The following is a 54,195-nucleotide window of genomic DNA, read 5'->3' on the forward strand; positions in this document are numbered from 1 at the left end:
GCGGCGAAGATCACGAGCCCGAATGGAACGCCGGCGAGGTGAAGCAGCACGCCGATGAGGGTGACGAACAAGCCGACTCCCTGCGAGAAGGTGGGCGGCGCCGGGTCTTCGAGGTGGCCGGGCGCGGCGAGCCGTGGCCGAACGAGCGTCTTGAACAGCCAGCCGTACGGGTGCCGCCGCACGCCGGCGAACGCGCCCCAGGCGAAGAGCGCGGTGATGATGGCGAAGAGGATGAAGGCGGGCTCGCCCGCCCGCGCGCCGAGGGTCGTCGGGGGAGTCGCCGCCGAGCCGAGCCCGAGAGCGATCGTCAGCAGCAATAACACCGCGGTGATGCCCGCGCTGAAGCGCGGCCCGCGGGGGTCGATTCCGGATCGGCCAGGAGCGGCGACCAGGCCGCGCTTCGAGGGGGGCAGCGTCGGCTGGCTTGACGGGGCGGTCATGGCGTCTCTTTCGTCTGCGTCTCGGGTCGGCGGTGGCTGGTCAGCTGGCGGCGAGGATCCGGTCGAGTTCCGCCCGTACCTCGCCCGGGCGCGGTGCGCCGCCGATTCGGGAGCGCACGACCCCCTTCGCGTCGAGAATGAAGGTGGTGGGCGACTGGAGCAGGTTGAACCGGTTGGCGATGTCCGGCCGGTGCGTCACATCCACATCCACGTGTCGAACGGGGGCTAGTTCGGCCGCCAGGGATCCGAGCAGAGTTCTGGTGGTCTTGCACGGGGCGCAGACCTCGGTGGAGAACTGCAGAAGGGTGGCCCCGCTGCCGGCCACGGCATCCGCCGACAGCTCGGAGACCGCGATCACGGTGTCGGACGACGAGACGGCACGGGCACGACCGGTCGAGGCGCGCCAGGCCAGCCCGGTGGCCGTGGCCAGGGCCACGAGACCGAGCAGCGCTCCAGCGATCGCGAGGGGATTCATCGTGTTTGCAACACTATTCGCGGCGGTTTGCCGGCGCAGCACTGTGACGCTCCGTTACGCCCACGGTGACCCGACGGCGGAGTGGCGGTGTGGGCGATGTCTGTGGCCTTCGCTAGGGTGAAAACCGTGCCAAATGACATCGAGTTCCGCTCCGACATCACTGTCGAGCTCGTCCGTGCAAGTGCCCATGACTCCGACGTGCTCTTCGCGGCTCGAGTCTCCACCCAGGGGGAGCAGACCCTCGAGGCGGCCCAGGCATCCGAAGACACCGAGGCGGGGGACAAGCGCGCTCGCGGTCTCATCAACTACCTCATGCGCGACCGTCACGGCTCGCCGTTCGAGCACAACTCGATGACCTTCTACGTGCAGGCGCCGATCTTCGTGTTCCGCGAGTTCATGCGCCACCGCATCGCCTCCTACAACGAGGAATCGGGGCGCTATCGCGAGCTCAACCCGACCTTCTATGTTCCGAACGCCGACCGCAACCTGGTTCAGGTCGGCAAGCCGGGCGCCTACGAGTTCCTGCCAGGCTCCACCGAGCAGATCTCGCTCGTCGACCACGAGACGCGGGCGCAGAGCGTCTCCGCGTTCCAGTCCTACCAGCGGATGCTCGAGGCCGGAGTGGCCCGCGAGGTCGCGCGGATCGTGCTCCCGCTCAACATCTACTCCTCGATGTACGTGACCCTCAACGCGCGCTCGCTCATGAACTTCCTCTCGCTCCGCACGAAGAGGGAGGGCACGACCTTCCCCTCGTTCCCGCAGCGCGAGATCGAGATGGCCGCCGAGAAGATGGAAGACTTCTTCGCCGAGCTCATGCCGCTCACCTACGCCGCGTTCAACGGCAACGGCCGGGTCGCGCCCTAGCCGCAGCAGGTCGGCTCGCGCGGGACCTCCGCAGGATCACCACTGTCAGCGACACCGCCGCGCTCGACTGGGGAGCGCTGCGCCTCGCGTGGCGGCTGGCTGCCGTCTCGGCCCGCCTCCTCCGACTGACTCCAGTTCTGCAGGACACGATCTGCAGGACAGGGCCCTCGTCCGCGATACCGCTGCGCTCGACTGGTGAGCGCAGCGCGTCTCGTGGTGGCTGGCCGCCGTCTCGGCCCGCCTCCTCCGACTGACTCCAGTTCTGCAGGACACGATCTGCAGGACGCTGCCGGGAGCATCGGCTTTGCGGGACCGGCTGCGCAGGACGCTCACTCTGGTGGACCCGTTGTGCAGGACGGTCCGCGTTAGGCGCCATCGAGGGGTTCTCGGCCTCCCGGACTCGTGTCTACGGGCCCGGTGGTGGCATCTCAAGCCTGCTTGCTTCACTGAATCGGTTTCCTTGAGCGTCCCGCCAGCGCAGATCCTGTCGTCAGATCGTGTCCTGCAGATCGTGTCCTGCAGAACTGGAGTCTGTGGAGCGGGCTGCCGGAAGGTGGTCGCGGTGCGGATTTGGACTGGTGTCGGCTCGCAATTCGCGTCCTGCAGAACTGGAGTCTCGGCGGGAGAACGGGCCAGCGGCGGCGCGACGCCTCCTGCACAGTCGGTGCCGGGAGACGGCAGCTCACAGAAGTGCTTCGCGGCGAGCTCAACGCCGGGGTGTCATCCACACTCGGCACATGCATCGTGTATTGACAATCATCCGGGAGCTGGGCGGAATCGCCAGACTGAGCGAGTTGGCCAGCCACGGCTATTCGCCCGAAATCATCGGGATGCTTGTCGACTATGGGCGCATCATCCGCGTTCGCAAGGGCTGGTACGCCATCACGGACACCGACGATGCGCTGCTCCGTGCCTGGCGGGTGGGCGGGAGGCTCGCCTGCGTCAGCGCGCTCGCCCACCACGGGCTCGGCGAGCCCGACCCGCTGGCACTCCACGTGAGTGTTTCGAGGACTGCGTCACGGCTGCGGACGGCGCACGACTACCGGGAGCGGCTGGCCGAGCATCCCGACCCTGCGATCATCGTGCACTGGACTCGCCGACCCGTCCTGGGCGACCGAAGGGCCGTGGACGCGGAGTTCGCTCGCGAGCAGGCCGCATTATGCCGCTCATCGGGGGCGGCGCACGATACCCTGTAGTACGTGTCTACGTCATCGAATCCGTTCGGCCAGGTTCTCGTCGCCCTCGTGACTCCCTTCACCGCCGACGGCGAGGTCGACTGGGCCGGCGTCGAGAAGCACATCGACGACGTCATCAGCGCGGGGGCGGACGGAATCGTCGTCACCGGCACCACGGGTGAGACGTCCACGCTCACCGACCCCGAGAAGCTCAAACTCGTCGAGGTGGGCAAGTCCGTGGCCAACGGCCGCGCGAAGATCATCACCGGCGGAGGGTCGAACGAGACCGCTCACGCGATCGAGCTCTACAAGCACAGCGAGAAGGCCGGCGCTGACGCGGTCATGATCGTCACCCCCTACTACAACAAGCCGACACAGGCCGGCGTGCTCACGCACTTCCGCATGATCGCCGACGCGACCGACCTGCCGGTCATCCTCTACGACATCCCGGGGCGCACCGGCATCCCGATCAAGTACGAGACGATCCTTCGCGCGGCGCAGCACCCGAACATCCGCGCCATCAAGGACGCCAAGGGCGACTTCAGCGAGGTCAGCCGGGTGCTCAACCAGACGGATCTGCTCTACTTCTCGGGCGACGACGCGAACGTGCTTCCGCATCTGTCGATCGGCGCGACCGGCCTCATCGGGGTCACCGCCAACATCGCCGCCGCGCCCTACCGGGTGATCGTGGACGCCGTGAACGCCGGCGATCTCGCCACGGCGACGGAGGCCCACCGGCAACTCGAGCCGCTCGTGCGTGCCGTGATGACACACGTGCCCGGCACCGTGGCCGCCAAGTACATCCTGCACGGGCTCGGGCGCATCGGGAGTCCGCGCGTGCGCCTGCCGCTCGTCGGCCCCGAAGACAACGAGGCGGCCCAGATCGAAGACGAACTGGCCATCGTGGGGGAGATCCCCGGCGTCGACCTCAGCAACTTCCGACCCGATCGCAACGCGGCGGCGGGCGGCGCCCTGCCCAAGGTCGCCGGGACGACCCGCTAACCAACGAACTTTAACCGGGGGCTAGAGACCCCACACAATCGGCCACACCGGCCATACATCAAATGGATTCCATGAACTCACCTGTATTCGACCCACGCCCACTCGCTCCGGGAACGCTTCGCGTCATCCCGATCGGCGGCCTCGGCGAAATCGGTCGCAACATGACCTCGTTCGAGATCGACGGCAAGATCCTGATCGTCGACTGCGGCGTTCTCTTCCCGGAGGAGAACCAGCCCGGCGTCGACCTGATTCTGCCCGACTTCAGTCCCATCAAGGACCGCCTGGACGACGTGATCGGCGTGGTGCTCACCCACGGTCACGAGGACCACATCGGGGCGGTGCCGTACCTGCTGAGACTCCGCCAGGACATCCCGCTGATCGGCTCGACGCTCACGCTCGCCCTCGTCGAGGCGAAGCTCAAGGAGCACCGCATCAACCCGTACACGCTCACGGTGCGCGAGGGCCAGCACGAGAAGCTCGGCCCGTTCGACCTCGAGTTCATCGCGGTCAACCACTCGATTCCGGATGCCCTCGCCGTCGCCATCAAGACCACCGCCGGCGTCGTGCTGCACACCGGTGACTTCAAGATGGACCAGCTGCCCCTGGACGACCGGATCACCGACCTGCGCGCCTTCGCCAGGCTCGGCGAGATCGGCGTCGACCTGTTCCTGCCGGACTCCACCAACGCCGACGTGCCTGGGTTCACCGCCCCGGAGCGCGACATCGGGCCGGTGCTGGAGTCCGTGATCTCCAAGGCTCCGCGCCGGGTCATCGTCGCGAGCTTCTCGAGCCACGTGCATCGCGTGCAGCAGGTGCTGGATGCCGCACACGCCAACGGCCGCCGCGTCGCCTTCATGGGGCGCTCCATGGTGCGCAACATGACGATCGCCGCCGACCTCGGCTACCTCAGGGTGCCGGCCGGCGTGCTCATCGATGCCAAGAAGGCCGCTGACCTGCCGGACAACAAGATCGTCTACATGTCGACCGGCTCGCAGGGCGAGCCGATGGCCGTGCTCGCGCGGATGGCCAACCTCGAGCACCAGATCGAGGTGGGCAAGGGCGACACCGTCATTCTGGCCTCGAGTCTCATCCCGGGTAACGAGAACGCGGTCTACCGCGTGATCAACGGCCTCACCAAGCTCGGCGCGAACGTCGTGCACAAGGGCAACGCCAAGGTGCACGTCTCCGGGCACGCCTCCGCCGGGGAGCTGCTCTACGTCTACAACATCCTGCGCCCGAAGAACGTGCTCCCCGTGCACGGCGAGTACCGCCACCTGGTGGCCAACCAGCGCCTCGCGATGGACACCGGCATCCCCGAGACCAACACGATCATCGGTGAGGACGGCACGGTCATCGACCTCAAGGACGGCGTCGCCGAAGTCGTCGGGCTGCTCGACCTCGGCTACGTGTACGTCGACGGCTCAACGGTCGGCGAGATCACGGATGCCGATCTCAAGGACCGCCGGATCCTCGCCGAGGAGGGCTTCGTCTCGATCTTCGTGGCGATCGACGCCCAGACCGGTCGCGTCATCGTCGGGCCGGAGATCCAGGCCCGCGGCTTCGCCGAGGACGAGGCCGTGTTCGACGCGGTCAAGCCGCTCATCATCCGCGCCCTGACCGACGCGGCCGAGAACGGCACGCGCGACACCCACGCGTTCAGCCAGGTGATCCGCCGCACGGTGGGCCGCTGGGTGAACTCGTCGCACCGACGTCGTCCGATGATCGTGCCGGTCGTAATCGAGGCGTAACCGGTACTGACACGCGCCTCGGCGCTACGGGGTCTGACGGACCTCCGCGCTACCGTTGAAGCATGGCTACGAGTACCAGGTCGACCCCGCGTGCGCGCGCCACGCCGTCGCGCGCTCCGAGCCGTGCCACCGGCAAGGGCACCACGCGCAAGCTCCCGGCGGCCAAGGCGGTGCCGGTGGAGAAGCCCGGGCTTCTCACCGTCACCTGGCTCGGGCTCGCCCACGTGGTCGGCGGTGCAGCGCGGGTTCTCGGCAAGGAGACCCTCGCCAAGGACGAGCGCCGCGACGGCGTGCCGTTCTTCATCTTCGTGCTCGCGGTGATCGGCGCCGTCGTCGAATGGTTCAACCCGGCAGACCCGGTGGCCATCGCCCTCGACGGCTACACCTTCGGCGGCCTGTTCGGCCGGGTGGCCTTCGCCCTCCCGGTGATCATGCTGCTCTTCGCGGTCTGGCTCTTCCGTCATCCGTCGTCCGTGCACGACAACGGCCGGATCGGAATCGGCCTCGCCGTGCTCCTCACCACGGTGAGCGCGCTGTGCCACATCTTCGGCGGCCAGCCGCAGCCTTCCGACGGCATGGAGGTGCTCGCCCGGGCTGGCGGCATCGCCGGCTGGGTGCTCGCCGCTCCGCTTCTCGCGGTGGGCACGGCCTGGCTCGCGGTTCCTCTCGTGTCGCTGTTGCTGCTGCTCTCCCTCTTCATCCTCACCAAGACCCCGCCGAACCACGTCGGCGCGCGGCTCCGGGAGCTGTACTCCTACCTCTTCGGTGCCCAGTTGCCGGATGTCGACGAGCGTTCAGGCAGGAAGACCGACAGTGTGTCGTTCGGCGACCTCGACGACCTCGGCATCGATGCGGAGGACACCGCCTCGCTGCCCTGGTGGCGCCGCAACAAGACGCAGCGCGAAGACGACCCGGCCTTCGACAGCCCGGTGCTGACGCACGACAGGAAGGCCCGTGACGTCAACGCCACCGAGGTGATCGACCACACCCGCCACGACGAGGAGGAGTTCGGGGTGGAGCTGCTCGAGGAGCTCGTCAACGCCGAGAACGCCGTCAAGCGCTTCACGGGAGAGGTGGCCCCGGTCACCGGCATCACCGACGACGGCGGACCGCTCATCGCCGAGCTTCTTCCCGGGTTCTCGGACAAGGCATCCACCAAGGGCGGCCTGGGCGAATTCGACGACGCAGCGGTCGCCAGGCGTGACGCGCAGCCGACCGCGCCGTACCGCCTGCCCGCCGCCGCCACCCTCCAGCCGGGCACGCCGCCCAAGTCGCGCTCGGAGGCGAACGACGTCATCGTCGCCTCGATCACCGAGGTGCTCACCCAGTTCCAGGTCGACGCGCGCGTCACCGGGTTCAGCCGCGGGCCCACGGTCACCCGCTACGAGATCGAGCTCGGCCCCGGGGTCAAGGTCGAGCGCGTCACCGCGCTTACCAAGAACCTCTCGTACGCCGTCGCCTCGAACGAGGTGCGCATCCTCTCCCCGATCCCGGGCAAGAGCGCCATCGGCGTCGAGATCCCCAACGCCGATCGCGAGATCGTCTCGCTCGGCGACGTGCTGCGGTCGAAGGCGTCCACCTCGAGCCAGCACCCCATGACGATCGGACTCGGCAAGGATGTCGAGGGCGGATTCGTCGTCGCCAACCTGGCCAAGATGCCCCATCTTCTCGTCGCCGGCTCCACCGGCTCAGGCAAGTCGAGCTTCGTCAACTCGATGATCACCTCGCTGCTGATGCGGGCGAAGCCCTCCGAGGTGCGCATGGTGCTCATCGACCCGAAGCGCGTGGAGCTCGCCCCGTACGCCGGAATCCCGCACCTCATCACCCCCATCATCACCAACCCGAAGAAGGCGGCGGAGGCGCTCGCCTGGGTGGTGAAGGAGATGGACATGCGGTACGACGACCTGGCCAGCTTCGGCTACCGCCACATCGACGACTTCAACGCGGCCGTCGTTGCCGACGAGATCGTGCTCCCGGCCGGCAGCGAGCGATCGCTCAAGCCGTACCCGTACCTGCTCGTCGTGGTGGATGAGCTCGCCGACCTCATGATGGTCGCCCCGCGCGACGTCGAAGACTCGATCGTGCGCATCACCCAGCTCGCCCGGGCATCCGGCATCCACCTCGTGCTGGCCACCCAGCGCCCGAGCGTGGATGTCGTCACGGGACTCATCAAGGCCAACGTTCCGTCGCGGCTCGCCTTCGCGGTGTCGAGCATGACCGACTCGCGCGTGATCCTCGACCAGCCGGGGGCGGACAAGCTGATCGGGCAGGGCGACGCGCTGTTCCTGCCGATGGGGGCGTCGAAGGCGATCCGCGTACAGGGCGCGTGGGTCACCGAGAGCGAGGTCGCGGCCGTCGTGCAGCACGTCACGAAGCAGGCTCGCCCCGACTACCGCCAGGACGTGGCCGTCTCGGCGGAGAAGAAGAACATCGACGGCGACATCGGCGACGACCTCGAGCTGTTGCTCGCCGCGGCCGAGCTCGTCGTGAGCACGCAGTTCGGGTCCACCTCGATGTTGCAGCGCAAGCTCCGGGTCGGCTTCGCCAAGGCGGGCCGGCTGATGGACCTCATGGAGTCCCGTGAGATCGTCGGGCCCTCCGAGGGCTCCAAGGCGAGGGACGTGCTGGTGGCGCCGGAGCAGCTCGCCGGCGTGCTCGCGCGCCTGCGCGGCGACGACGGGCCGAGCGCGTCGGAGGCTCCATCGGCAGACCGATATTCGGCCGACCCCGTCGGGGACATGACGAGCGGTTACGATGAGGTGGACGGGACGTCGGACGACGAAGACGCCTGGAAGCTGACCGGCAGGGAGTAACTCGTGGCGCTGCCAGCACCGCAAGAGCCACCGGCGAAACGACCGAATCCCATGCGGGGACGGGTCGCACGCAACGGCGACACCCCGGCGAGCACCGGAAACGTGGCGAACATCGTCACGGTCGTTCGCATCTTCATGGCCCCGGTCTTCATCTGGCTGCTGCTCGCCGACCGGGGCGAACTCGGGCCGCTGCGCTGGGTGGCGGCCGTGATCTTCGTCGTGGCGATCGTCACCGACACGGTGGACGGCATCCTGGCACGACGGCAGAACCTCGTCACCGACTTCGGCAAGATCCTCGACCCGATCGCCGACAAGGTGCTCACCGGCGGGGCCCTCGTCGCACTCTCGATCCTGGGCGAACTGTGGTGGTGGGTCACCATAGTGATCCTCATCCGTGAGTTCGGCATCACGATCTTCCGGTTCGCCGTGATCCGCACGCGGGTGATCCCCGCCGTCGCGAGCGGAAAGCTGAAGACGGTGCTGCAGGCGGTCGGCATCTCGCTGCTGCTCTTCCCGTTCTGGACCATCGTGGGCGTCTGGGTGCTCTGGCTCGGCTGGATCGTGATGGCGCTCGCGCTCGCGCTCACGGTGATTTCCGGCGTCGACTTCTTCGTGAAGTACCGTCAGCAGAACCGCCAGAAGGCCTAGCCGTGCCGGGATCCGTGACCGGGGACCAGGCGATGACCGGCGCGGCCGCGGCGATCGCGGCCCTGGTCGACAGACGGCTCACCGTCGCCGTGGCGGAGTCCCTCACGGGCGGCCTCCTGGTCGCCGAGCTGATCGGTGTTCCCGGCGCGTCCGCCGCGGTGCTCGGCGGCGTGGTGGCCTACAACACGGAGCTCAAGGCCACTGTGCTCGGCGTGGACGCCTACCTGCTCGCCGAACACGGCCCGGTGCATCCGGAGGTCGCCAGGCAGATGGCCGACCGGGTGCGGTCGGTTCTCGCCGTGGGGGGAGTGCCGGCAGACATCGGGCTGTCGACGACCGGCGTGGCCGGACCAGACCCCCAGGGTGGCCAGCAACCCGGGGTGGTCTTCATCGGAATCGCCTTCGGATCGACGGTCACCGCACTGCGCCTCGACCTGTCGGGGGACCGCCAGGCAATCCGAACCGGGGTCGTCTCCGAATCCCTCGCACGGCTCAATGAAATGCTGAATGAAATGCTTACCGGGGCCTGAGCTGTCTGGCGGGAATCTTTCGCGTTTCAATCTCGTTACATAGCAGTGATTCACAAGCGTCACACAGTCGCGGCTGGTTAGAGTTTGCATAACGGAGGTTGTAGTGTTACACAACCATCGGCAAGTTCGATCCATCAGGTCGCGTCATAGGAGGAGGGTCCAATGGTTCTAGTTCGTCAAGAAATCGGTGACGTGCTCCGGGACTTCCGCCTGCAGAAGGGTCGTACTCTTCGTCAGGTCGCGAGCAAGGCAAGCGTTGCTCTCGGCTACCTCAGCGAGGTGGAGCGTGGCCAGAAAGAGGCCAGTTCCGAGATTCTCGCTTCGGTTGCGGATGCACTCGAAACACCGATTTCAGTCATCATGCGTGAGGTGGGAGACCGCCTCGCCGTAATCGAGGGAATCAACGTGATTCCTGACACGGTTCCCGACGACCTCGTCGCGGACTTCGACGCGGGTCTGGTTGCCCGCTAAAGGACTTTGAGCCGATCCGGGACGGTGTGCCCGGGTCGTGAACGACGGGATGCCCGGCTCGCGAGAGCCGGGCATCCTCTCGTTAAGCCGCCCGGGCGTCGGCGACGTGCCGTGCCCGATCGACCGGTTAGGTTGTACGAATGCGTTTGAGCGAGTTGTGGACCGCCGTCGGTGATGAGTTCGGCGAGGCCTACGGCCGCACGCTCGTCCACGACCTCTCGCTCGACGAGTTGGGCGGCCTCACCGCCGAGCAGGCGATAGCCAAGGGGCTGGATGCCCGGGCGATCTGGCTCGCCCTCTGCCGCGCGGCCGATGTTCCGGAGAATCGCTGGTACGGGGTCGGTCAGCGCGCGCCGAAGCCCTGACGCGGGTCGGCGTGTTTGGCATGCCTGCTTCGAATACGCGCGACACGCCGGGAAGAAACATTCGAACATCTCTTCGGATGCGCGTAGGCTCCTGCACAGCGGATTATGCGATCGAGTTCTGCACCTCGCACCCGGCCCCAGGGGCAATGTCCCCGGCCGCGCGTAGTGTCGGATTTGTTGGAGAAGCCGCCAACACCAGCCTTGTCGCAGGCCGGTAGAGCCTTGCAGGATCGGTTCTCCCGACGAAACGGCAGCCTATAGGCGCACCGATACGAGTCACACAAGGAGCATGCAATGGCATCAGCAGCCGATCGCGAAAAGTCTTTGGAAACCGCCCTCGCCCAGATCGACCGTCAGTTCGGCAAGGGCTCGGTGATGCGTCTGGGCAGCGACGAGCGTGCCCCCGTCGCGGTGATCCCCACCGGCTCGATCGCCCTGGATGTCGCGCTCGGCATCGGTGGTCTCCCACGTGGCCGCATCGTGGAGATCTACGGACCGGAGTCCTCGGGTAAGACCACTCTCACCCTGCACGCCATCGCCAACGCCCAGGCCGCGGGCGGCATCGCGGCATTCATCGACGCGGAGCACGCGCTCGACCCGGAGTACGCCAAGGCGCTCGGGGTGGACATCGATGCCCTCCTCGTCTCCCAGCCCGACACGGGGGAGCAGGCGCTCGAGATCGCCGACATGCTCATCCGCTCCGGCTCGATCGACCTCGTGGTGATCGACTCCGTCGCTGCTCTCGTCCCGCGTGCGGAGATCGAGGGGGAGATGGGCGACTCGCATGTCGGCCTCCAGGCCCGGCTCATGTCGCAGGCGCTGCGCAAGCTCACCGGCGGGCTCAGCCAGACCAACACGACCATGATCTTCATCAACCAGCTCCGCGAGAAGATCGGTGTGTTCTTCGGCAGCCCGGAGACCACGGCCGGAGGCAAGGCGCTCAAGTTCTACGCGTCGGTGCGGCTGGACATCCGCCGCATCGAGACCCTCAAGGAGGGCACGGACGCCGTCGGTAACCGTACGCGGGTGAAGGTCGTCAAGAACAAGATGGCTCCGCCGTTCAAGCAGGCGGAGTTCGACATCCTCTACGGCACCGGAATCTCGCGTGAGGGCAGCCTCATCGACTTCGGAGTCGAGCACGAGATCGTGCGCAAGTCCGGCGCCTGGTACACCTATGACGGTGATCAGCTCGGGCAGGGCAAGGAGAACTCCCGCAAGTACCTCATGGCGAATGCGGCGGTCGCGAACGAGATCGAGCAGAAGATCAAGGCGAAGCTCGGAATTCTGGGCGACGCCAAGGCCGCTGCCGCTGCCGCTGCGCTCGAGGTGAAGGCGGCGGCGGGAGCCGAGGCCGCCAGTGCCAAGGCCGCGAAGGGCCTCGCGGTGAGCGCGGGCGACCGCGAGGTGGCACCCCTGTCGACCGCCGCGTCCAAGCGCACCGCGGTCGGGGCGTAGGCCATGGTTTCCGGCGACGACGGCGCCGGCGCGAAGCTGGCCAGGGTTACCTACCTGCCGGGCGTCGTGCCGCCGTCGCCGGAGGCCGACGAGGCCAGCGGCCGTGAGGCTGCCCTTCCCGATTTCGCGACCTTCTTCGGTGAAGACCCGGCCGAAAGCTCCGCCGACAGCCCAGCCGAGAGGGCCGGGGAACTGCCGGAGCCCGAGGCCGAACCGCTGGAGCGGGGCGGGCGCGGTACCCGCGAGGTGCGGGTGGAGAAGGTGCGGGTGGAGAGAGTGAGCATGCACGCGCTCACCCGGCGGGGGATGTCCCGGTGGGAGCTCGAGAAGACGCTCCTGTCCCGGGAGATCGACGAACAGACCGTCCTCACCGAGCTCGACCGCCTCGAGGCCGTGGGGCTGCTCGACGACGCGGCCCTCGCCGAGACCCTCGTGCGCACGCAGCACGAGCGCAAGGGTCTCGGTCGCGGAGCCCTCACGGCGGAGCTGCGCCGGCGGCACATCGACCAGGAGCACATCGATGCCGCGCTCGAGCAGGTGGACGACGACGACGAGCAGACGCGCGCCACCGAACTCGCGGTCAAGCGCGCCTCCCAGCTCAGTTCATACGACCTCGAGACCGCGAAGCGACGCCTCACCGCGTTCCTCATGCGCAAGGGCTACTCGTCGTCCGTCGTGCGGGCCGCCACCGAGGAGGCCCTGTCGTCACGCTCCGGCGGGCCCCGCTCGGGCGGCGTTCGATTCCGCTAGCCCGACCGCGCCGGTCCCGACCAGTGAGGCTGGCGCATCACCGGCGTTAGGCTGGATCAATCATGACGATGACCGCTCCCGTGCGCCCCGAACTCGAGGCGAAGGCTCGCACCTACGAGGTGCGCACCTTCGGCTGCCAGATGAACGTCCACGACTCCGAGCGCCTCAGTGGCTCCCTCGAGGCCGCCGGCTACGTGAAGGCGAACGGCGAGCAGGCAGACGTCGTGGTGATCAACACCTGCGCGGTGCGCGAGAACGCGGACAACAAGCTCTACGGCAACCTCGGCTACCTCGCCTCCGTCAAGCAGAAGCACGAGGGCATGCAGATCGCCGTCGGCGGCTGCCTGGCCCAGAAGGACAAGAACGTCATCCTCGAGAAGGCGCCGTGGGTCGACGTGGTCTTCGGCACCCACAACATGGGCTCGCTCCCGACCCTGCTCGAGCGGGCGAGGCACAACGGCGAGGCGCAGCTCGAGATCCTCGAGTCGCTCGAGGTCTTTCCGTCCACCCTCCCGACGAGGCGTGAGTCGACCTACAGCGGGTGGGTGTCGATCTCCGTCGGCTGCAACAACACCTGCACGTTCTGCATAGTTCCGGCCCTCCGCGGCAAGGAGAAGGACCGTCGCCCCGGCGACATCCTGGCGGAGATCCAGGCGATCGTCGACGACGGCGCGATCGAGGTCACGCTGCTCGGCCAGAACGTCAACTCCTACGGCGTCGAATTCGGCGACCGGCAGGCGTTCGGCAAGCTGCTCCGCGCCGCCGGTCAGATCGACGGTCTCGAGCGCATCCGTTTCACGAGCCCGCACCCCGCGGCCTTCACCGACGATGTGATCGACGCGATGGCCGCGACGCCCTCGGTGATGCCGCAGCTCCACATGCCGCTGCAGTCCGGATCGGATGCGGTGCTCAAGGCCATGCGCCGCAGCTACCGGTCCGAGAAGTTCCTCGGGATTCTCGACCGGGTGCGCGCCCGCATCCCGCACGCCGCGATCTCGACCGACATCATCGTGGGGTTCCCGGGCGAGACCGAAGAGGACTTCCAGGACACCCTGCGGGTCGTGGAGCAGGCGAGGTTCGCCACCGCCTTCACCTTCCAGTATTCGATCCGGGAGGGGACCCCGGCCGCGACCATGGACGACCAGGTGCCCAAGGCGGTGGTGCAGGAGCGCTACGAGCGACTCGTCGCGCTGCAGGACCGCATCTCCTGGGAGGAGAACCAGAAGCTCGTCGGCACGGAGGTCAACGTTCTCGTCGGCGCCGAGGGGTCGAAGGATGCCGACACGCATCGGTTGTCCGGTCGGGCCGAGGACAGCAGGCTCGTGCACTTCGAGGTGACCCCGCACAGCGAGACCCCGCGGCCGGGCGACATCGTCACGGTGCGGATCTCCGACGCCAAGCCCTTTTACCTCCTGGCCGACTCGTTCGACGGTGCGCCGCTGAACATCCGCCGCACCATCGCCGGCGACGCCTGGGACCGCGCGGACGCCGAGTCCTGCGGCGTACCGGCCCCCGCCGGCGCCGCGAGCACGCCGGGTCGGGTCTCCCTGGGGCTTCCCGGCCTGCGGGCGACGACCATCCCGATCTACGACGTCACCGATGGGCAGCGCTAGCGGCCTGCTCGTGGCCGTGGTCGGGGCAACGGGCACCGGCAAGTCGGCCCTCTCCCTCGACCTCGCGGAGGGGCTCGCGGCCCACGGGATGACGGCGGAGATCGTCAACGCCGACGCGATGCAGTTCTACCGTGGCATGGACATCGGCACGGCGAAGCTGCCGGTGACGGAGCGGCGCGGTATCTCCCACCACCTGCTCGACGTGCTCGAGCCGACCGACGAGGCGAACGTCGCGGCCTACCAGTCCGATGCCCGCGCCGCGATCGAGGAGGTGCGGGGCCGAGGCGCCATTCCGATCCTCGTCGGCGGGTCGGGCCTCTACGTCTCCTCCGTCGTCTACGACTTCCGTTTTCCGGGCACCGACCCGGTGATCCGGGATCGGATCGAGAGGGAACTCGTCGAGTCCGGGCCGGGCCTGCTGCACGCGCGGCTGCGCGAGCTCGACCCGGAGGCGGCCGTCGCTATCGGCCCGTACAACGGCCGACGGATCGTGCGCGCCCTCGAAGTGATCGAGCTGACCGGCGAGCCATTCGGTGCGGGTCTCGGCGCGGAGACCCGGCAGTGGACCCCCACCGTGATGATCGGGGTCTCCGCGCCGCGGGCCGAGCTCGTGTCCCGGCTCGACGAACGCGTTCGGGGCATGTGGGCGCACGGTCTCGTGGAGGAGGCCGCGGCCCTCGTGGAGCGGGGAATCGGGGTGACAGCGTCGCGTGCCATCGGCTATGCCCAGGCCATCGGCCAGGTGCGGGGCGAGCTGACGGAGGGTGAGGCCATCGAGCTGACCGCCACCCTCACCCGCAAGTACGCCCGCCGTCAGGTCGGCTGGTTCGCCCGTGATCCGCACACCAGCTGGCTCGCCTACGACGACCCGGAACGAGTGGCGAGCGCCCTGCAACTAGTCTTGAGCCATGCCTGAACTGCACTTCACCAAGGGCCACGGAACCGGGAACGACTTCGTGTTGTTCGCCGATCCCGACGGCCTCATCGACCTGACACCGGAGCAGCTCGCGGCGATCGCCGACCGGCACTTCGGCGTCGGCGGCGATGGGATCATTCGCGCGGTGCGGTCCAGAAGCCTCCCGGACGGGGCGGCGGCCCTCGCGGAAGACGAGTCGGCCGAGTGGTTCATGGACTACCACAACGCCGACGGCTCCCCGTCGGAGATGTGCGGCAACGGCATCCGTGTCTACGCGCGCTTCCTCGTGGACAACGGGCTCGTCGAGCTCGGAGCCGGCCAGACGATCGCGATCGGAACCCGGGGCGGCGTGCGCGACGTGCAGGGCAACTCCAGCGGCTTCCAGGTGGACCTCGGGCGCTGGTCGCTCGACGGCGGCGAGCCGCTCGTGCGGGCGAAGAACCTGCAGGTGGCGCGCCCGGGGCTCGGCATCAATGTCGGCAACCCGCACGTCGTCGTGGCGCTGTCGAGCGACGCCGAACTCGACTCGGCTGACCTGACCTTCATCCCGGTGCTCGAGCCAGAGGCCCCAGAGGGGGCGAACGTGGAGTTCGTCGTCCCGCTCGACCCGATGGTGAAGGATGGCGTGGGCCGTATCCGCATGCGGGTGCACGAGCGGGGGAGCGGCGAGACGCTCTCCTGCGGAACCGGTGCCGCCGCGGCGGCGCTCGCCACGCGTCACTGGGCGGGGCCGGGGGCTCCGAACCAGTGGAAGGTCGAGGTGCCGGGAGGCACTCTCGGCGTGCGGATGTGGGCGGCGGAGGACGGCGAACACGTGTCCCTCAGCGGGCCGGCAGACCTCGTCTTCGAGGGCACCCTGCAGATCTGAGCTAGCGGCGTCGCACCCTCAGCACGCGGTAGCCCTTGTTGGTCGCGGCGCGCACGACCGAGAAGTCCGCGGGCAACGTGCCTTCGAGCCAGCGGTGCAGCGAGTCCGAGCCGAGATTGCGCTGCACGACAAGCCAGGCATCCGACTCCGGCTCGAGGCGCGGGAGCCACATCTCGAGCATGCTGTGCAGTTCGTCCTTGCCGACCCTGATGGGCGGATTCGAGCGGATGGTCGTGAATTGCACGTCGGCGGGAACATCCGCGGGCTTGCAGGCGTTGATGTTGGTAATGCCCAATTTCTCAGCATTTAGCCGCACGAGCTGGAGGGCGCGTTCGTTCACGTCCACGGCCCAGACCGTGGCGCGGGGAGACTCGAGCGCGAGAGTGAGCGCGATCGGCCCCCAGCCGCAGCCGAGGTCGAGCAGGTTGCCGCCGGGCGGCGGCGGAGGGGTGTTGGCGAGCAGCACGCTCGTGCCGACGTCGATGCGCTCCGGGCTGAAGATGCCGTTCGAGGTCGTGAGATCGCGGAGTTCGCCAGCGAGCGGCACCCGGATCTGGCGAAAAATGAGTTCACTCTCTGGAGTTTCCGAGAAGTAATGCTCATTGGCCATGGAGAGAAACCTATCGAAATACGAGGAGCTAGGGTTAACCAGATGATTGAGAGTGAAGGCGTGGAGCAGATCGAGGCCGAAACGGACGGCACGGACGTGCTCGATCCGATCGACCGCGTGCTCGCGAGGGCGGCATCGCGTTCCGCCGGATTCACGCTGTTCTCGAGCGGCGGAGCACAGGCGCTCCAGACCGAGGCGCTCGGCCACGAGTCCACGAGCGACGGCGACCAGTTCGACCGGGAGGACCGCCAGGCCCTGCGCCGAGTAGCCGGCCTCTCGACCGAGCTGGAGGACGTCACAGAGGTCGAGTATCGGCAGTTGCGCATCGAGCGCGTCGTGCTGATCGGCATCTACGGCCAGGGCAACGCCGCCGAGGCCGAGAATTCCATGCGCGAGCTCTTTGCGCTGGCAGAGACCGCGGGCGCCATCGTGCTCGACGGCCTCCTCCAGCGTCGGGCGACGCCGGACCCCAGCACCTATTTCGGCAAGGGCAAGGCCCTCGAGCTGCGGGATGTCGTGGCGAGCGTCGGAGCCGACACGGTCATCGTGGACAGCGAGCTCGCCCCCAGCCAGCGGCGGGCGCTCGAGGACGTGGTGCGGGTCAAGGTGATCGACCGCACGGCCGTGATCCTCGACATCTTCAGCCAGCACGCGAAGAGCCGGGAGGGCAAGGCCCAGGTCGAGCTGGCCCAGCTCGAATACCTGTTGCCGCGACTGCGCGGCTGGGGCGAGTCGATGTCCCGCCAGGCCGGTGGCCAGGTCGGGGCGGGCAACGGAATGGGCAGCCGCGGACCGGGTGAGACGAAGATCGAACTCGACCGCCGCCGCATCCACACTCGGATGTCCCGCCTGCGCAAGCAGATCCTCGGCTTCAAGCCGGCCCGCGAGGCCAAGCGCGCCAACCGCAACCGCAACTCGGTGCCGTCCGTGGCGATCGCCGGCTATACGAACGCCGGAAAGTCGTCGCTGCTCAACCGCATCACGCGGGCGGGCGCCCTCGTGGAGAACGCCCTGTTCGCCACCCTCGACACCGCGGTGCGCAAGAACGTCACCGAGGATGGCCGCGGCTACACCTTCACCGACACCGTCGGTTTCGTGCGCAACCTTCCGCACCAACTCGTGGAGGCGTTTCGATCCACGTTCGAGGAGATCGCGGATTCCGACGTGATCCTGCATGTGGTCGATGCCTCGCATCCGGATCCGGCGAGCCAGCTCGCCACCGTGCGCGACGTGATCGGCGAGGTCGAGGCTCGGCACATCCCCGAGATCGTGGTCTTCAACAAGAGCGATCTCATCGACGACGACCAGCGGCTCGTGCTGCGTGGCCTCGAGCCGAACGCGATTTTCGCGTCCGCCCGCACCGGCGAGGGAATCGACGAGTTGCTGGCGGCGATCGACGTGGCGCTGCCCGCGCCCTCGATCGAACTCGAGCTGCTCATCCCGTACGACCGGGGTGATCTGGTCTCCTCGCTCCACGACAACGGCAGGATCCTCGAGACGACGTACGAGGAGAGCGGCACCCGGGTGGCGGTGCTCGTGACAGAGGAGCACGCCGCAACCCTCCGACCGTTCTCCGTCGCGCGGGTTCCCGCGTAACACTCGGCAACAGACGCCCGGTCTTGCTAGGCTGATTTATCACTCGTCCGGGTACGCCCGGCGACGGTGCGACAGCCGAGCCCGGCACCCGCCCACAAGGAGGCCTTTGGCCCCGCATTTCTGCACAGAGATGCCCTGTGGGCCCCGGATGCGGGCCCCAGGACATCCACAATGGATTGGATCTGAGGCGTGACGACGACGGAGGCGCACGGTCTCGAGCGGGTTCCGTTCTCGTTCGAGCTGTTCCCCCCGCGCTCCGACGCGGCGGAGCACAATCTGTGGCACACCATCCAGCAACTGGCGGCGGTGGGACCGGACTTCATCTCGGTGACCTACGGGGCCAACGGATCCTCGCGTCAGAGTTCGCTGCACGTGCTGCGGTACATCCTCGAGAACACCTCGGTGAGCCCGCTCGCGCACCTCACCTGTGTCGGCTCGTCGCACTTCGAGGCAAACCGGCTGGTGCGGGAGTTCCTCGACGCCGGCGTCACGAGTTTCCTCGCCCTGCGAGGCGATCCGCCCCGCGGCGCCGTCGAGGGCGACCACTTCCTCGGTGACCTCGGCAGCGCGTCGGAACTCGTGCAGCTGATCCACCGCGTGCAGACGGAGCGCGCGCAGTACGCGACGCTGAGATCCAGGAGCGCGGGCGGGGTCGGCCAGATTCCGACGAGCCGCGCAAAGGTGCGGGTGGCCGTCGCGGCGTTCCCGAACGGGCATCCGCGGTCCGTGCGGTCGAACCAAGACATCGACACGCTGCTCGCCAAGCAAGTCTCGGGCGCGACCATGGCGATCACCCAGCTGTTCTTCCACGCCGACGACTACCTGCGGTTCGTGGCCGACGCGATGGCCGCGGGGGTCACGATCCCGATCCTGCCGGGGATCATGCCCGCGACGAACCCGGTTCGGTTGTCTCGAATCCTCGAACTGACCGGGGAGCGCCGGCCGGAGAGCCTCGCGCGCCGCCTCGAGTCGACCGATTCCGTCGAGGAGCAGCATGCGATCGGCGTGGAACACGCGATCGGCCTCGCCACCGAGGTTCTCGACGGCGGTGCCCCAGGACTCCACCTCTATCCCTTCAACCAGCATCAGGCGGTGTTATCCGTGCTCGAAGGGGTCGGACTCACCACCGCGACACCATCCACCGCTCGAGCGAACATCAAGGAATCAGCATGACTGCGCCCTCATTCCCCACCGGCAGCATCCTCGGATACCCGAGGATCGGCCGCCGTCGCGAACTCAAGAAGGCCGTCGAGGCCTTCTGGGCCGGCAGCATCACCGCCGAGGAGCTCGAGTCGCGCGCGGCCGAACTCCGCCGCGTGACCCGCGAACGGCTCACCTCGCTCGGCCTCGGCGCCACGGACTCCTCGATTCCCGAGGCCTTCTCCTTCTACGACCAGGTGCTGGATGCCGCGGTCACCGTGGGTGCCATCCCCACCCGCTTCGAGTCCCTCGTGGCTGCCGACGGCACCATCGACCTGGCGGGATACTTCACGATCGCCCGCGGCGAGGGCAACAACACCCCGGCCGAGATGACCAAGTGGTTCGACTCGAACTACCACTACCTCGTTCCCGAGATCGGACCTGAGACCAGATTCCACCTCGCCTCGGACCGGCTGATCCGCGAGGTCGCCGAGGCGACCACGTCCGGCTTCCGCACGCGTCCCGTGATCGTGGGCCCGGTCACGTTCCTGCTGCTCAGCAAGGCGAGCGAGGGGGCGCCGGAGGGCTACCAGCCGCTCGATCGCCTCGACGACCTCTTGCCGGTGTATGCGGAGTTGCTCGCCGCGCTCACCGCGGTGGGCGCCGACTGGGTGCAGCTCGACGAGCCGGCCCTCGTGAGCGAGAGCATCGAGGTGCCGCGCGCCGAGGTGCTCGCGGCCACCAAGCGGGCCTACGACGCCCTCGGCGCCGCGCCGGTGCGACCGCAGATCTTCGTCGCTGCCCCGTACGGCAGCCTCGACGACGCGCTTCCCGTGCTCGGCGAGACCCCCGTCGAGGCGATCGGACTCGACCTCGTGCGCGGCTCACTGCCGACGGGCTTCCGCACAGAGAAGACGCTCGTCGGAGGCGTGGTCGACGGCCACAACATCTGGCGCGGTGACCTGTCCGCCGCCTTCGACACGCTCGAGGCGCTCCGTTCCCTCAGCCCCAGCGTCGCCGTTACGTCGTCGACCAGCCTGTTCCACACCCCCCACGACGTCGCGGACGAGCCCCTGCTCGACGAGCGCCTGAAGAGCTGGCTCGCGTTCGCCGACCAGAAGGTCGCCCAGATCGCCACCCTCGCGACCGGCCTCGCCGAGGGCAGGGGCGCCATCCAGGGGGAGCTGGATGCCGCGTCCGCCGCCCTCGCCGACCGCCGGGTCGCCCCGGGCGTGCGCGACGGTGATGTGCGTGCACGCGCCGCCGCGCTCACCGAGGCCGACTTCGCGCGCGGCGACTACGCCGAGCGGCTCGCCGCGCAGGAGGCCGCGCTGCACCTGCCCTTCCTGCCGACGACGACGATCGGGTCCTTCCCGCAGACCGGCGGCATCCGCAAGGCGCGGGCGGCCAACGCCCGCGGCGAGATCAGCGAGAACGAGTACATCGAGTTCCTCAAGTCCGAGATCAAGAGCGTGGTCGAGCTGCAGGAGCGGATCGGCATCGACGTGATCGTGCACGGCGAGCCCGAGCGCAACGACATGGTGCAGTATTTTGCCGAGCACCTGGACGGCTTCGCGGTGACCCAGAACGGCTGGGTGCAGTCCTACGGCAGCCGCTGTACGCGTCCGTCCATCCTCTGGGGGGACGTCGCCCGCGAGGCGCCGATCACGGTGGAATGGTCGGCCTACACGCAGAGCCTCACCGACAAGCCCGTCAAGGGGATGCTCACCGGGCCGGTCACCATCCTCGCCTGGAGCTTCGTGCGCGACGACCAGCCCCTGGGCGAGACCGCGAACCAGGTGGCCCTCGCCCTCCGCGATGAGATCGAAGACCTCGAGGCGGCAGGCATCGGCATCATCCAGGTCGACGAGCCGGCGCTGCGCGAGCTGCTGCCGCTCAAGAAGGCCGACCAGCCTGCCTACCTCGACTGGTCGGTGCGTTCGTTCCGCCTCGCGACCTCGGGGGTCGCGCCGAAGACGCAGATCCACACCCATCTCTGCTACTCGGAGTTCGGCGTCGTGATCGACGCGATCAACAAGCTGGACGCCGATGTGACCTCGATCGAGGCGGCGCGCTCCAAGATGGAGGTCGTCCCGGACATCCAGCACAGCGGCTTCGCCCGCGGCATCGGGCCGGGCGTCTACGACATCCACTCGCCGCGGGTGCCATCCGTCGAGGAGGTCACCGACCTCATCGAGATCGCTCTCGGGTCGATCCCGGAGCGCCAGGTCTGGATCAACCCGGACTGCGGGCTCAAGACCCGCGGCTACGACGAGACCGTCGCGTCGCTCACCAACGTTGTCGCTGCGACGCGGGCCGTGCGCGAGCGGGTGCACGCGCACTAGCCGACCACGATGCCCGAGGCCGGGCGGCTACGGACTAGTGACGCCGTAGCCGACCGGCCGTAGGGTGGACGGGTGCCCTTCACCCCGAGTCACATCGCCGCGGTGCTACCGTTCGTGCGCCTCCCGTTGGCGTCGGCCGCGCTCGTGATCGGCAGCATGGTGCCCGACCTGCCGTTCTTCGTCCCCCTCGGACTGCATCGCGAACAGACCCACTCGCTCGCGGGCATCCTGCCGTTCGACCTTCCGCTCGCGATCGCCTGTCTGCTGCTCTGGTTCTTCGTCGTGCGCGCGCCGCTGCTCGACTTTGCCCCGGCCTGGCTGAGGCGCCGGATGCCGCCGTCGGCTGCCCTGCCGTCGGCCTGGACGGCCAGGCTGAGGGTCGCGCTCGTCGTGCTGGTGTCCGTCCTGCTCGGAACCGTCACCCATCTGATCTGGGACTCCTTCACCCATTCGGATGGCTGGGCCGTGCTGCGGATCGGCCTGCTTCGCGAGCACCTCGGGCCGTTCGCGGTCTACCGTTGGGCGCAATACGCCAGCAGCATCGCGGGACTTGCGATCGTCGCCGGGTGGGCCGCACGCTGGGCGCGCGTGACGCCGTTGCACGCCTCGCCGACGACCAGGGTCGCCGACCGGTGGCGAGTGACGGCCTGGATCGTCGTCGCCGCGGTCGTCGCCGCGATCGCCTTGGGCATCCTGGTCGGCGGCGTCGTCTCCGGCGCTGGCGCGTTCGACCGCACGGTGCTGCACTGGTCGGTGACGCGATCGCTCTCGGTGGGTGGGCTTATCGTGGCGCTCGCGTGCCTGGCCTGGCATCTGCTGCCCCGTGGCGTTCGTCCGACAGCCGAGACGAGCGAGGGCGTCAGATAGAGCGCAGCACCGCCACGACCTTGCCGAGCAGTTCGGCGTGGTCGCCGAGGATGGGCGCGAAGGCGGAGTTGCGGGGCAGCAGCCAGGTGTGACCGTCGCGCTGCTGGAACACCTTGACTGTCGCCTCCTCGTCGAGCATCGCGGCGACGATGTCGCCATTCTCGGCGGTCTTCTGCTGGCGCACGACGATCCAGTCGCCGTCGCAGATAGCCGCGTCGATCATCGAGTCTCCTGACACCTTGAGCATGAACAGCTCGCCCTTGCCCACCAGCTGGCGGGGCAGAGGAAAGACCTCGTCGATCTGCTGTTCGGCTGTGATCGGGATTCCGGCGGCGATGCGCCCGACGAGCGGCACCATCGCGGCGTCGCCGATCGGAGTCGGATTGTCCGAGACGACCCCGCCCTCCTCCTGCTGGAGATCGATGAGCACCTCGAGCGCCCGCGGACGATTCGGGTCGCGGCGGAGATAGCCGCTCAATTCGAGCTGGTTGAGCTGATGAGTGACGCTCGAAAGGGACGAGAGCCCGACCGCGTCGCCGATCTCGCGCATGCTCGGCGGATAGCCGCGGGTCGCCACGGCGCGCTGGATGAAGTCGAGGATCGCGAGCTGCTTGTCGCTCAGGCTCTTGCGGCGCCGGGTGCCCGGCTTCTCCTGCTGCGGGCCAGCCTCGCGTGGTTCGCTCACGTCATCCTCCAGGTCGTGCGCGGCGCGGCCGTGGCCTCGCCACCATCAATGTCGGTGGTGTCTGTTTGATTCAGTCCAGACAATCGAAACTGTATCCACCATTCGACCGATAAACAAACATCTGTTCGAGTGTGTCGCAGGTTCTCGGTGCACTGGTCTCGAAGATTGGGGTTGATTATGGCAAGAATCGAAGGTATGTTCGGAACAAAGCTTCGTATCCGGCACTCCCGGCCGAGTGTCGGATACGAAAACCCCGTGATGGGCCGAGTGGGCCCGAACAGTTCACCCGACGGAGCAGGGAAAGGCGAAACGATGAGCACGATCGCAATCAACTCGATCGCATTCAACTCGATGGCAGGCAACCCGATGGCGCTCGGCACGACGGCAGCCGCCATCCGCGCTTCCGCCTCTCCCGCCGTCCACCTGCGTCTCACCCGTCGCGGTCGCGTCGTTCTCACCTCGCTCGCCGCGATCCCACTCGTGATCGGCGCGCTGGTCTTCGCCATCAATGGCGGCAGCGCCGTCGCGACCGGGCAGGTCGCTTCCACCTCGTTCGACTATGTGACTGTCGAGCCCGGGCAGTCACTCTGGCAGGTCGCGGAGAGCGTGGCGCCGTCGGCCGACATTCGCGATGTCGTGGCCGACATCGTGCACCTCAACCGGCTCGAGAGCACCAACCTGCAGCCGGGGCAGAAGATCGCCATCCCGACGCAGTACTCGCACTAGCCGCAGCACTCGGACCATGCGCCGGCGTCGCAGTGCTGGCCGAGGGCACGTTCGCGCGGCGCGACCTCGCAGAGGTGCCCGCGAACGTCACAGATCCGAAGCGCCCCTAGCATTGACTGGTGGCTTCACTCAGCGATCTCCCCATTCGAGACGACCTTCGCGGTCTCACCCCGTACGGCGCCCCGCAGAAGAAGGTGCGGATTGCGCTCAACGTCAACGAGAACACGCATCCGATCCCCGAGGCTGTTGCCACCGACATCGTCAAGGCTCTCGCCGAGGCGGTACTCGGCGTCAACCGGTACCCGGACCGCGAGTTCACGACCCTGCGTCAGAGCCTCGCCGGCTACCTCGGGCACGGGCTGACGGCGGAGAACATCTGGGCCGCGAACGGCTCGAACGAGGTTCTGCAGCAGATCCTGCAGGCCTTCGGCGGGCCCGGCCGGAGCGTGCTCGGCTTCCCGCCCACGTACTCCATGCACTCGATCATCGCGGCCGGCACCGGCACGCGCTGGGTGGCGGGGGAGCGGGACGAGGGATTCGAGATCTCTCCGCAGACCGCCGTGCAGTGGATCGAGCGAACCACTCCGGACCTCGTCTTCTTCTGCTCGCCGAACAACCCGACCGGCACCCCGCTGTCTCTCGAGACGATCGCGGCGGCGTACGACGCAACGAACGGAATCGTGGTCGTCGACGAGGCGTACGCGGAGTTCGCGCCCTCCGAGCTGCCGACCGCGCTGACCCTGCTCGAGGGCCGCGAACGTCTCATCGTCTCCCGCACCATGAGCAAGGCGTTCGCGTTCGCCGGCGCCAGACTCGGATACCTCGCCGCTGACCCGGCCGTTGCCGACGCCCTGCGGCTGGTCCGCCTCCCGTACCACCTCTCGGCCCTCACCCAGGCGGCCGCCGTGGCCGCCCTCGCGCACAGCACGGAGATGCTGGCGATGGTGGACGACATCAAGGCGCAGCGAGACCGACTCCTGGTCGAACTCCCGAAGCTCGGTTACCCCGCCTGGCCGAGCTGGTCGAACTTCGTGCTGTTCGGCGGCGTGGCCGACCCGCATGCGGTGTTCGAGGAGCTGCTCGACCACGAGATCATCATCCGTGACCTGTCCATTCCCCACCATCTTCGGGTGACGGCGGGCACGGAGGCCGAGACCACTGCCTTCCTCGAGGCGATGGCTGGACTCGGGCCGATCGGCGCCATCGATAGGATTGGTGCATGACCAACCAGCGTGTGGCTCACCTCCGGCGTGAGACGAGCGAGTCGAGCATCGAGCTCTCGATCAACCTCGACGGCACAGGGGCATCGAAGATCCACACGACCGTGCCCTTCTTCGATCACATGCTGACCGCGTTCTCGAAGCACTCGCTCATCGACCTCGAGGTGACGGCGAGTGGCGACACGGAGATCGACGTGCACCACACCGTGGAGGACATCGGCATCGTGCTCGGGTCGGCGATTCGGGAGGCCCTGGGCGACAAGGCGGGGATCGCGCGCTTCGGAGATGCGCTCGTCCCGCTCGATGAGGCCCTGGTTCAGGCGGTCGTCGACGTTTCCGGGCGCCCGTTCCTCGTGCACACCGGCGAGCCGGCCGGCTTCGAGTTCCACCTCATCGGCGGCCACTTCACCGGGTCGATGGTGCGGCACGTCTTCGAGGCGATCACCTTCAACGCCGGACTCACCGTGCACATCACCGTTCTGGGTGGTCGGGACCCGCACCACATCGCGGAGGCCGAATTCAAGGCGTTCGCGCGGGCGCTGCGCCAGGCGGTGGCGCCGGATGAGCGCGTGAGCGGTATCCCGTCGACCAAGGGTGCCTTGTAATCGTGAGTCAGCCATCCGTCGTCGTGCTCGACTACGGCAGCGGCAATGTCCACTCGGCCGCCAAGGCGCTCGAGGTTGCCGGTGCCCGGGTCGAGCTCACCGCCGACCGCAGCCGGGTGATGGCCGCCGACGGCCTCGTGGTTCCGGGCGTCGGGGCGTTCTCCGCCGTGATGGAGGCGCTCACCGCCGTTCGCGGTGCCGAGCTGATCGACCGTCGGCTCGCCGGCGGGCTTCCGGTGCTGGGGATCTGTGTGGGGATGCAGGTGCTCTTCGAGCGCGGAGTGGAGCGGGGCGTGGAGACCGAGGGGCTTGGCGAGTGGCCGGGCGTCGTCACGGAACTGCGCGCGCCGATCCTGCCGCACATGGGCTGGAACACGGTCGAGGCGCCGGGCGACTCGGTGCTCTTCGACGGAATCGCCGACGAGCGCTTCTATTTCGTGCACTCCTACGCCGCGCAGGAGTGGACTCTGGAAACCACGCCGCCGTTCCCGGGGCCGCGCCTCACCTGGGCGGAACACGGTTCCCGTTTCCTTGCCGCGGTGGAGAACGGCCCGTTGTCGGCGACCCAGTTCCACCCGGAGAAGTCCGGGGAGCCGGGCATCCGCCTGCTCTCCAACTGGGTCTCCTCGCTGCGCATCCACTGACCTCCCTTCGCGGCGAGACCGTCGTGCCACCGAAACCAAGAAAGTCACCATGAGCGACCCGACAGAATCCCCACGCCTCATCCTGCTCCCCGCCGTCGACGTGGCCGGCGGCCAGGCCGTGCGGCTCACCCAGGGGGAGGCCGGTAGCGAGACGGGTTACGGCAGCCCGCTCGACGCCGCCGTGGACTGGGTGTCGCAGGGGGCGGAGTGGATCCACCTCGTCGACCTCGACGCCGCGTTCGGTCGCGGCGACAACCGCGAGGTGATCCGTGACGTGATCGACAACGTGCGCGGCGGCGTGCAGATCGAACTGTCCGGCGGCATCCGCGACGATGCGAGCCTCGAGGCCGCTCTCGCGACCGGAGCCCGGCGCATCAACCTCGGAACCGCCGCCCTCGAGAACCCCGAGTGGGCGGCGGAGGTGATCGGCAGGTTCGGCGATGCGATCGCGGTGGGACTGGACGTGCGCGGGACGACGCTCGCCGCGCGCGGCTGGACAAAGGATGGCGGGGACCTCTTCGAGGTTCTCGACCGCCTCGAGGCGGCGGGCTGCGCGCGCTACGTGGTCACCGATGTCACCAAGGACGGCACGCTCCAGGGACCCAACCTCGAGCTGCTCCGCACGGTCGCGGAGCGCACCGAGAAGCCGGTGGTCGCATCCGGGGGGATCTCGAGCCTCGACGACCTCGTGGCCCTGCGCGCGCTCGTGCCGCACGGCGTCGAGGGGGCCATCGTCGGCAAGGCGCTCTACGCCAAGAAGTTCACGCTCGTCGAGGCGCTGGATGTCGCCGGCCGCTGATGACCGCTGACCAGCGCCCCGCAGACTCGGCCGGCACTCCGTGGGAGGGTCGGCACTTCGATCACAACGCCTTCACCGGCGACGACGGGTCGGCACCGGAGGCGCTTGTCGAGGCGATCGGCCGTTTCCGCGCCGGGCGGGCCGGCGAGGTCGAGGTGATCGAGGCGTTCCGGGCGTCGCGGCTGCTCATTCCGCTGGTCTCCCACCTCGCCGAGGCCGGCGTCGGCGAACACGGCCTCACCGTCGACAAGAGCGCCGAGCTCGCGATCGTGACGGTGGCCGGGCCCGACGGTCGGGACGTGCTCCCGGTGTTCGGCTCGGTCGAGACGATGAGACGCTGGAACCCGGGCGCCCGCCCGGTGCCGGCCGACGCGGTGCGCGTGGCCCTGGCCGCGGCGAGTGAGGGGACCGGGCTCGTCGTTCTCGACCCGGCCTCCGACACCGAGTTCGCCATCCGCCGACCCGCCCTGTGGGCGATCGCGCAGTCGCAGCCGTGGCTGCCGAGCTATCTCGACCCCGAGGTGCTGTCCGCGTTCCTCGCCTTGGCGGAATCCGAGGAGTCGGTCGCCTCCATCCTGCTCGACTCCGGCGATCCGGGCGCTCGTCTTGAAGGCACGGAACTGCTGGTGCGGCTGGGACTCCGGCCGGGACTTGACCGCGAGACGCTGGACGCGCTGCTCGCGCGGCTGCAGCAGCGCTGGTCGGAGAGCGAGATCATCGCGGGCCGGGTCGACTCCCTGCGCCTGCAGCTCGCCACCGCGGACTGACGGACGCCGAACCGCCCGTCCCCCTTCCGAAATCCATGCAATTCTGGCAACACGCCGCCCAGTTGTGCGCGACACGCGACGTTCCCGGAGAAATGCATGGATTTCGGAACGGGAACGGGAACGAGAACTGGAACGGGAACGGGAACGGGAACGGGAACGGGAACGGGACCCGGAACCGGAACCGGAAGGGATGGGGCGGACGCGGCAGGCCGGCGGCGGCCTGTCAGGTGACCGGGCCGGTCCACTTCTCGCCGGCACCCTGCCCTGGGGCATCGGGAATGGCGGATGCCTCGCGGAACGCGAGCTGAACGGAGCGGAGGCCGTCCCGAAGGGCCCGGGCGTGCTGGTCGCCGAGGTCGGGCGCGCTCGCGGTGACCAGGCCGGCCAAGGCGTTGATCAGCTTGCGCGCCTCGTCGAGGTCGAGCTGGGTCTCCGGATCGTCGGCGAGGCCGCACTTCACGGCCGCCGCGCTGAGCAGGTGGACCGCCACGGTGTTGATGACCTCAATGGCCGGCACGTCGGCGATGTCGCGCGCCGCGTCGTTCTCGGTGAAAGCATGGCTGTGCTGGGTATCGCTCATGGGGAATTCCTCTGTTATGCTGAACGCTGGCTCCGCGGCCTCTTCGGCCTCGGAACGAAAGTGGAGATTCTCCCACCCGCGCTTGACCGCTTCTTCAAGGTTACCGGGTTGTTGGTACCCCCTCTGTGTGGTTGGAATCCGGATCGAAAGGTCAGGACGAAGACCTGCGGAGAGTCCAGGGTGCTGTGCCTGGTGACCGAACGAATCGGGCGCCGGGGCACAAATTTCCTCCTTCGTCGTGAGTCCGACATCCCGTCGAACGGCTCTGGCCGACAGAACTGACTAAGGAGTTACGCATCAGCGATCCCCGTACCAATGACCGAATCCGCGTGCCGGAGGTCCGACTTGTTGGCCCCAACGGCGAGCAGGTCGGTGTAGTGCGCATTGAAGACGCAATTCGTCTTGCCCAGGAGGCAGACCTGGATTTGGTTGAGGTTGCTCCCAATTCCAAGCCTCCCGTTGCCAAGATCATGGATTTCGGCAAGTTCAAGTACGAAACCGCGCAGAAGGCGAAAGAGGCCAAGCGCAATCAGTCGAACACGATCCTCAAGGAGGTCCGTTTCCGACTCAAGATCGACGTTCACGACTACGAGACCAAGCGCAAGCGCGCCGAGGGCTTCCTGCAGGGCGGCGACAAGGTGAAGGCCATGATCCTGTTCCGCGGCCGCGAGCAGTCGCGCCCCGAGCAGGGAGTGCGCCTGCTGCAGCGATTCGCGGAAGACGTTTCCGAGTTCGGCACCGTGGAGTCGACCCCCACCATCGATGGCCGCAACATGGTCATGGTGATCGGCCCGCTCAAGACGAAGGCCGAGGTGAAGGCAGAACACGACGCGAAGATCGCGAAGGCGAAGCCGGAACGCGCCGAGCGCCCGGCCAGCGCCGAGCTTCCCGCCCTGCCGCCCGAGTCGGTCAAGGCTGCGACGGATGCCGCGGCGAACCCGCCGGTGGCCGCTCCCGTGGTCGAGGCTCCGGTCGCGGTCGCACCAGTCGAGACGCCCGTCGAGGAGCCGAAGGCTGCCGCCGTCGCACCGAAGGCCGCTCCGGCGGCGAAGGCTGCCCCCGCGGCCGCTCCGGTGGACAAGGCGGCACCGGCTGCGCCGGTCGCCGCAGCTGCTCCCGCGGCTCCCGCCAAGGCGGCCCCGGCGAAGCCGGCATCCTCCGAGGCGAAGCCGCCAACGCCGCGAGCCGTCCCCTCGGCCCCGCGCCCCACGCCAACGCCGGGCTCGATTCCGAAGCCGCGGGCCGTTGCCCCCAAGACTGCACCAGCAGATGTGACGACGGACTAGTCCGTCGGGTTGCACGAATAAGGAGAGAAATGCCCAAGCAGAAGACCCACTCGGGGACCAAGAAGCGATTCAAGGTCACCGGCAGCGGAAAGATCATGAAGCAGCAGGCCGGCATGCGGCACAACCTGGAGTCGAAGTCGGGCCAGCGCAAGCGTCGCCTGAACCAGGACCAGGTGATTGCCCCGGCCAACGTCAAGGCCATCAAAAAGCTACTCGGCATGTAACGCCGATCCACATCGCCGAAGAGAATAAAGGATTTAGGAAATGGCAAGAGTAAAGAGGGCCGTCAACGCCCACAAGAAGCGCCGGGTCATCCTCGAGCGCGCCAAGGGCTACCGTGGACAGCGCTCGCGCCTGTACCGCAAGGCCAAGGAACAGCTCATCCACTCGTTCGTCTACTCGTACCGCGACCGTCGTGCGCGCAAGGGTGACTTCCGCCGCCTGTGGATTCAGCGCATCAACGCCGCGTCGCGCGCGAACGGACTGACCTACAACCGCCTGATCCAGGGACTGAACCTGGCCGGCGTCGGGGTCGACCGCCGCATCCTCGCCGACCTCGCCGTGACCGACCCCGCGACGTTCGCGGCGATCGTCGCCACCGCGAAGGCCGCTCTGCCGGCAGACACCTCCGCTCCGAAGGTCTCCGCAGCGTAGGTATCACCGCTCAGACACGTCTGCTGCAGAAGGCCCGGGCACCTCGAGCGCCCGGGCCTTTCGCCGTTCCGCGCCGAGCCCACGCGATCCGGCGTTCCATGCCGTTGCCGGAATAGAATCGTTCACGTGCTCGATAACCCGCGTTCGCCCCGTGTCAGAAGCGTCGCCAAGCTCGCCAAGCGGGAGGCCCGCGCCGCGACCGGACTGTTCCTGCTCGAGGGTCCGCAGGCCGTCGCGGAGGCGATGACCTTCCGGCCGCAACTCGTGGTCGAGCTCTACGCGACTCCGACCGCGATCGAGCGCTACACGGACATCGCTCAGGCAGCGGTGGATGCCGGCGTCGACGTCGAATTCGTCACCGAACAGGTGCTCGAGGCCATGGCGGACACGGTCACACCCCAGGGAATCGTCGCCGTCTGCCATCAATTTCCCACTTCGGTCAGGGACATCCTGCGGTCGGAGCCCAAGCTCATCGCCATCCTCGAGGAGGTGCGCGACCCGGGCAACGCCGGCACGATCATCCGGGCCGCGGATGCCGCGGGTGCGGACGGCGTGATCTTCACCGGCCGCAGCGTGGACCTCTACAACCCGAAGGTCGTCCGCGCGTCGACCGGGTCGATCTTCCACCTTCCCGTGGCGGTCGGCGCTGAGCTCGAATCGGTGCTGGAGCGCGCTCGCGAGGCCGGAATGACGGTGCTCGCCGCCGATGTGAAGGGCGACGACCTGCTCGAGGCGCGCCGCGACGGCACTCTCGCGGGGCCGACCGCGTGGCTGTTCGGCAACGAGGCCCGCGGCCTCACCGACGAGCATTTTGCCCTCGCCGATCGGGCGATCACCGTGCCGATCTACGGGCACGCGGAGTCGATGAATCTCGCCACCGCGGCCTCGGTGTGCCTCTACGAGAGCGCATTCGCGCAGCGCACCTGACCCGATCCGCGGCGCCGTTCGACGTTTCCGGCCGGTCGGGAGTGGACTGAGTGGTCGGCCCCCGAACGGGGGTGTGGTTGGCTTGAGGCATGGGGCCTCTCGTTGTCGTAGACCGGATCAACAAACATTTCGGCGACCTGCACGTGCTCAAGGACATCTCGACGACGGTCGCCAAGGGCGAGGTCGTGGTCGTGATCGGGCCGAGCGGCTCGGGGAAGTCCACCCTCTGCCGGGCGATCAACCGCCTCGAGACCATCGACTCCGGCACCATCACCATCGACGGGAAGGTGCTGCCCTCGGAGGGCGCCGAGCTCGCCCGGTTGCGTGCCGATGTCGGCATGGTCTTCCAGTCGTTCAACCTCTTCGCGCACAAGACGATCCTCGAGAACGTCACCCTCGCCCCGATGAAGGTGCGCAGGCTCTCGAAGAAGGACGCCGAGTCCCGCGGCATGGAGATGCTCGACAGGGTGGGTGTCGCCAACCAGGCCGGCAAGATGCCCGCCCAGCTCTCCGGCGGTCAGCAGCAGCGGGTCGCGATCGCTCGCTCGCTCGCCATGGAGCCCAAGCTCATCCTGCTCGACGAGCCGACGAGCGCCCTCGACCCGGAGATGATCAACGAGGTGCTGGATGTGATGGTCGGCCTGGCGAAGGACGGCATGACCATGCTCGTGGTGACCCACGAGATGGGGTTCGCCCGGAAGGCCGCCGACCGGGTGCTCTTCATGGCCGACGGGATGATCGAGGAGGAAGCGACTCCCGAGAAGTTCTTCACCGACCCGCAATCGCCGCGGGCCCAGGACTTCCTGTCCAAGGTTCTCGCGCACTAGGTCTGGTTCGACCAGAGTGGCCCACCCTCGGTGGACACGCACGACCACGCAGCGCCAATGAGAGGCACCAACACCATGAAGAAGACCCTCACGATCGTCGCCATCGCGGCGTCGGCGATGCTGATGCTGGCCGGCTGCTCCGGCGGAGCAGACACGACAGCGACGCCGAAGGCCGTTCCCACCTTTGCGGCAGGCTCGACCATGGAGAAGCTCGCCAAGGCGGGCAAGATCACCATCGGCACCAAGTTCGACCAGCCGTTGTTCGGCCTCAAGGGCCCGGACGGACCGGTCGGCTTCGATGTGGAGATGGGCAAGATGATCGCCGCGAGCCTCGGCATCAAGGCCGAGAACATTCAGTGGAAGGAGACCATCTCCGCCAACCGCGAGCCGTTCATCCAGTCCGGCGAGGTCGACCTCGTGATCGCCACCTACACGATCAACGACCTGCGCAAGAAGGCGGTCTCGTTCGCCGGCCCGTACTATTCGGCCGGCCAGTCGATCCTCGTGAAGGCCGACAACAAGAAGATCAAGTCCGAGAAGGATCTCGTCGGCAAGCCGGTCTGTTCGGTCACCGGATCGACGCCGGCGGCCAGGCTCGCGGAGATCGGTGCCAAGCCGCTGCTGACGGACATCTACTCGAACTGCCTGGAGCCACTGCGCTCGGGCGCGGCAGTCGCGGTCAGCACGGACAACGTGATCCTCGCCGGGCTGGCGGCGCAGAACGAGGGCGAGTTCAAGGTCGTCGGCAAGCCGTTCACGGAGGAGCCGTACGGCATCGGGCTCAAACTCGACGACAAGGGATTCCGCAGCTACGTCAATTCGGTGTTGACCAAGTCCTACAAGGACGGCAGCTACAAGAAGGCCTGGGAAGACACCGCCGGAAAGATGCTCCCGTACGTCGCACCGCCCGCCGTCGACAACTACTAGGCCAGCCCAGTCGCGTGGGTGGCGGTGCTTCGACGGGCCGCCACCCGCGTGCCGAGACCTCCAGACCGAACCGAGGGGAGTGAACCCATGAATGCCGTGATCGACAACCTGCCGTCCTACCTCCAGGGCTTCGGCCTCACGCTGTCGCTGTTCGCGATCGCGGGAGCGGGGGCGCTCGTGCTCGGCACCCTCGTGGCCGCCATGCGCATCTCCCCGGTGCCCGGCCTCAGCGGTGCCGCGGCGGTCTACACCGAGGCGTTGCGCAACACCCCGCTCACCCTCGTGCTGTTCTTCTGCGCGATCATTCTTCCCTACCTCGGCGCGACCCTTCCGTACTTCGCCGCCGCGAGCATCGGACTCACGCTCTACACCTCGCCGTTCGTGGCCGAGGCCCTGCGCTCCGGCGTCAACGGAGTGCCCATCGGGCAGGCGGAGGCCGCCAGGAGCCTCGGGATGGGGTTCGGCCAGTCGCTCACGCTCGTGATCTTTCCGCAGGCGTTCCGCACGGTGATCCCGCCGCTCGTCAACGTGCTCGTCGCCCTGGCCAAGAACACCTCGGTGGCTGGCGGATTCTTCGTGGCCGAGCTGTTCACGGTCGGCAAGAAGCTCGCCAATGCGAACGGAGACAACATCATCCCGATCCTGCTCGGGGTCGCCTTCTTCTACCTCGTGATCACGATTCCGCTCGGTGTGCTCTCGGCACGACTCGAAAAGAGATGGGTGGTACGGCGATGAGCTCCTCTGTGCTCTTCGACGCACCCGGCCCGAAGTCACGACGCCGGTCGCGGACGCTCTCGATCGTCACCCTCGTGGTCGTGGCCGCCGTCGTCGTCTGGGTTGTCCTCACTCTGGCCGCCCCTCGAGTGTCCTCGGGCATCACCCTCCCCGGCTCATTCGACCCCACCCGCTGGGACATCTTCGCGGACCCGCGGGTCTGGCGCGGCATCGGTCTCGGCGTGCTGGCGACCCTGCAGGCGGCGGCGCTGGCGGCCGTTCTCGCCCTCGCCATCGGAATCGGTTTCTCGACTCTGCGCACGTCCGTCCACGCCTGGGTGCGGGTGCCGACCACCGTCGTTCTCGAGTTCTTCCGCGGCATGCCCGTGCTGCTCCTCATGCTCTTCATCCTGCTGGCGAGCTCGTTCGGCTCGTTCTGGGCCGTCGTGCTCGCGCTCGGCCTGTACAACGGCGCGATCATCGGGGAGATCCTGCGGGCCGGGCTCGCCTCCCTGCCGCTCGGCCAGCGCGAGGCGGGGCTCAGCCTCGGCCTGACGCGGCTGCAGGCGAAGACGTTCATCGAGTTTCCACAGGCGTTCCGGCAGATGCTGCCGGTGATCGTCGCGCAGCTCGTCGTGCTGCTCAAGGACACCAGCCTCGGCTTCATCGTCGGCTACAACGAGCTCATCCGCACGACCATGAACCAGATGGCGAGCTTCTACGGCAACCGGTACCTCCTCTCGCTGTTCCTCGTGACCCTCGTGATCTACCTCGCCATCAACCTGTCACTGTCGGCGTTCGCCCGGCGGCTTGCGCGACGCCGGGGTGGGGCGGTGCGGCCCGGATTCCTCGCTAAACTTGGGAACCGTGCCTGACGCCCTGAACATCACCGACGAGTCGGTCGCCGCCGCCGTGGAGGCCGCCCTCGCGGCCCTCGCCGCCGCCACCGACTCGGCATCCCTCCGCTCCGCCCGAACCGAGCACACGGGGGAGTCCTCCGTGCTCGCCCGGCTGGGCGGGATGCTGCGCGACGTACCGAACGATCAGAAGGCCGCTGCCGGCAAGCTCGTCGGACAGGCGCGGGGCCAGGTCACGCAGGCGTTCGCCGCCCGCGAGGCCGAACTGTTCGTCGCGGAGGAGACCGCCCGTCTCGCCGCCGAGGCCGTGGATGTCACGGCCGTGCCGTCGCGCAGGATCCCCGGCGCACGGCATCCGCTCACCCTGCTGCAGGAGACCATCGGCGACGTGTTCATCGGCATGGGCTGGGAGATCGCGGAGGGCCCGGAGCTCGAAAACGAGTGGTTCAACTTCGACGCGCTCAACTTCGACGAGGACCACCCGGCGCGGGCGATGCAGGACACCTTCTTCGTCGATCCCCTCGACTCGCACCTCGTGCTGCGCACCCAGACCAGCCCGGTGCAGATCCGTTCGCTGCTCACCCGCGAACTCCCGCTCTACGTGGTCTCGCCCGGCAAGGTGTTCCGCACCGACGAACTCGACGCCACGCACACGCCGGTGTTCCACCAGGTGGAGGGGATCGCCATCGACAAGGGCCTCACGATGGCCCACCTTCGCGGCACCCTCGAGCACTTCGCTCGCATCATGTTCGGCGCAGAGGCGAAGATCCGCCTTCGCCCCAACTACTTTCCGTTCACCGAGCCGAGCGCCGAGATGGACGTCTGGCAGCCGGGCGCCAAGGGCGGCGCACGCTGGGTCGAGTGGGGTGGATGCGGAATGGTCAATCGAAACGTGCTGCGGGCTGCCGGCATCGACCCGGACGAATACCAGGGCTTCGCCTTCGGCATGGGGATCGAACGCACCCTGATGTTCCGCAACAACCTCGCCGACATGCGCGACATGGTCGAGGGTGACGTGCGGTTCAGCCAGCAGTTCGGGATGGTGGTCTGATGAGGGTCCCCATCAGCTGGCTGCGCGAGTTCGTGGATGTGCCCCTCGACGCGACTCCCGAAGACGTGCACGCCGCGCTCGTGAGCGTCGGCTTCGAAGAGGAAGACGTGCACGGCTTCGAGGTGAGCGGACCGATCGTGGTCGGCCAGGTCCTCGAGTTCACGCCGGAGCCGCAGTCGAACGGCAAGACCATCAACTGGTGCCAGGTGGATGTGGGCGAGGCGGAGCCGCGCGGCATCGTCTGCGGAGCCCACAACTTCGTCACCGGCGACAAGGTCGTCGTGTCTCTGCCGGGCGCCACGCTGCCCGGCCCGTTCCCCATCTCGGCCCGCAAGACCTACGGCCACGTCTCCGACGGGATGATCGCCTCCGCGCGCGAACTCGGCCTCGGCGAGGAGCACGACGGCATCCTTCGGCTCGCCTCCCTCGGCCTCGACCCGGAGGTCGGTGCAGACGCGATCTCCCTCCTCGGGCTCGACGACTGGGCCATCGAGGTCAACGTCACCCCCGACCGTGGCTACGCCTTCTCGATCCGCGGCATCGCCCGCGAGTACGCGCATGCCACCGGGGCGGAGTTCCGGGATCCGGCCCTCGCTCCCGCGCTCCGGCACGCCCCGGCCTCCGGCTTCCCGGTCACCATCGACGACCGGTCTCCGGTGCGCGGTCGCACCGGTGCCTCCGTCTTCGTCACGCGCGTCGTGCGCGGCATCGACGCCGGCAGCCCGTCGCCGGCGTGGCTCGTCGCCCGGCTCAAGCTCGCCGGCATCCGCTCCATCTCCGTGGTCGTCGACATCACCAACTACGTGATGCTCGAGCTCGGACAGCCGACGCACGGTTACGACCTCGATGCGCTCAGCGGGGGCATCACCGTGCGCCGCGCAGCGCCGGGGGAGACCCTCGAGACGCTTGACGGCCAGCGCCGCACGCTACACGTCGAAGACCTGCTCATCGCCGACGACTCCGGACCGATCGGCCTCGCCGGTGTCATGGGCGGTGCGTCCACCGAGATCGGCGCGACCACCGTGAACGTGCTCGTGGAGGCTGCCAACTTCGACCCGGTGTCGATCGCGCGCTCCGCGCGTCGCCACCGGCTGCCGAGCGAGGCGTCGAAGCGCTTCGAGCGGGGCGTCGACCCGGCGATCGCGGATGCCGCGGCGGCCCGAGTCGTCGAACTGCTCGAGAGCCTCACGGGCGGTCACGCCGACACGCTCGGTTCGCGCTGGAACGTGGCCGTGGCCGCGGAGCCGATCGAGCTGCCGGACGGCTACGTCGAGGCACTCGTCGGCGCCGACTACAGCGACGACGAGATCGTCGCCGCGCTCACCGACATCGGCGCGACCATCGAGCGCGCGACGGGCGCCCTCTCCGTCGCCCCGCCGAGCTGGCGTCCCGACCTCACGGACAAGGCGACCCTCGTGGAGGAGGTCGCGCGCATCGTCGGCTACGACCGCATCCCGGCCGTGCTTCCGACTGCTCCTCCCGGGCGAGGGCTGTCGAGGTCGCAGCGTCTGCGTCGGGCGGCGGCCCAGGTGCTGGCCGCCAACGGCCTCACTGAGGTGCTCTCCTACCCCTTCGTCACGAGCGCGACCAACGACACCTTCGGTTCGGCCGTCGAGGGGCCGGTGCCGGCGATCCGCCTGCTCAACCCGCTCGATGCCGAGTCGCCGTTCCTGCGCACCTCGCTCCTGCCGGGGCTCATCGAGGTCGCCCACCGCAACCTGTCCCGGGGACTCACCGATCTCGCACTGTACGAGATCGGCTCCGTGTTCCGCCCGCAGGCAGGCGAGTCGTACGGCAGCGGCCCGCTTCCCTCGGGAATCGTGCGCCCGTCGCTCACGGAACTGGGCGAACTGTTCGAAAGCATCCCGCCCCAGCCGCTGCACGTCGCCGCCCTGTTCGTGGGGGCGGCCGTGGTCCACCAGCCGGGCCAGCCGGCGGTGGCCCGCGGAATTGCGGATGCCCTGGACGCGGCGAGGCAGCTCGCGGCCTCCGTGGACGCGGCCCTCACCATTGGCCAGGGGTCGCATCACGCGATGCACCCGGGGCGCACGGCCGAGCTCTTCGTGGCGAACCAGGCGGTCGGCTTCGCGGGCGAACTGCTGCCCGCCCTCGCCGACGAGCTCGACCTGCCAAGAGTCACCGCCGTGCTCGAGGTCAACCTCGAACTGCTCATCGAGTTCTCGGCTCGGGAGGTCGTTCCGGTGAGCATCTCCAGCTTCCCGGCGGCGACCCAGGACCTGTCTCTCGTGGTGCCCGTCGAGGTGCCGGCGGCCCAGGTGCTCTCCGCGGTCGTCGACGGTGCGGGCGATCTGCTCGAGGACGCCCGGCTCGTCGACGACTACCGCGGCTCCGGGGTTCCCGCCGGATCCAAGTCCATCACGCTCGCCCTGCGTTTCCGTGCCCCGGATCGAACCCTCACCGCCGCCGAGGCGAGCGACGCCAAGCTCGCGGGCGCAGCGATCGCCGCGGAGCGGTTCGGCGCGACCGTGCGCGAATAGTCGTCGCACAACGACAATGGCGTGACCGGGAGCCGGTCACGCCATTGTCGTTCTTGTGGAGTACCCCTACTTGGCGGCCGTCACGAACTGGTCCGTGTAGGTCTTGTGTACGTCGATCGACTTCCCCTGAACGTCCTTATTGAACGCCGAGAGCACCTTGAGGTTGGTCGGCGGGCCGTTCGGCGGCATGATCCCCGTCGGGTTGTAGATGCCCTTCTCCGAGTCGAAGGCCGTGATCCACGCGGCCTTGCCTGCTCCGGCGTAGTAGTCCGCGGGGATCTTCTCCACGATCGTGGCCCCGTCGTTGGCCTGGATGTACTTGAGCGTCTTCACGTAGGCGTTGACGAGCTTCTGCACCGTCACCGGGTTCTGCTTCACCCACGACGACTTCATGTACAGCGAGGTGGCCGGGTACTCGCCGCCGAGCGCGGCCGAGGTGCCCTCGGAGCTGCGCATGTCGAGCAGGATGTACGCGCCTCCCGTCGCCATCAGCTGCGAGACCGTCGGTTCGGTGGTCATCGCGCAGTCGACGTTCTTGTGCTGCATGGCGCCGATGAGGGTGGCTCCGGACTGCACGCCGAGGCGGTGGATCGTCGTCGGGTCGACGCCGTTCTTCTTCGCCAGGTACTGGGTGAGGAAGTCGGTCGACGAGCCGAGGTCGGTGATGCCGAGGTTGCGACCCGACCAGTCTGCCGGCGACTTGATCTGGCCCTTGAGGTCGCTGCGGCACAGCTCGACCTCGCCGGGCGTCACGAGCATGTTCACCACGGATTCAACCTCCTGGCCGAGGCCGGCGAGGTCGATGGTGTGGTCGTAGAAGCCGCCCACCCCGTCGACCTTTCCGGCGAGCATATTGGTCGTCGCATCCACTCCGGCCGGCTCGTCGGAGAGCGTGACGGTGAGGCCCTGCTCCTTGTAGTAGCCGAGCTGCTGGGCGAGCATGAACGGCAGGTAGATCTGCTTGTTCAGGCCGCCGACCATGATGGAGACGGTGCCGTTGGCCGAGTCGCTCGTCGCGCCGGCCTTGGGTGTGGTGGCAGGCGTGGCCGAGCTGCAGCCCGCGACTCCGATCGCGACGGCGATCGCCGCGCTGGCGAGCGCGAGCATTCGGCGTTTGGTGCTGGGATTTTCCTTCATTGGACTCTCCTTGTTGTGTTGTGTTGTGTTGTGTTGTGTTGTGTGGTGCGGTGAGGGGATGGGGTTAGAGCTCCGGGCCGCTCAGCTGCGGCGGACGCCAGCGCAGCAGGCGATTCTCGAGACGAGTGATGAAGTACTCCGCGATGAGCGCGATGATGCCCATGATGACCATCGCGGCCCAGACACCGTTCGCGTTGAAGGTGCCCTGGGCGTTCTTGATGAGTTCTCCGAGGCCCTGGAGGCCGCCGAGGAATTCGCCGACGATCGCGCCGATGAGGGCGAAGCCGAAGCTCACGTGCAGGCTGGCAACGATCCAGGTGAAGGCCGACGGGAGCACGACGTGGCGGGTCACCTGCCACTTCGATGCGCCGAGGATGGTCGCGTTCGCGATGAAGTTGCGGTCAACCTCGCGCACCCCCTGGAAGGCGTTGAAGAAGACCCCGAAGAAGACGAGCACGACCACGAGCAGGATCTTCGACTCGATGCCGAGCCCGAGCGCGAGCACGAAGACGGATCCGAGCACGATCCGCGGGATCGAATTCAGCACCTTGATGTACGGGCTGAACACCTCGGCGAGGAAGCGGATGCGCCCGAGCGCGATGCCCGAGACGATTCCCAGCGCGGTGCCGATGACGAAGCCGATGAGTGCCTCCTCGAGGGTGACGGCGATCTGCTGCCAGAGCGGGCCGATGGCGGTGCCGTCGCGGAACCAGGTGATGAGCTGGGCGAGGATTCCGCTCGGCTCGCCGTAGAGCACGACCTTGAGCTGGTCCGATCCGACGCCGAGCTGCCAGCCGCCGAGCAGCAGCACGAGCAGTCCGAGCTGGCTGGCGAGCACACGGAGGCGGCGCTTGCGGGTGCGGCTGTGGGCGGTCGCCGCGATGGTCGCCTCGAGTCCCTGGGTCAGCGTTGTCTCGACGCTCGATGCGCTCATCAGGATGCCTTTCCGGTGGTTTGGGTGGACTGCGAATACGCCGTGTCGACCTCGGAGCGCAGCGACTCCCAGATCTGCTGGTAGAGGTCCACGAAGCGCTTGTCGAAGCGGATCTCCTGCACCACCCGCGGGCGGGGCAGGTCGATGGCGAAGGTCTCCTTCACGGTTCCGCCGGGACCGGCGGTCATCACGACCACCTTGTCGGCCAGGGCGATGGCCTCCTCGAGGTCGTGGGTCACGAACACCACGGCGGGCTTGGTGACGTCCCACAGGCCGAGCAGTTCGTTGGACATGATCGCCCTGGTCTGCACGTCGAGGGCGCTGAACGGTTCGTCCATGAGCAGGATCTCCGGCTCGTTGATGAGGCTCTGGGCGAGGGCGACGCGCTTGCGCATGCCGCCGGAGAGCTGGTGGGGGAACCGGTCTTCGAAGCCCGCCAGGCCCACGCGACGGATCCAGTCCTTCGCCGAGGCGATCGCGTTCGCCTTGTCGATGCCCCGGAACTTCGGGCCCATCGCGACGTTGTCGAGAACGGACTTCCAGGGGAGGACGGCATCCGTCTGGAACATGAACCCGACACCGGGGGTGATGCCCTTCACGGGCTCGCCGTGCACGCTCACCGAACCGGCGCTCGGCCGCTCCAAACCGGAGATCAGGGTGAGCGACGTCGACTTGCCGCACCCGGTCGGGCCGACGATCGCGCAGAACTCGCCCGGGGCCACCTGGAGGGTCATGTCCCGAATCGCCGTGTAGGTCGACCCGTCCGGTGTCGTGAACCGCTTGGTCACGTTCTTCAGGTCGATGGCCGGTCGCAGCGTTGCCAGGGGGGTTGAGAACAGGTGCGGCGCAGTGCTCATCGAGGCTCCTTTCGATTCGATGACGAACCGCAGGGAGACCTGCGCTGTCATCGTTGACGAGGCGCCCGGTTCGGGCGCATCTGGGTGGGGCAACGATATGGTCGGTGGCAACCCCGTGTCCGGTTTCCGCGACTTGGTCGCAGATGACCGCATTGCGCACCTTGTGCGCATTAATCTCACGACCCCGATTCGGACGTCGCGGCGTCGCGGTCGCTGTAGCGTGAATCCGTGACAACGAAGACGCGACCGCGGAGTGTGGCAGGAGCGCGACTGAGCGCCCGCGGGCCCAGGCGGCTCAGCTTCTCCACCCAGACTCTGGTGTTCCAGCTCGGCGTCGTCGCCCTCGTGGTGCTCGTCTGCACCGGCATGTTCGCCTATCTGAGCTACGGCGAGACCGGCAGCCAGGTCGAGGCGAGAGCGCTCGCCGTGGCGAACAGTGTCGCGGCCCGCGACGACGTGCGCGAACTCGTCACGGCGGTCTCGGCCGAGGAGGCCGTTCCCAGCATGGTGGAACTGCGCGGAGGGCCGATTCAGAAGGCGGCCGAGGAGGTGCGCAAGCGCACCGCCGCCCTGTTCGTGGTGATCACCGACGACGACGGCATCCGCCTCTCCCACCCCACACCGAGCCTGCTCGGCAAGATGGTCAGCACGAGCCCGAGCGCGGCCCTGAAGGGCAAGGCGGTCACGGCGATCGAGAACGGCACGCTGGGGCCGTCGGCGCGAGCCAAGGTACCGATCTGGTCGCCGGACCACCTCCGCGTGGTCGGCGAGGTGAGCGTCGGATTCTCCATGACGAGCGTGATGCAGAATCTCGGCGCGCTCGTCCTCCCGCTCATCGGGGTGGGGATCGGCGTACTCATCCTCGCTGCGGCGGCCTCGGCCGCCCTCGTGCGGCGCCTGCGCAATCTCACCCTTGGACTCGAGCCGGAGGAGATCTCCGCGCTCGTGCAGGACCAGGAGGTCGTGCTCTACGGCGTGGGGGAGGGCGTCATCGGCACGACTCCTGAGGGCGTGATCACCGTGTGCAACGCGAAGGCCAGGAGACTGCTCGGCCTGCCGGACGTGATCGGCAACCAGATCCGTTTCCTCAGCATCCCCGCCCCGATCATCGACCTGCTCGACCGCCCGCAGCTCGCCGACGACGCCTCGGTGCAGGTCGTCGTCGGACAATCGGTGCTCGTCGTGACGGCGCGCAAGGTCACGCGGGGCGCGAGCGATCTCGGCTGGGTGATCATGGTGCGAGACAGGACAGACGTCGAGGCGCTCAGCCGCCAATTGTTCGCCGTCGAGGCGCTGTCCACCGCCCTGCGCGCCCAGCGCCACGAATTCGCCAATCGCCTGCACACGATCTCCGGGCTGCTCGAGATCGGCGAGACGGCGGAGGCCGCGCACTACCTGCGCCAGACTCTCGAGACGGGGCCGCTGAAGCATCCGGTCGAACACGGCGATCGGTTGCAGGACTCCTACCTGCAGGCCTTCGTCGGCGCGAAGGGATCCCAGGCCGCCGAACGAGGCGTGCTGCTGCGGATCGGGTCGGAGACGCTCATCGCCGGTGCGGTGATCGATCCGCAGGACGTCACGACCGTCCTCGGCAACCTCATCGACAACGCGGTGGTCGCCGCCGTGCACGGCAGGGACGAGAGCCGCTGGGTCGAAATCGAGCTGCTGAGCGAGGGGGACACCCTCCACCTCGTCGTCGCCGACTCCGGCGACGGAATCGGAGGAGACCGGGAGCTGCCGTTCGTGGAGGGCTACACGACCGCCACCGGGATGGGCGACGAAAGCCACGGCCACGGCCTCGGCCTCGCGCTCTCCCGCCAGATCGCCCGGCGGCGCGGTGGCGACGTCTGGCTGGCGTCGGCCGGAGCCGTCGGGGGACCGGGCGCGGTCTTCTGTGCGAGGCTCCCCGGTGTGCTCTCGGCGGAGGAGCCCGTGCGGCCGGCCTCGCCACGGGTGGTGGTCTGACGACATGGCCGACGACATCCGCGTGCTCATCGTCGACGACGACTTCCACGTGGCCAAGCTCCACGTGGCGTACGTCAACGCGATCCCGGGCTTCACCGCCCTGCCTCCGGTGAGCGGGGGAGAGGAGGCGATCCGGGTCGTGCGGGCGATGCAGCCCGAGCTCGTGCTTCTCGACATCTACCTGCCGGACGTCAACGGGCTCGACGTGCTCCGAGGCCTCGACGTGGACGTGTTCGTGATCAGTGCGGCGTCCGATGTCGCGTCGGTTCAGAAGGCGCTCCGTCGCGGTGCGCTCAGCTATCTCATCAAGCCGTTCCGGGCGGAGTTCCTCGAGCAGCGACTCCGGGCCTACGCCCGCTACCGCAGTGTGCTCGCGGCCGGCAACACCCTCGACCAGGAGGCGGTCGAACGAGCACTCCGCATTCTGCACCCGGGTGAATCCGGCGCGGGCAAGCCCCGGGCGGCGACCGAGGCCGCGGTGCTCGAGATCCTGCGGCGCACGAGCGTTCCGACCGCCGCGTCCGAGGTCGCGAGCGAGGTGGGCATCTCCCGCGCCACGGCGCAGCGTTACCTGTCGAGCCTCGTCTACGAGGGCGCGGCGAGCGTGCAGCTCCGCTACGGCAGCACGGGGAGGCCGGAGCACCGCTACAGCGTGCGGGGCGCCGGACCCGCCGATTCGTGAACTGTGGCGCGGAGGCGGTATGGTCTTTTTCATGGACATGCACGGGACGCGTCAGGGTGAGGTTCGCCTGCCGGTGATCCGCGCGCGCCGATCGTCGGCGACGCCGCAGCGCTGATTCGTCAGCGTATCCAGCAGCGCCGCCGCCCCGATCCCCGTCCGATCGATCACAAAGGTAGAGGCATGTCTCTCTCCGTTGCCGTGGCTGGTGCCAGTGGCTATGCGGGTGGTGAACTCCTGCGACTCCTCGCAGGGCACCCCGATTTCACGGTGACCACGGTCACCGCATTCTCCAACGCCGGCCAGTCGCTGGCCTCCGCGCAGCCCCATCTGCGTTCCCTCGGTCACCTGACCCTCGCGGAGACCACTGCGCAGTCCCTCGCCGGTCACGACGTGGTGTTCCTCGCCCTGCCGCACGGCAAGTCGGGGGAGCTCACCGAGCACCTGCCGGCCGCCGCGCTCGTGGTCGATTGCGGCGCCGACCATCGGCTGCGCAGTGCGTCGGACTGGGCGGCCTTCTATCCCGGCCAGTACTTCGAGGCCTGGGACTACGGCGTGCCGGAACTCATCGTCGGCGGGGCGAAGCAGCGCGAGGCGCTTGTCGGCTCTCGGCGCATCGCCGCGCCCGGCTGCAACGCGAGCACCGTCGCCCTGGCACTCGCGCCGGGGATCGCGGCCGGGGTGATCGAGGAGCGCGACCTGGTCGCGGTGCTCGCCGTCGGCCCGTCCGGTGCCGGCAAGGCTCTGAAGCTCGAGAACCTCGCGAGCGAGATCCTCGGTTCTGCCAACCCGTACGCGGTCGGCGGCACGCACCGCCACATCCCCGAGATCCTGCAGGGTCTGCGTGGCGCGGGGGCGCAGTCGCCCACCATCTCGTTCACGCCGGTCATCGTTCCGATGTCCCGCGGCATCCTCGCCACCTCCACCGCGCGGATCGTGCCCGGCACCTCCGCCACGGCGATCCGGGATGCCTGGGAGAGTGCATATGCGGACGAACCGTTCGTGCACCTCCTGCCCGCCGGGTCCTTCCCGCGCACCGCGGATGTGCTCGGCGCAAACACCGCCCTCATCGGTCTCGCCATCGACGAGGCGGCCGGCCGCGTCGTCACGGTGACGGCCGTGGACAATCTCGTCAAGGGCACTGCGGGCGCCGCCATCCAGTCAGCCAATATCGCCCTCGGCCTGCGCGAGACAGCGGGCCTTCCAGTGGACGGAGTCGCACCATGAGCGTCACCCAGCCCCGTGGTTTCACCGCCGCCGGAGTCGAGTCCGGCCTGAAGGCGAGCGGTGGTCGTGACATCGCGTTCGTCGTCAACACCGGCCCGAGCCAGGCCGCCGCCGCCGTGTTCACCAGCAACCGGGCGAAGGCGAATCCCGTGATCTGGTCGCAGCAGGCGATCGCCGACGGCATCCTCCGCGCGGTCGTGCTCAACTCGGGCGGCGCCAACTGTTACACGGGGTCTCGCGGCTTCCAGGTGACCCACGCGACCGCGGAGCTCGCCGCGAGCCTTCTCGGCGCCTCCGCGTCCGACATCCTGATCTGCTCGACGGGCCTCATCGGAGACCAGCTCGACTTCGACAAGGTGTCGGCCGGGCTCACCGCCGCCCACGGCAGCCTGAGCGACGACGGCGGGTTGGATGCCGCGCTGGCGATCATGACCACCGACACCCACCCCAAGCAGTCCGTCGTCTCACGCGACGGCTGGTCGATCGGCGGCATGGCGAAGGGCGCAGGCATGCTCGCGCCGGGTCTCGCGACGATGCTCGTGGTCATCACCACCGATGCCGACCTCCCGTCGGCCGTGCTCGACGCCACCCTCCGCGAGGCGACCAGGGTCACCTTCGACCGCCTCGACTCGGACGGGTGCATGTCCACCAACGACACGGTCGCGCTCCTGGCGTCCGCGGCATCCGGGATCTCGCCCGCCGCCGACGATTTCGGCGCGGCGCTCACCGAGCTGTGCGCCGATCTCGCCGCCCAGCTCCAGCAGGACGCTGAGGGCGCCGCCCACGACATCACGATCGAGGTCGTGAGCGCGGCCTCCGAGGACGACGCGGTCGAGGTCGGGCGAGCAGTGGCGCGAAACAACCTGTTCAAGGCCGCCGTGTTCGGCAACGATCCCAACTGGGGTCGGGTGCTCGCCGCGGTGGGAACGACGGCCGCGGCCTTCGACCCGTACGACATCGACGTGACGATCAACGGCATCCGGGTCGCCCACGCCGGCGAGCCGGACCAGTCCCGCGAACTCGTCGACCTCACCGGGCGGGCGGTCCATCTCGTGATCGACCTGAACGCGGGGGAGTCGACAGCCACGATCCGCACCAACGACCTCACGCACGACTACGTGCACGAGAACAGCGCGTACTCCAGCTGATGGGCGCGCACAGTTCGGAGGCGTCAACCAAGGCGCAGGCCCTGATCGAGTCCCTGCCGTGGCTTCGGGAGTTCCAGGGCAAGACGATCGTGGTGAAGTTCGGCGGCAATGCCATGGTCAACGAGGAACTCAAGCGGGCGTTCGCGGAGGACATGGTCTACCTGCGCCAGGTGGGCGTGCATCCCGTCGTCGTGCACGGAGGAGGGCCCCAGATCTCGGCGGAGCTCGAGCGTCGGGGCATCCCCAGCGAGTTCCGCGGCGGCCTGCGCGTCACCAGCCAGGAGGCGCTCGAGGTCGTGCGCGAGGTGCTCACCGTGGAGGTCGGGCCCCAGCTGTCCGCCCTCATCAACGAGCACGGTCCCCTCGCCCAGGCCCTGTCAGGCGAGACCGACGGGCTCTTCTCCGGCACCCGCCGGGGAACCGTCGTGGACGGCGAAAAGGTGGACCTCGGCCTCGTCGGCGACGTGACCGCGGTCAATCCCGCGACCGTCACCGCGATCCTGGCCGCCGGCAAGATCCCCGTCGTGTCCTCGATCGCGCCGGACTCCGCGCACCACGGGCAGTCCCTCAACGTGAACGCCGACTCGGCGGCATCGGCACTGGCCGTCGCGCTCGGGGCAGCGAAGCTCATCATCCTCACCGATGTCGCCGGACTCTATCGCGACTGGCCGAACCGCGATTCTCTCGTCGCCTCGATCGATGCGGCCGAGCTGGGTGCGCTCATCCCATCGCTGGAATCGGGGATGATCCCCAAGATGACCGCCTGTCTCGATGCCGTGCGGGGCGGGGTCCCGAAGGCGGCCATCATCGACGGCCGCGTACTGCACGCGATCCTGCTCGAGGCGTTCACCGCCGAGGGCATCGGAACCGAAGTCATCCCGACCGCCGAGGAGGCAGCACAGTGACCGACAACGACAACTGGCGCGAACGCTTCGGCGCCGCGATGATGGGGTCCTTCGCGTCCCCGATCGCCATGCTCGTGCGCGGGGAGGGCGCTCATGTCTGGGACTCCGAGGGCACACGGTACCTCGACTTCCTAGCCGGCATCGCGGTAAACGCGCTCGGCCACGCCCACCCTGTGCTCGTCGACGCCGTCAGCACGCAGGTCGCGACCCTCGCCCACGTCTCGAACTACTTCGCCACACCGCCGCAGCTGGAGCTCGCCGAGCGGCTTCGCCGCATCACCGGTGCCGGTGACCGCGGTCGGGTGTTCTTCGGCAACTCGGGGGCCGAGGCGATCGAGGCCGCGATCAAGCTCGCCAGACTCAATCGGGGCGACGGATCGCGCACGCGCATCCTGTCCCTCGTCAATTCGTTCCACGGTCGCACCATGGGCTCACTCTCGCTCACCGGCAAGGCGGCGATGCGGGAGGCCTTCGAGCCCCTGCTGCCGGGAGTCGAGCACATCGCCACGACGATCGAGGCGCTCGAAGAGGCGATGGACGGCACGGTCGCCGCGCTGTTCGTGGAGCCGATCAAGGGGGAGGCCGGTGTCATCGATCTCCCGGACGGCTACCTCCAGCGCGCCCGGGAGCTCACCGAGCAGCACGGCGCGCTGCTCATTCTCGACGAGATTCAGACCGGGGTCGGCCGCACGGGAACCTGGTTCGCGTTTCAGCAGCACGGCATCGTGCCCGACGCGCTCGCCCTCGCGAAGGGCATCGCCGGGGGCGTGCCGATCGGCGCTCTCGTCACCTTCGGCTGGGCCTCCGACCTCTTCAAGCCCGGTCAGCACGGCAGCACCTTCGGCGGCAACCCGCTCGCGACGGCCGCGGGCAATGCCGTGCTCGGCGAGATCGAGCGAGCCGGCCTGATCGACAACGCCGCGCACCTCGGCTCTCGGCTCCGACAGATCGTCGCCGAGATCGGGTCGCCGCTCATCGCCGAGATCCGCGGTCAGGGCGCCCTCGTCGGCCTCGGGCTGTCGAAGCCCGTCGCGGCGGAGCTGGCGGCCGCGGCCTTCGCCGTCGGACTCATCATCAACGCTCCCAACGAGTCGAGCATCCGGCTCGCCCCGCCGCTCATCGTCGGCGACGCGGAACTCGACGAATTCCGCGAACTCTTCGCCAAGGCCCTGGAGGCAGTCGCATGACCCGACATTTCCTGCGCGACGACGACCTCAGCCAGGCCGAGCAGACCGCCATCCTCGATCTCGCGGTCGAGCTCAAGGGAGACCGTTTCGGCACCCGGCCGCTCGTCGGGCCGCAGACCGTCGCCGTAATCTTCGACAAGTCGTCCACCCGAACCCGGGTGTCGTTCGCGGTCGGCATCGCGGAGCTCGGCGGCATCCCGCTGATCATCTCCACGGCGAACAGCCAGCTCGGCGGCAAGGAGACGGCAACCGACACCGCTCGCGTGCTCGAGCGCCAGGTCGCCGCGATCGTCTGGCGCACCTTCGCGCAGTCCGGGCTCGAGGAGATGGCCCTGGGCACGACCGTTCCCGTGATCAACGGACTCAGCGACGACTTCCACCCCTGCCAGCTGTTGGCCGACCTGCTCACCATCCGGGAGCACCGAGGCACCCTCGCCGGACTCACCGTCACCTTCCTCGGCGACGGGGCGAGCAACATGGCGCAGTCCTACCTGCTGGCGGGCGCGACCGCCGGGATGCACGTTCGCGTCGCCTCGCCGGTCGACTACGCCCCCACGGACTCGGTGGTCGCGGCCGCCGACGTGGCGGCGGCGAAGAGCGGCGGCTCGGTCACCCTGTTCACGGACCCGATCGAAGCGGTGGCCGGTGCGGATGTCGTGGTGACCGACACCTGGGTGTCGATGGGCAAGGAGGAGGAGAAGGCCGAACGCCTGACCACCCTCGGGTCCTATCGCGTGGACGCGGAGCTCATGGCACTGGCCAGGCCCGACGCCCTGTTCCTGCACTGCCTCCCGGCCGATCGCGGCTACGAGGTCACCGCCGAGGTGATCGACGGCCCGCAGAGCGTCGTCTGGGACGAGGCGGAGAACCGCCTGCACGCCCAGAAGGCGCTCATGGTCTGGCTCCTCCAGCAGTAGCCCCACCCTCTACCCCCCTCCTCTACCTCCTTCCGAAATCCATGCAATCTTCGCGACGCGCCGGTTCTCTGCAGCAGACACGCCGATTCGACCGAGGATTGCATGGATTTCGGAAGGGAGCGACGCCAAATCGGCGCCCTAAGCTTGTCAACGAATAACACAAGGAGCAGTTACATGGCAGAACGCGTCGTCCTCGCATACTCCGGTGGTCTCGACACCTCGGTCGGCATCGGCTGGCTCAAGGACGCGACCGGCAAGGAGGTCGTGGCCCTCGCCGTCGACGTCGGCCAGGGCGGCGAGGATATGGATGACATCCGCCAGCGTGCGCTCGACTGCGGCGCCGTCGAGGCGATCGTCGTCGACGCCCGCGACGAGTTCGCGAGCGACTACCTCATGCCATCGCTCAAGGCCAACGCGCTCTACCAGAAGCGCTACCCGCTCGTGTCGGCGCTCAGCCGCCCGCTCATCTCGAAGCACCTCGCCCGCGTCGCGCGGGAACTCGGCGCCGACAGTGTCGCGCATGGCTGCACCGGCAAGGGCAACGACCAGGTTCGTTTCGAGGCGGCCGTCGCCGCGCTCGCCCCGGAGCTCACCAGCATCGCCCCGGTGCGGGACCTCGCGCTCACCCGCGACAAGGCGATCGTCTACGCCAACAAGCACAACCTGCCGATCCGCCAGAGCGCAGCCAATCCGTATTCGATCGACAAGAACGTCTGGGGTCGCGCGGTGGAGACCGGGTTCCTCGAGGACCCGTGGAACGCCCCTATCGAGGACCTCTACGAGTACACGCAGGACCCGAACGTCAACCGCGAGGCCGACGAGATCGTCATCACCTTCGAGCGGGGCATCCCGGTCGCCCTCGACGGCGTCGCGTACAGCCCGCTGGCGATCGTCGAGGAACTCAACGCCGTCGCCGGCAAGCACGGCGTCGGTCGCATCGATGTGGTCGAGGATCGCCTCGTCGGCATCAAGAGCCGTGAGGTCTACGAGGCCCCGGCCGCGATCGCCCTGATCGCCGCGCACGAGGCCCTCGAGGCCCTCACGCTCGAGCGCGACCTCGGTCGTTACAAGCGCGGAGTCGAGGCGGAGTGGGCGAACCTGGTCTACGACGGCCTGTGGTTCTCGAGCCTCAAGCGGTCGCTCGACGTGTTCATCGACGATACCCAGCGGTACGTGAGCGGCGAGATCCGCCTCCTGCTTCAGGGCGGCCGTGCGGTCGTCACCGGCCAGAAGAGCGCGGAGAGTCTCTACGATTTCGACCTCGCGACCTACGACACCGGCGACACTTTCGACCAGTCGCTCTCCAAGGGCTTCATCGAGATCTGGTCGCTGCCGAGCAAGATCTCGGCGCGCCGCGAGGCGTCGAGCAACTAGGAGACCCGCTGTGTCGAAATCTGGCGACGAAGAACCCACGGTCGGCAAGACGACCGAGGGGGCGCTGTGGGGCGGCCGGTTCTCCAGCGGCCCGTCGCCGGAGCTCGCCCGTCTGAGCAAGTCCACCCACTTCGACTGGCAGCTCGGACCGTACGACCTCGCCGGGTCGCGAGCGCACGCCAAGGCGCTCGCGGCGGCCGGCTATCTCAGCGACGACGAGCTGGTGCGGATGCTCGAATCCCTCGACACCCTGCGCGTGGCGTTCGAGGACGGCAGCTTTGCCGCACTCGAGTCGGACGAGGACGTGCACGGGGCTCTCGAGCGCGGCCTGATCGAGATCGCCGGCGCGGAGCTCGGTGGCAAGCTGCGCGCCGGGCGCAGTCGAAACGACCAGATCGCCACGCTCGTGCGCCTGTACCTGCTCGACCACTCCCGGGCGATCACCCACCACGTGGTCGACCTCGTCGACGCCATCGCCGCGCAGGCGGAGGCGCACCTCGGCGCCCCGATGCCGGGCCGCACCCACATGCAGCACGCCCAGCCGGTGCTGCTCTCGCACCATCTGCTGGCCTACGCCTGGCCGCTGGTTCGCGACCTCGAACGATTGAGAGACTGGTCGGTTCGCGCCCGGTCGTCTCCCTACGGCGCCGGGGCGCTGGCCGGCAGTTCGCTCGGCCTCGACCCACAGCTCGTCGCGACCGAGCTGGGACTCGACCGACCGACCGAGAATTCGATGGATGCCACGGCCAGCCGCGACGTCGTCGCCGAGTTCGCCTTCATCGCCTCGCTCGTCGGCATCAACCTCTCGCGGTTGGCCGAGGACATCATCATTTGGAACACGCGCGAGTTCGGCTTTGTCACGCTGCACGACTCTTATTCCACGGGCTCGTCGATCATGCCGCAGAAGAAGAACCCCGACATCGCGGAGCTCGCCCGGGGCAAGTCCGGTCGGCTCATCGGCAACCTCGCCGGGCTGCTCGCCACGCTCAAGGGTCTTCCCCTCGCCTACAACCGCGACCTGCAGGAAGACAAGGAACCGGTCTTCGACTCGGTCACCACCCTCGAGGTGTTGCTGCCCGCGTTCACCGGGATGGTCGCCTCCCTGCGATTCGACACCGCGCGTATGGCGGAACTCGCCCCTCAGGGTTTCTCGCTCGCGACGGACGTCGCCGAGTGGCTCGTCACCCAGCACGTCCCGTTCCGCGACGCCCACGAGATCAGCGGGGCGCTCGTCAGCTTCTGTGAGCAACGCGGGCTGCGGCTGGATGAGCCGACGGACGCCGAACTGACCGAGATCTCGCCCCATCTCACGCCCGAGGTGCGCTCGGTGCTCACCGTCTCCGGGTCGATCGAGAGTCGGGATGGCACCGGGGGAACCGCCGCGGTTCGAGTGACCGAGCAGCTCGCCGCGCTCACCCGTCGGATTCGAGAACTGGAGAAGTACCTGCAATGACGCTCAGCAAGGACAACAAGCCCAGGCGGCCGGAACAGAGCCGCACCCAGAAGATCGTGATGTGGAGCATCTTCGCGGTGGCCGGCGCGATGGCCGTCGCTGCCGTCATCCTGTTCTTCGTGAGCGGTGCCCGCCTCTTCTGATGTTCGACCGTGAGGCCCTGGCCAGGCCGGCAAACGAGGTCGCCCTCGACCTGCTGGGCGCCACCCTCTCGCGGGATTCGGAAGAGGGACGGGTGACGATCCGGCTCACCGAGGTCGAGGCCTACCTCGGCGAGATGGACCCGGGATCCCATGCCTTCCGCGGTCTCACCAAGCGCACCACGGTGATGTTCGGCGAGCCCGGACACCTCTACACCTACTTCACCTATGGAATGCACGTCTGCGCGAACGTCGTGTGCTCTCCGCCCGGCACCGCGTCGGCCGTGCTCCTGCGGGGCGGAGAGGTGGTCGAGGGCCTCGAACTCGCCCGCGCGCGACGTACGACCTCCCGATCGGATGCCGACCTCGCACGGGGCCCCGCGCGGCTCGTCGTGGCCCTCGGCGTGACCCTCGCGGACGGCGGAGCGGATCTCGCCACGTCGCCCTTCGACCTCACCCTGCCGACGGTGCGCGCGGATCACGACGCCGGGCCGCGCACCGGGGTGTCTGGGGAAGGCGGGTCGGCCGAGTATCCGTGGCGGTTCTGGATTCCGGGGGAGCGAACGGTGTCCCCGTAGAAGGCCCACGCGAAGGTTCGCCGGCCATGACCGACGGGGTCCACGGCGGCTCGGAGTTCACCGCAGTCGAGCGGTTCATCCGGTCCCGTCCCGACCTCCGGTCCGGCGGTCGAGCCGGCGGGCTAGACGACGATCAGCAGGGCGCACGCCCCGGCCCAGGCGAGGCTCACGAGGGTGCCGATGATGAACCGCTCGCGGATCTCCGGGCTGTCCAGCTCGGAGAAGCGTCCGAGCCCCTTCACCGCGATGAGCACGGCGACGATCTCGAGGTGACCGAGCACGATGGCGGCGATCACGACCAGGCGCTCGACGTAGCCGATGGTCGTTCCGCCGCGCAACACCTCCGCGTCGCGGCGGGTGCCGTCCCGGCTCTCCTTCAGGATGATTCCGCCGTGGTGACCGTCGGTCACGGTCGCTCCGGTTCCGCGATCGGCGAAGGCGAGCACCGCGACGGTGATGGGGTTGCCGGCGACGACGCCGAGGAGCGCGAGACCGATGCCTCCGATCACCGCGACCGCGTGGCTGGGCGCGGGGACCGAGATGAGGAAGGCGGCGCCGGCAAGGCCGATCGCCACCGGGGCGATCGTCACGAGGGAGAGGCGCGGGCGCCTGAAGCGGATGGACGTGATGGCGACCGCGAGCGACGCCGCGATCACGAGAAGCGCTGCCGCCCAGAGGATGCTGCCGACGACGATCATCGAGTGTCCCTTTCCGGCGACTCGCCGGCGGCCGTGGTGATCGACCCCGCTCGCGTTCCCGCCTCGACCATTAGACCGCAGAGTCGAGGCGTCGACGGGTCCGGCACGCGCGTTCGGCTCGAGTCGGCGAGCAGACGAGGTCGGCTGCGCCCGCTCCCGGGGACGCACTCGCCTACTCGATGGCAGGCGGATTCCCGCACGACACGGCGAGAGTTGACGGTTTTGGGGGTGCATATTGGGTCGACGATGACGCGACACGCCCGGGATTGCGCGTAATTTCCCTGGCAGGCGATTGACCCGTAATGTTTCCTCTTGTCACCCCAAAGGTTCCTCAGGCGGAAGTGCCAGGCGGCCTCAAGAGGGACCAAATCCAAGTCATATAGCGGTGTTCCTCTTGCAGGAAGCCGTCTTCAGATCTTAGGATGAGTAACCCACCCCGTAAGCAGTCGGAACGGTTTTGCATGCGCTTCTGAGCGTTGCGGCCGATTTGACAAACTGCGTCAGGGTGGTAAGTTAGACAGGTTGCCTTTCGCGGAAG

54 protein-coding genes (1 of these 54 cut by a window edge) are annotated in these 54,195 nt (G+C 68.3%); 45 read left to right on the forward strand and 9 right to left on the reverse strand.

Going from position 1 to position 54,195, the window contains the following annotated elements; translation table 11 throughout:
* Both FVP33_RS08290 and FVP33_RS08295 read right to left on the reverse strand, forming a co-directional pair.
* Positions 1-440, reverse strand: the 5' portion of a protein-coding gene (locus FVP33_RS08290; protein WP_147783110.1) for a DUF4395 domain-containing protein. The gene continues 112 nt to the left of window position 1, outside the view; 440 of the gene's 552 nt are visible here — the first part of the coding sequence; its start codon is at positions 438-440; its stop codon lies off the left edge, out of view.
* A 40-nt stretch (positions 441-480) separates the two neighbouring features.
* A complete protein-coding gene (locus tag FVP33_RS08295) occupies positions 481-915 on the reverse strand; it encodes a TlpA family protein disulfide reductase (RefSeq protein ID WP_147783111.1) in 435 nt (144 codons plus the stop codon).
* Between the two features lie 96 nt (positions 916-1,011).
* Between FVP33_RS08295 and thyX the strand changes: the two genes are divergently transcribed.
* The 14 genes from thyX to dapF all read left to right on the forward strand — a co-directional run bounded on the left by thyX (position 1,012) and on the right by dapF (position 16,133).
* Positions 1,012-1,779 (forward strand): FAD-dependent thymidylate synthase, encoded by a 768-nt coding sequence (thyX, locus tag FVP33_RS08300; RefSeq protein WP_147783112.1) that lies wholly within the window; start codon positions 1,012-1,014, stop codon positions 1,777-1,779.
* Between the two features lie 737 nt (positions 1,780-2,516).
* Positions 2,517-2,975: a type IV toxin-antitoxin system AbiEi family antitoxin domain-containing protein gene (locus FVP33_RS08305; protein WP_147783113.1), complete on the forward strand. Its 459-nt coding sequence runs from the start codon at positions 2,517-2,519 to the stop codon at positions 2,973-2,975.
* A gap of 3 nt (positions 2,976-2,978) precedes the next feature.
* Entirely contained in the window at positions 2,979-3,956 is a 978-nt protein-coding gene (gene dapA / locus FVP33_RS08310) for a 4-hydroxy-tetrahydrodipicolinate synthase (protein ID WP_147783114.1), read from the forward strand.
* Between the two features lie 71 nt (positions 3,957-4,027).
* Positions 4,028-5,704 carry a ribonuclease J gene (locus FVP33_RS08315; protein ID WP_147783115.1) on the forward strand — a complete coding sequence of 559 codons (1,677 nt, stop codon included), beginning with the start codon at positions 4,028-4,030 and terminating at the stop codon, positions 5,702-5,704.
* A 62-nt stretch (positions 5,705-5,766) separates the two neighbouring features.
* Positions 5,767-8,517, forward strand: a complete 2,751-nt coding sequence (locus FVP33_RS08320) for an FtsK/SpoIIIE family DNA translocase (protein WP_147783116.1) — start codon at positions 5,767-5,769, stop codon at positions 8,515-8,517.
* Positions 8,518-8,568: 51 nt separating this feature from the next.
* Positions 8,569-9,165 (forward strand): CDP-diacylglycerol--glycerol-3-phosphate 3-phosphatidyltransferase, encoded by a 597-nt coding sequence (pgsA, locus tag FVP33_RS08325; protein ID WP_147783117.1) that lies wholly within the window; start codon positions 8,569-8,571, stop codon positions 9,163-9,165.
* Positions 9,166-9,197: 32 nt separating this feature from the next.
* Complete coding sequence (locus FVP33_RS08330; protein ID WP_147783243.1) at positions 9,198-9,695, forward strand: CinA family protein; 498 nt, start codon at positions 9,198-9,200, stop codon at positions 9,693-9,695.
* Between the two features lie 162 nt (positions 9,696-9,857).
* Positions 9,858-10,166, forward strand: a complete 309-nt coding sequence (locus tag FVP33_RS08335) for a helix-turn-helix domain-containing protein (protein ID WP_147783118.1) — start codon at positions 9,858-9,860, stop codon at positions 10,164-10,166.
* 140 nt (positions 10,167-10,306) lie between these two features.
* Positions 10,307-10,531: a DUF3046 domain-containing protein gene (locus FVP33_RS08340; protein WP_147783119.1), complete on the forward strand. Its 225-nt coding sequence runs from the start codon at positions 10,307-10,309 to the stop codon at positions 10,529-10,531.
* Positions 10,532-10,825: 294 nt separating this feature from the next.
* A complete protein-coding gene (gene recA, locus FVP33_RS08345; protein WP_147783120.1) occupies positions 10,826-11,986 on the forward strand; it encodes a recombinase RecA in 1,161 nt (386 codons plus the stop codon).
* A 3-nt stretch (positions 11,987-11,989) separates the two neighbouring features.
* On the forward strand, positions 11,990-12,736 hold the full coding sequence (locus FVP33_RS08350; RefSeq protein ID WP_147783121.1) for a regulatory protein RecX: 747 nt from the start codon (positions 11,990-11,992) through the stop codon (positions 12,734-12,736).
* A gap of 62 nt (positions 12,737-12,798) precedes the next feature.
* Positions 12,799-14,349 carry a tRNA (N6-isopentenyl adenosine(37)-C2)-methylthiotransferase MiaB gene (gene miaB / locus FVP33_RS08355; protein WP_147783122.1) on the forward strand — a complete coding sequence of 517 codons (1,551 nt, stop codon included), beginning with the start codon at positions 12,799-12,801 and terminating at the stop codon, positions 14,347-14,349.
* Entirely contained in the window at positions 14,336-15,265 is a 930-nt protein-coding gene (gene miaA / locus FVP33_RS08360) for a tRNA (adenosine(37)-N6)-dimethylallyltransferase MiaA (RefSeq protein ID WP_147783123.1), read from the forward strand. Before miaB ends, miaA begins: the two co-directional genes overlap by 14 nt.
* A complete protein-coding gene (dapF, locus tag FVP33_RS08365; RefSeq protein WP_147783124.1) occupies positions 15,258-16,133 on the forward strand; it encodes a diaminopimelate epimerase in 876 nt (291 codons plus the stop codon). Before miaA ends, dapF begins: the two co-directional genes overlap by 8 nt.
* Before the next feature lies 1 nt (position 16,134).
* Here dapF and FVP33_RS08370 read toward each other — a convergent pair whose 3' ends face one another.
* The gene (locus FVP33_RS08370; protein WP_147783125.1) at positions 16,135-16,743 is read right to left on the reverse strand and encodes a class I SAM-dependent methyltransferase; all 609 of its coding nucleotides are present in this window, start codon (positions 16,741-16,743) and stop codon (positions 16,135-16,137) included.
* A gap of 42 nt (positions 16,744-16,785) precedes the next feature.
* Here FVP33_RS08370 and hflX point away from each other — a divergent pair, with 42 nt between their 5' ends.
* The 4 genes from hflX (at position 16,786) to FVP33_RS08390 (ending at position 22,691) form a co-directional block, all read left to right on the forward strand.
* Entirely contained in the window at positions 16,786-18,339 is a 1,554-nt protein-coding gene (gene hflX / locus FVP33_RS08375; protein WP_147783126.1) for a GTPase HflX, read from the forward strand.
* Between the two features lie 189 nt (positions 18,340-18,528).
* Complete coding sequence (locus tag FVP33_RS08380; RefSeq protein ID WP_147783127.1) at positions 18,529-19,512, forward strand: methylenetetrahydrofolate reductase; 984 nt, start codon at positions 18,529-18,531, stop codon at positions 19,510-19,512.
* Entirely contained in the window at positions 19,509-21,824 is a 2,316-nt protein-coding gene (gene metE / locus FVP33_RS08385; RefSeq protein ID WP_147783128.1) for a 5-methyltetrahydropteroyltriglutamate--homocysteine S-methyltransferase, read from the forward strand. Before FVP33_RS08380 ends, metE begins: the two co-directional genes overlap by 4 nt.
* 72 nt (positions 21,825-21,896) lie before the next feature.
* Positions 21,897-22,691 carry a DUF4184 family protein gene (locus FVP33_RS08390; protein WP_147783129.1) on the forward strand — a complete coding sequence of 265 codons (795 nt, stop codon included), beginning with the start codon at positions 21,897-21,899 and terminating at the stop codon, positions 22,689-22,691.
* Here the strand turns inward: FVP33_RS08390 and lexA are convergent.
* Positions 22,684-23,376, reverse strand: a complete 693-nt coding sequence (gene lexA, locus FVP33_RS08395; RefSeq protein WP_147783130.1) for a transcriptional repressor LexA — start codon at positions 23,374-23,376, stop codon at positions 22,684-22,686. The genes FVP33_RS08390 and lexA overlap by 8 nt on opposite strands.
* Positions 23,377-23,688: 312 nt before the next feature.
* On the opposite strand from lexA, the gene FVP33_RS08400 reads away from it, so the two are divergent.
* From FVP33_RS08400 to FVP33_RS08425, 6 genes are all read left to right on the forward strand, one after another.
* Complete coding sequence (locus FVP33_RS08400) at positions 23,689-24,102, forward strand: LysM peptidoglycan-binding domain-containing protein (RefSeq protein WP_246142235.1); 414 nt, start codon at positions 23,689-23,691, stop codon at positions 24,100-24,102.
* A 119-nt stretch (positions 24,103-24,221) separates the two neighbouring features.
* On the forward strand, positions 24,222-25,325 hold the full coding sequence (locus tag FVP33_RS08405; protein WP_187270622.1) for a histidinol-phosphate transaminase: 1,104 nt from the start codon (positions 24,222-24,224) through the stop codon (positions 25,323-25,325).
* Entirely contained in the window at positions 25,322-25,927 is a 606-nt protein-coding gene (gene hisB, locus FVP33_RS08410) for an imidazoleglycerol-phosphate dehydratase HisB (protein WP_147783132.1), read from the forward strand. Before FVP33_RS08405 ends, hisB begins: the two co-directional genes overlap by 4 nt.
* Positions 25,928-25,929: 2 nt before the next feature.
* Positions 25,930-26,571 (forward strand): imidazole glycerol phosphate synthase subunit HisH, encoded by a 642-nt coding sequence (gene hisH, locus FVP33_RS08415; protein WP_147783133.1) that lies wholly within the window; start codon positions 25,930-25,932, stop codon positions 26,569-26,571.
* A 49-nt stretch (positions 26,572-26,620) separates the two neighbouring features.
* Positions 26,621-27,370, forward strand: coding sequence for a bifunctional 1-(5-phosphoribosyl)-5-((5-phosphoribosylamino)methylideneamino)imidazole-4-carboxamide isomerase/phosphoribosylanthranilate isomerase PriA (priA, locus tag FVP33_RS08420; protein ID WP_147783134.1), 750 nt, complete (start codon positions 26,621-26,623; stop codon positions 27,368-27,370).
* Entirely contained in the window at positions 27,370-28,137 is a 768-nt protein-coding gene (locus FVP33_RS08425) for an SseB family protein (RefSeq protein WP_147783135.1), read from the forward strand. The genes priA and FVP33_RS08425 overlap by 1 nt, the downstream gene beginning before the upstream one ends.
* Positions 28,138-28,360: 223 nt before the next feature.
* Here FVP33_RS08425 and FVP33_RS08430 read toward each other — a convergent pair whose 3' ends face one another.
* Positions 28,361-28,717, reverse strand: a complete 357-nt coding sequence (locus FVP33_RS08430) for a DUF1844 domain-containing protein (protein ID WP_147783136.1) — start codon at positions 28,715-28,717, stop codon at positions 28,361-28,363.
* A gap of 329 nt (positions 28,718-29,046) precedes the next feature.
* On the opposite strand from FVP33_RS08430, the gene infC reads away from it, so the two are divergent.
* From infC to pheT, 10 genes are all read left to right on the forward strand, one after another.
* Entirely contained in the window at positions 29,047-30,003 is a 957-nt protein-coding gene (gene infC / locus FVP33_RS08435; protein WP_246142236.1) for a translation initiation factor IF-3, read from the forward strand.
* Positions 30,004-30,032: 29 nt separating this feature from the next.
* Positions 30,033-30,227: a 50S ribosomal protein L35 gene (gene rpmI, locus FVP33_RS08440; RefSeq protein ID WP_147783138.1), complete on the forward strand. Its 195-nt coding sequence runs from the start codon at positions 30,033-30,035 to the stop codon at positions 30,225-30,227.
* A gap of 40 nt (positions 30,228-30,267) precedes the next feature.
* The gene (gene rplT, locus FVP33_RS08445) at positions 30,268-30,657 is read left to right on the forward strand and encodes a 50S ribosomal protein L20 (protein WP_147783139.1); all 390 of its coding nucleotides are present in this window, start codon (positions 30,268-30,270) and stop codon (positions 30,655-30,657) included.
* A gap of 126 nt (positions 30,658-30,783) precedes the next feature.
* Positions 30,784-31,584, forward strand: coding sequence for a TrmH family RNA methyltransferase (locus FVP33_RS08450; protein ID WP_147783140.1), 801 nt, complete (start codon positions 30,784-30,786; stop codon positions 31,582-31,584).
* An 89-nt stretch (positions 31,585-31,673) separates the two neighbouring features.
* Positions 31,674-32,411, forward strand: coding sequence for an amino acid ABC transporter ATP-binding protein (locus FVP33_RS08455; RefSeq protein WP_147783141.1), 738 nt, complete (start codon positions 31,674-31,676; stop codon positions 32,409-32,411).
* A 75-nt stretch (positions 32,412-32,486) separates the two neighbouring features.
* Complete coding sequence (locus FVP33_RS08460) at positions 32,487-33,338, forward strand: glutamate ABC transporter substrate-binding protein (protein ID WP_147783142.1); 852 nt, start codon at positions 32,487-32,489, stop codon at positions 33,336-33,338.
* 87 nt (positions 33,339-33,425) lie between these two features.
* Entirely contained in the window at positions 33,426-34,073 is a 648-nt protein-coding gene (locus FVP33_RS08465; protein WP_147783143.1) for an amino acid ABC transporter permease, read from the forward strand.
* The gene (locus tag FVP33_RS08470) at positions 34,070-34,927 is read left to right on the forward strand and encodes an ABC transporter permease subunit (protein WP_147783144.1); all 858 of its coding nucleotides are present in this window, start codon (positions 34,070-34,072) and stop codon (positions 34,925-34,927) included. Before FVP33_RS08465 ends, FVP33_RS08470 begins: the two co-directional genes overlap by 4 nt.
* A complete protein-coding gene (gene pheS / locus FVP33_RS08475; protein ID WP_147783145.1) occupies positions 34,920-35,960 on the forward strand; it encodes a phenylalanine--tRNA ligase subunit alpha in 1,041 nt (346 codons plus the stop codon). The genes FVP33_RS08470 and pheS overlap by 8 nt, the downstream gene beginning before the upstream one ends.
* The gene (pheT, locus tag FVP33_RS08480; RefSeq protein WP_147783146.1) at positions 35,960-38,458 is read left to right on the forward strand and encodes a phenylalanine--tRNA ligase subunit beta; all 2,499 of its coding nucleotides are present in this window, start codon (positions 35,960-35,962) and stop codon (positions 38,456-38,458) included. Before pheS ends, pheT begins: the two co-directional genes overlap by 1 nt.
* 66 nt (positions 38,459-38,524) lie before the next feature.
* On the opposite strand, the gene FVP33_RS08485 is transcribed toward pheT, so the two are convergent.
* From FVP33_RS08485 to FVP33_RS08495, 3 genes are all read right to left on the reverse strand, one after another.
* A complete protein-coding gene (locus FVP33_RS08485) occupies positions 38,525-39,595 on the reverse strand; it encodes an ABC transporter substrate-binding protein (RefSeq protein ID WP_222706652.1) in 1,071 nt (356 codons plus the stop codon).
* 64 nt (positions 39,596-39,659) lie between these two features.
* Positions 39,660-40,529 carry an ABC transporter permease gene (locus tag FVP33_RS08490; protein WP_147783147.1) on the reverse strand — a complete coding sequence of 290 codons (870 nt, stop codon included), beginning with the start codon at positions 40,527-40,529 and terminating at the stop codon, positions 39,660-39,662.
* Positions 40,529-41,386 carry an ABC transporter ATP-binding protein gene (locus FVP33_RS08495; RefSeq protein WP_147783148.1) on the reverse strand — a complete coding sequence of 286 codons (858 nt, stop codon included), beginning with the start codon at positions 41,384-41,386 and terminating at the stop codon, positions 40,529-40,531. The genes FVP33_RS08490 and FVP33_RS08495 overlap by 1 nt, the downstream gene beginning before the upstream one ends.
* Before the next feature lie 228 nt (positions 41,387-41,614).
* Between FVP33_RS08495 and FVP33_RS08500 the strand changes: the two genes are divergently transcribed.
* The 11 genes from FVP33_RS08500 to FVP33_RS08545 all read left to right on the forward strand — a co-directional run bounded on the left by FVP33_RS08500 (position 41,615) and on the right by FVP33_RS08545 (position 52,959).
* Positions 41,615-43,351 (forward strand): sensor histidine kinase, encoded by a 1,737-nt coding sequence (locus FVP33_RS08500; RefSeq protein ID WP_246142237.1) that lies wholly within the window; start codon positions 41,615-41,617, stop codon positions 43,349-43,351.
* Positions 43,352-43,355: 4 nt separating this feature from the next.
* The gene (locus tag FVP33_RS08505) at positions 43,356-44,033 is read left to right on the forward strand and encodes a response regulator (protein WP_147783149.1); all 678 of its coding nucleotides are present in this window, start codon (positions 43,356-43,358) and stop codon (positions 44,031-44,033) included.
* Positions 44,034-44,213: 180 nt separating this feature from the next.
* Positions 44,214-45,257 (forward strand): N-acetyl-gamma-glutamyl-phosphate reductase, encoded by a 1,044-nt coding sequence (gene argC, locus FVP33_RS08510; protein ID WP_147783150.1) that lies wholly within the window; start codon positions 44,214-44,216, stop codon positions 45,255-45,257.
* Entirely contained in the window at positions 45,254-46,405 is a 1,152-nt protein-coding gene (argJ, locus tag FVP33_RS08515; protein ID WP_147783151.1) for a bifunctional glutamate N-acetyltransferase/amino-acid acetyltransferase ArgJ, read from the forward strand. Before argC ends, argJ begins: the two co-directional genes overlap by 4 nt.
* Positions 46,405-47,310 carry an acetylglutamate kinase gene (gene argB, locus FVP33_RS08520; RefSeq protein WP_147783152.1) on the forward strand — a complete coding sequence of 302 codons (906 nt, stop codon included), beginning with the start codon at positions 46,405-46,407 and terminating at the stop codon, positions 47,308-47,310. Before argJ ends, argB begins: the two co-directional genes overlap by 1 nt.
* Positions 47,311-47,348: 38 nt before the next feature.
* Positions 47,349-48,497 (forward strand): acetylornithine transaminase, encoded by a 1,149-nt coding sequence (locus tag FVP33_RS08525; RefSeq protein ID WP_246142260.1) that lies wholly within the window; start codon positions 47,349-47,351, stop codon positions 48,495-48,497.
* Positions 48,494-49,414 (forward strand): ornithine carbamoyltransferase, encoded by a 921-nt coding sequence (argF, locus tag FVP33_RS08530; RefSeq protein ID WP_147783154.1) that lies wholly within the window; start codon positions 48,494-48,496, stop codon positions 49,412-49,414. The genes FVP33_RS08525 and argF overlap by 4 nt, the downstream gene beginning before the upstream one ends.
* Positions 49,415-49,588: 174 nt before the next feature.
* Positions 49,589-50,788 (forward strand): argininosuccinate synthase, encoded by a 1,200-nt coding sequence (locus tag FVP33_RS08535; RefSeq protein ID WP_147783155.1) that lies wholly within the window; start codon positions 49,589-49,591, stop codon positions 50,786-50,788.
* A 10-nt stretch (positions 50,789-50,798) separates the two neighbouring features.
* Positions 50,799-52,241 carry an argininosuccinate lyase gene (gene argH / locus FVP33_RS08540; RefSeq protein WP_147783156.1) on the forward strand — a complete coding sequence of 481 codons (1,443 nt, stop codon included), beginning with the start codon at positions 50,799-50,801 and terminating at the stop codon, positions 52,239-52,241.
* Entirely contained in the window at positions 52,238-52,384 is a 147-nt protein-coding gene (locus FVP33_RS19470) for a hypothetical protein (RefSeq protein WP_187270624.1), read from the forward strand. The genes argH and FVP33_RS19470 overlap by 4 nt, the downstream gene beginning before the upstream one ends.
* Positions 52,384-52,959, forward strand: coding sequence for a DNA-3-methyladenine glycosylase (locus tag FVP33_RS08545; protein WP_147783157.1), 576 nt, complete (start codon positions 52,384-52,386; stop codon positions 52,957-52,959). The genes FVP33_RS19470 and FVP33_RS08545 overlap by 1 nt, the downstream gene beginning before the upstream one ends.
* A 122-nt stretch (positions 52,960-53,081) precedes the next feature.
* Here the strand turns inward: FVP33_RS08545 and FVP33_RS08550 are convergent, their stop codons facing one another.
* Positions 53,082-53,657, reverse strand: a complete 576-nt coding sequence (locus FVP33_RS08550; RefSeq protein ID WP_147783158.1) for a hypothetical protein — start codon at positions 53,655-53,657, stop codon at positions 53,082-53,084.
* Positions 53,658-54,195 lie beyond the last annotated feature (538 nt).

The sequence above is a fragment of the Lacisediminihabitans profunda genome (genome assembly GCF_008040105.1).
Classification (GTDB): Bacteria; Actinomycetota; Actinomycetes; order Actinomycetales; family Microbacteriaceae; genus Lacisediminihabitans; species Lacisediminihabitans profunda.

Coding starts and splice junctions, on each gene's coding strand:
- FVP33_RS08340 (WP_147783119.1), top strand. CDS start 10,307: ATGCGTTTGAGCGAGTTGTGGACCGCCGTCGGTGATGAGTTCGGCGAG.
- pgsA (WP_147783117.1), top strand. CDS start 8,569: ATGCGGGGACGGGTCGCACGCAACGGCGACACCCCGGCGAGCACCGGA.
- FVP33_RS08525 (WP_246142260.1), top strand. CDS start 47,349: ATGATGGGGTCCTTCGCGTCCCCGATCGCCATGCTCGTGCGCGGGGAG.
- FVP33_RS08455 (WP_147783141.1), top strand. CDS start 31,674: ATGGGGCCTCTCGTTGTCGTAGACCGGATCAACAAACATTTCGGCGAC.
- FVP33_RS08550 (WP_147783158.1), bottom strand. CDS start 53,657: ATGATCGTCGTCGGCAGCATCCTCTGGGCGGCAGCGCTTCTCGTGATC.
- rplT (WP_147783139.1), top strand. CDS start 30,268: ATGGCAAGAGTAAAGAGGGCCGTCAACGCCCACAAGAAGCGCCGGGTC.
- FVP33_RS08465 (WP_147783143.1), top strand. CDS start 33,426: ATGAATGCCGTGATCGACAACCTGCCGTCCTACCTCCAGGGCTTCGGC.
- FVP33_RS08490 (WP_147783147.1), bottom strand. CDS start 40,529: ATGAGCGCATCGAGCGTCGAGACAACGCTGACCCAGGGACTCGAGGCG.
- rpmI (WP_147783138.1), top strand. CDS start 30,033: ATGCCCAAGCAGAAGACCCACTCGGGGACCAAGAAGCGATTCAAGGTC.
- hflX (WP_147783126.1), top strand. CDS start 16,786: ATGATTGAGAGTGAAGGCGTGGAGCAGATCGAGGCCGAAACGGACGGC.
- argB (WP_147783152.1), top strand. CDS start 46,405: ATGGGCGCGCACAGTTCGGAGGCGTCAACCAAGGCGCAGGCCCTGATC.
- FVP33_RS08400 (WP_246142235.1), top strand. CDS start 23,689: ATGAGCACGATCGCAATCAACTCGATCGCATTCAACTCGATGGCAGGC.
- dapF (WP_147783124.1), top strand. CDS start 15,258: ATGCCTGAACTGCACTTCACCAAGGGCCACGGAACCGGGAACGACTTC.
- FVP33_RS08330 (WP_147783243.1), top strand. CDS start 9,198: ATGACCGGCGCGGCCGCGGCGATCGCGGCCCTGGTCGACAGACGGCTC.
- priA (WP_147783134.1), top strand. CDS start 26,621: ATGAGCGACCCGACAGAATCCCCACGCCTCATCCTGCTCCCCGCCGTC.
- FVP33_RS08495 (WP_147783148.1), bottom strand. CDS start 41,386: ATGAGCACTGCGCCGCACCTGTTCTCAACCCCCCTGGCAACGCTGCGA.
- FVP33_RS08305 (WP_147783113.1), top strand. CDS start 2,517: ATGCATCGTGTATTGACAATCATCCGGGAGCTGGGCGGAATCGCCAGA.
- thyX (WP_147783112.1), top strand. CDS start 1,012: ATGTCTGTGGCCTTCGCTAGGGTGAAAACCGTGCCAAATGACATCGAG.
- FVP33_RS08470 (WP_147783144.1), top strand. CDS start 34,070: ATGAGCTCCTCTGTGCTCTTCGACGCACCCGGCCCGAAGTCACGACGC.
- argF (WP_147783154.1), top strand. CDS start 48,494: ATGACCCGACATTTCCTGCGCGACGACGACCTCAGCCAGGCCGAGCAG.
- FVP33_RS08545 (WP_147783157.1), top strand. CDS start 52,384: ATGTTCGACCGTGAGGCCCTGGCCAGGCCGGCAAACGAGGTCGCCCTC.
- FVP33_RS08535 (WP_147783155.1), top strand. CDS start 49,589: ATGGCAGAACGCGTCGTCCTCGCATACTCCGGTGGTCTCGACACCTCG.
- FVP33_RS08350 (WP_147783121.1), top strand. CDS start 11,990: ATGGTTTCCGGCGACGACGGCGCCGGCGCGAAGCTGGCCAGGGTTACC.
- FVP33_RS08485 (WP_222706652.1), bottom strand. CDS start 39,595: ATGAAGGAAAATCCCAGCACCAAACGCCGAATGCTCGCGCTCGCCAGC.
- FVP33_RS19470 (WP_187270624.1), top strand. CDS start 52,238: ATGACGCTCAGCAAGGACAACAAGCCCAGGCGGCCGGAACAGAGCCGC.
- FVP33_RS08505 (WP_147783149.1), top strand. CDS start 43,356: ATGGCCGACGACATCCGCGTGCTCATCGTCGACGACGACTTCCACGTG.
- pheT (WP_147783146.1), top strand. CDS start 35,960: ATGAGGGTCCCCATCAGCTGGCTGCGCGAGTTCGTGGATGTGCCCCTC.
- argC (WP_147783150.1), top strand. CDS start 44,214: ATGTCTCTCTCCGTTGCCGTGGCTGGTGCCAGTGGCTATGCGGGTGGT.
- FVP33_RS08460 (WP_147783142.1), top strand. CDS start 32,487: ATGAAGAAGACCCTCACGATCGTCGCCATCGCGGCGTCGGCGATGCTG.
- hisB (WP_147783132.1), top strand. CDS start 25,322: ATGACCAACCAGCGTGTGGCTCACCTCCGGCGTGAGACGAGCGAGTCG.
- miaA (WP_147783123.1), top strand. CDS start 14,336: ATGGGCAGCGCTAGCGGCCTGCTCGTGGCCGTGGTCGGGGCAACGGGC.
- FVP33_RS08335 (WP_147783118.1), top strand. CDS start 9,858: ATGGTTCTAGTTCGTCAAGAAATCGGTGACGTGCTCCGGGACTTCCGC.
- FVP33_RS08315 (WP_147783115.1), top strand. CDS start 4,028: ATGAACTCACCTGTATTCGACCCACGCCCACTCGCTCCGGGAACGCTT.
- FVP33_RS08320 (WP_147783116.1), top strand. CDS start 5,767: ATGGCTACGAGTACCAGGTCGACCCCGCGTGCGCGCGCCACGCCGTCG.
- metE (WP_147783128.1), top strand. CDS start 19,509: ATGACTGCGCCCTCATTCCCCACCGGCAGCATCCTCGGATACCCGAGG.
- FVP33_RS08430 (WP_147783136.1), bottom strand. CDS start 28,717: ATGAGCGATACCCAGCACAGCCATGCTTTCACCGAGAACGACGCGGCG.
- recA (WP_147783120.1), top strand. CDS start 10,826: ATGGCATCAGCAGCCGATCGCGAAAAGTCTTTGGAAACCGCCCTCGCC.
- FVP33_RS08370 (WP_147783125.1), bottom strand. CDS start 16,743: ATGGCCAATGAGCATTACTTCTCGGAAACTCCAGAGAGTGAACTCATT.
- miaB (WP_147783122.1), top strand. CDS start 12,799: ATGACGATGACCGCTCCCGTGCGCCCCGAACTCGAGGCGAAGGCTCGC.
- FVP33_RS08425 (WP_147783135.1), top strand. CDS start 27,370: ATGACCGCTGACCAGCGCCCCGCAGACTCGGCCGGCACTCCGTGGGAG.
- FVP33_RS08295 (WP_147783111.1), bottom strand. CDS start 915: ATGAATCCCCTCGCGATCGCTGGAGCGCTGCTCGGTCTCGTGGCCCTG.
- argJ (WP_147783151.1), top strand. CDS start 45,254: ATGAGCGTCACCCAGCCCCGTGGTTTCACCGCCGCCGGAGTCGAGTCC.